Raw genomic sequence first — 45,919 nt, 5'->3', positions numbered from 1 at the left:
CGGTGAGCCCGGCGCCCCCGGCGAGCCCGGTCAGCGGTGACGCCATGACGTTGCGGACACGCTCGTGCGAGGTCGACGGCATCAGGCCGGTGTCCATGACGGCATCGACGACGGCGTCGGCCAGGCAGCCGTCGTCGTGGCGGATGCCGCGCACCTGCAGGTTCGCGCGGCTCGTCAGGTGCACGCTGCCGTCGCCGTGCGCCGTTGCGACGTCGTGCAGCCGCGTCAGCGCGTCCGCGGACAGGTGCCCGCCGGGCACCCGGAGGCGCACCAGGGCGCCGTCGTCGGCGATCCAGGGTCGAAGCAGTCCGGGACACAGGTCGCGGCGGGTCCGTTCGGTCACGCGGACATGGTGCCACTCACCCTCCCGGCGACGATCCGGCGTCGGTACTGCTACGGTCGGCTCGCCAGTCAAACTCAGCGATGAGCCAGGGAACCCGGTGAGAGTCCGGGACTGACGCGCAGCGGTGAGGGTGACGGGCGGGGCATGAAGCCACTGGTCCGCAAGGTCTGGGAAGGCGCTCCGTCCGGTTGATCCCGAGTCCGAAGACCTGCTGGCCCTCACGGCGACCGCCGTGCGGTCCCGCCGGGCTTCGCGAAAGAGCCCCAGACCTCGAAGGATCACGCCATGCGCGTTCCCCATCGTCTTGCGATGTTCGTTCTCGTCGGATCCATGCTGACCGGCTGTGCCGGAGCTCCCACCGAATCTGCGGGGAAGGGTGCGACCGCGGCCGGCTTCCCCGTCGAGGCCACCAGTTGTGGCCACGTCAGCACCGTGAAGGCCCCGCCGCAGGCGGCGATCACCTTGAACCAGGGCGCCACGGAGGTGGCCCTCGCGCTCGGACTCGAGCAGCGGTTGGCCGGCACGGCCTACCTCGATGACGCCATCGCACCTCGATTCGCCGGCGCCTACGCGAAGGTGAAGGTGCTGGCGGCCGAGTACCCCTCGCACGAGGCCGTCCTGGCCGAGGAGCCCGACTTCGTCTACGGCTCGTACGCCAGCGCGTTCGCGGATGAGTCGGCCGGGACGCGCGAGGAACTGCAGGGGCTGGGCATCGGCTCCTACCTGTCCCCGTTCGGATGTCCCGACGCCCGCGACCGGGCCGAGGTGGGCTTCGAGTCCGTCTGGCAGGAGATCCACGCCGTCGCGGACGTCTTCGGCGTGCCGGAGCGTGCGGCCAGGATCGAGAGCGACCAGCGCGCGACGGTCGAGGAGCTGGCCGAGGTCGGCGCGGGTCGCGGGACGCGGGTCTTCTGGTACGACTCGGGCGACAAGACCGCGTTGGCGGGAGCCGGCGAGGGCGGTCCCCAGGTGATCCTGGACGCGGTGGGCGCCACGAACGTCTTCGGCGGTCTGGACGGCGGATGGGCCGATGTCTCCTGGGAGCGGGTCGTGAAGGCCGAACCCGACGTGATCGTCGTGGCCGACGCCTCGTGGTCGTCCGCCGCGGAGAAGATCGCGCACCTGCGCAAGGACCCGGTCCTGAAGCGGCTGCGCGCGGTCCGTGACGACCGGTTCATCACCGTGGCCTACTCGGAGTCGACCCCGGGCGTCCGCCTCGTCGACGGCGCGCAGCAGGTGTCCGATCGTCTGATCGCACTCGGCCGTCCTTGATGCTGCAGCGCAAGGAGCGCTCCGTCCGATGGCACAGCCGGGCCAGTGGCGGCGTCGTGCTCGTGTGCGTACTGCTGGGCGCCACGGTCTCACTCGCCCTCATGCTGGGTTCGGTCCAGGTGCCCGTCGTGAGCGTGTGGGAGGTCGTCGGCCGTCGGCTGGGAGTGCCGGGACTCGACGTCTCGCTGCTGGACGATCGGATCGTGTGGCAGCTGCGGCTTCCCCGCGTGCTGGGTGCAGCGGCGACCGGTGCGGGACTCGCGCTGTGCGGCGCCGTCCTGCAATCGCTCACCCGCAACGACCTCGCCGACCCCTACCTGCTGGGCATCTCCAACGGGGCCGCGGTCGGCGCGGTGAGCGTCATCGTGCTGGGCGTCTCGTTCGCGGGGCTCGTCGGCACCGCCCTGGTGGGCGCCGGCGCGTTCGTGGGCGCCTTGGCCGCTCTCGCGCTGGTCCTGACGCTGGCCAGTGGCCGCAGCGGTGCCCTGCCCCCCACGCGGGTCGTCCTGGCCGGCGTCGCCGTGGGGCAGATGTGCGCCGCGTACACCTCCTTCGTCGTCATGATGAGCGGGGATCATGACGCCGCACGGCGGGTGCTGGGCTGGACGCTGGGGTCGCTCGCCGGCATCCGGTGGAACGGCGCCCTCGTCCTGGTCGGGCTCGTGGTGCTCGCGTTCTGCCTGGTCATGGTGTACACCCGCGCGCTGGACGCCTTCGCGTTCGGTGAGGTGGCGGCCGGTTCGCTCGGGGTCGGTGTCCGAAGCACACGGTGGACCCTCATGGTCGCGACCGCGGTGGTGACCGCAGGCCTGGTGGCGTTCACCGGAGCGATCGGGTTCGTCGGGTTGGTGGTTCCGCATCTCGCCCGCCTGCTGTGCGGTCCGTTGCACCGGACGCTGTTGCCACTCAGTGCGGTTGGCGGAGCGTTGCTGCTGGTCCTGGCCGACACGGCGGCACGCACCGTCGTCCCTGGCCAGGAGGTGCCCGTGGGCGTCGTGACCGCCGCCGTCGGTGCTCCGGTTTTCGTCTGGTTGTTGCATCGACAGGGGAGCACGGCATGAATCTCGAGGTCCAGGACGTGACGTGGGTCCGACGGGGGACCCGCGTGCTCGAGCACGTCTCCGCCTCCGTCCCGACCGGTTCGGTCACGGGCCTGATCGGCCCGAACGGCTCGGGCAAGACGAGCCTGCTGACGCTGCTGGCCGGACTCGCACGACCCACGTCCGGGCGCGTGGTCCTCGAGGGTCGCGACATCGCGGCCATCCCCATCCGCGAGCGTGCTCGGATCATCGCCCTGCTGGAGCAACAGGCCACGACCTCGCTCGACCTCACGGCCCGCCAGGTCGTCGAGCTGGGTCGCATTCCTCATCGGGGGCGCCGAGCCGGTGCGGTCCGTACCGCCGACGTCGTCGGGCAGGCCATGGCCGACGCCGATGTCCTCCACGTGGCCGACCGGCGGTGGCAGACCCTGTCGGGAGGCGAGCGCCAGCGCGTCCAGCTGGCGCGGTCGCTGGCGCAGCAGCCCTCGATCCTCATGCTCGACGAGCCCACGAACCACCTGGACCTGGGTCATCAGATCGGTCTGCTCCGGACGGTGCGCCGGCTCGGGATCACGACCGTCGCCGCGCTGCACGACCTGGACCTGGCGGCGGCGTACTGCGACCGGCTGGTGGTGCTCGACGGGGGCCGGGTCGTCGCCCACGGTCCGGCCGCGAAGCTGCTGTCCAGTCCGCTGATCGAGCACACGTATGGGGTCCGTGCCGAGGTCGAGCACCACCGCATCGCGCAACGGTTGACGGTGGTGTGGCACCCATGAGCGTCCTCGTCCACGTCGCCACGGCGCTGCCCGATGCCGCCCGCCAACCCGTGCTGCGCCGGGCCGCCGCGGATGCCGGGGCGCGGATCGCCTTCCTGCAGGGCGCCGAGCCGACCTTGGTCCGGGTGCTCGACGAACTGCAGGCCGAGGGCGTCCGCGAGCTGCGACTGGAGCCGATCAGCACCGACGACCTGGGATACGCACGGTCGTGGGTGGGCCGGGTGGCCGGCCACTGGCACCGCGAGCAGGTCGACCCGCCCACGATCCACTTCGGCGAGCGCGTGATCACGGGACGCGAGGCGCCACTGTCCTCGTCGGCCTGGGACGCGCCGCCCGACCACCGTCACCACCTCCTGCTGTGTCGAGGGCCGCGGTGCAGCGCACGCGGCTCCGACGACACCTACCGGGCGCTCGTCATGGCCCTGGTCGAGACCGGCCTCACGGACCAGGACGTCCTGATGGCCCAGACCGGCTGCCTCTTCCCCTGCAACCACGGTCCCGTCGCGGTCGTCCACCCGGAGGGTGCCTGGTACGGACCGGTCCTGCCCGGCGACGCGGCCCGCCTCGTGCGCGAGCACCTCGCCGCGGACCGACCACTCGACGACCTCCGACTTCCCGGCTCGACCGTTCCCACCGAAGGAGCATCATGACCCGCATCGCCCTCATGTCCACCTCGGACACCGACCTGCTCTCGGCTCGCGCCAGCGGAGCGAGCTACTCGTGGGCGAACCCCGTCCGGGTGTCCGACGAGCGCCGGGACGCGCTCGTGGACGAGGCGGACCTCGTCGTCCTGCGGGTCCTGGGCTCGCCCGAGGACGTGCGCGACATCGCCGCGCAAGTGCGCTCGAGCGGCCGTCCCCTCGTGGTGCTCGGCGGCGAGCGGACGCCGAACGCGGCGCTCATGGAGCTGTCGACCGCGCCGATCGGCGTCTGTGCCGAGGCGCACCGCTACCTGGCCGAGGGCGGCGACGAGAACCTGCGGCAGCTGCACGCCTTCCTCTCCGACACCGTGCTGCTGACGGGGGAGGGCTTCGAGCCGCCCGCCGTGCTGCCCGAGTGGGGCGTGGGCGAGCGGCCCACCCCCGCGTCGACCGACCCGGCACGCGTGGGCATCCTCTACTACCGGGCCCACGAGGTGAGCGGGAACCAGCGCTTCGCGCACGACCTCGCCGACGCGATCGACGCCACGGGCAAGGCGGTCGGCGTCCCGATCTTCGTGTCGTCCCTGCGGGCCGCCGCCGACGACCTGTTCGACCAGCTGGCCACGCTGGACGCGATCGTCGTGACCGTCCTGGCGGCCGGCGGCTCCAAGCCGGCCACGGCCAGCGCGGGTGGCGACGACGAGTCCTGGGACGTGGAGCGGCTGCGTGCCCTCGACGTGCCCGTGCTGCAGGCGCTGGCCCTCACCTCGTCGAAGGCCGAGTGGGAGGCCTCCGACGACGGGGTCACGCCGTTGGACTCCGCGACGCAGATCGCGATCCCCGAGTTCGACGGCCGCCTCATCACGGTGCCGTTCTCGTTCAAGGAGGTGGACGCGGACGGACTGCCGCGGTACGAGACCGACCCTGAGCGCTGTGCTCGCGTGGCCGGCATCGCCGTCAACCACGCCCGGCTGCGCCACGTGCCGCCGGCCGAGCGCAAGGTCGCCCTGGTGCTGTCGGCGTATCCGACGAAGCACAGCCGAATCGGCAACGCGGTCGGGCTCGACACGCCGGTCTCGGCGATCCGCCTGCTGCGCCAACTGCGCGACGCCGGGTACGACCTCGGTGCCCCCGGCGACATCCCGGGCCTCGACCCGCTGCCCGCTGTCGAGGGCGAGGAGCCCGACACCACGTCGGGCAACGCGCTCATCCATGCGCTGATCGAGGCGGGCGGCCAGGACGAGGAGTGGCTGACGCAGGCACAGCTGAGCAGCTCGCACGTGCGCATCAGCCGCGACGAGTACCTGCGCTGGACGGCCGACCTGCCCGCGGACCTGCGCGACGAGATGGTCGAGACCTGGGGTGAGGCGCCCGGGTCCCTGTTCGTCGACGACGCCGGGGACATCGTGCTCGCCACCCTGCGCGCGGGCAACGTCGTCATCCTCATCCAGCCGCCGCGCGGCTTCGGCGAGAACCCCGTCGCGATCTACCACGATCCCGACATGCCGCCCTCGCACCACTACCTCGCCGCCTACCGTTGGCTCGAGAACGGCTTCGGTGCCGACGCCGTCGTGCACCTGGGCAAGCACGGGTCGATGGAGTGGCTGCCCGGCAAGAACGCGGCCCTCTCGGCGGCCTGCGCCACCGACGCCGCCATCGGCAGCATGCCGTTGATCTACCCGTTCCTGGTGAACGACCCGGGCGAGGGCGCCCAGGCGAAGCGGCGCGCGCACGCCACGATCGTCGACCACCTCGTCCCCCCGATGGCGCGCGCCGAGAGCTACGGGGACATCGCGAAGCTCGAGCAGCTGCTGGACGAGTACGCGAACGTCGCCGCGATGGACCCGCCGAAGCTGCCGGCCATCCGCCAGCAGATCTGGACGCTCATGCAGTCGGCCCAGATGCACCGTGACCTCGGCCTCGACGAGCGTCCCGGCGACGAGGAGTTCGACGACTTCCTGCTGCACGTCGACGGCTGGCTGTGCGAGATCAAGGACGTCCAGATCCGGGACGGCCTGCACGTCCTGGGACAGGCGCCCACCGGAGAGGGCCGCGTCAACCTCGTGCTGGCCGTACTGCGGGCCACGCAGGTGTGGGGCGGCCAGGAGAAGGCGCTGCCGGGGCTGCGGGCCGCGCTCGGGCTGACCGAGGACTCACCGCTGTCCGAGGTCGACCTCGTGGAGTCGCAGGCACGAGGCCTCGTCGAGGCGATGGAGAAGTCGGACTGGGACGTCGCCGCCGTCGAGGACGTGCACGACGACCCGGTCGTGCGCGCGGTCCTGCGGTTCGCCGCCGAGCAGGTCGTCCCGCGCCTCGCGGCGACGACGGACGAGCTCACGAACATCCTGCACGCGCTCGACGGCGGTTTCGTCCAGGCGGGACCCTCGGGCTCGCCGCTGCGAGGCCTGGTCAACGTCCTGCCCACGGGCCGGAACTTCTACACGGTGGACCCGCGGGCGGTCCCGTCCCGGCTGGCGTGGGACACGGGACAGGCGATGGCCGAGTCGCTCGTCGCCCGTCACCTCGAGGACACGGGGGAGTACCCGAGCTCGGTCGGCCTGTCGGTCTGGGGCACGTCGGCCATGCGCACCTCGGGCGACGACATCGCCGAGGTGCTCGCCCTGCTGGGCGTGCGACCGACGTGGGACCCGGCCTCGCGGCGGGTGAACGGGCTCGAGGTCATCGAGCTCGAGGAGCTCGCGCGACCGCGCATCGACGTGACGGTGCGGATCTCGGGCTTCTTCCGCGACGCCTTCCCGCACGTCATCGAGATCCTCGACGATGCCGTTCAGCTGGTGGCGGGGCTGGACGAGCCGGACGAGTCGAACTTCGTCCGGGCCCACACCCGCCAGGACCTGGCCGAGCACGGCGACGAGCGCCGCGCGACGACGCGCATCTTCGGGTCGAAGCCGGGGTCGTACGGCGCGGGCATCCTGCAGGTGGTGGAGTCGGGCTCGTGGCGCGACGACGCCGACCTGGCCGAGGTCTACACGGCGTGGGGCGGCTTCGCCTACGGCCGGGGGCTCGACGGCGTCGCGGCCAGCGACGACATGCGCACGAGCTACCGGAGGATCGCGGTCGCGGCGAAGAACGTCGACTCGCGCGAGCACGACATCGCCGACTCCGACGACTACTTCCAGTACCACGGCGGGATGATCGCCACGGTCCGCGCGCTCACCGGAACGGAGCCGAAGGCGTACGTCGGTGACTCGACGTCGCCCGACGCGGTGCGCACGCGCTCGCTGCAGGAGGAGACGAACCGGGTCTTCCGCTCCCGTGTCGTCAACCCGCGCTGGATCTCGGCGATGCAGCGCCACGGGTACAAGGGCGCCTTCGAGCTGGCCGCCACCGTCGACTACCTCTTCGGGTTCGACGCCACGGCCGGCGTCGTGCACGACTGGATGTACGAGTCGCTGGCCAAGGAGTACGTCCTGGACGAGACGAACCAGGAGTTCATGCGACGGGCGAACCCGTGGGCCCTGCGTGGCATCGTCGAGCGGCTCAACGAGGCGGCCGATCGCGGGCTGTGGTCCGAGCCGGACGCCGAGGTCATGGCCGAGATGGCGCGGGTCTACCTCGAGGTCGAGGGAGACCTGGAGGACGACGCGTGAGCCGCAGGCTCGCGCTCGTCGGGCTCGGCCCGGGCGATCCCGAGCTCGTCACCGCGCAGGCCGCGCGGGTGCTGAACGAGGTGGACTACTTCCTCGTGGCCGACAAGACCGCCCAGCACCCCGGGACCGCCGACCTGATCGAGCGGCGTGACGCGATCTGCGAGCGGCACGTGGCGGGACCGTGGCGGACGGTCCACGTCGCCGATCCCGAGCGTGACCGCGCGGACCCGGCCGACTACGGGGCCGCGGTGCGCGACTGGCACGAGGCGCGCGCCCTCGCCTTCGAGAGCGCCCTGCTGGAGAACCCCGGCGACGCGGCGGTCCTCGTGTGGGGCGACCCGGCGCTGTACGACTCGGCCATCCGGATCGCCGACCGGATCGCCGAGCGTGGGGTCGTCGACGTGGAGGTCGAGGTCGTCCCCGGCCTGAGCAGCGTGCAGCTGCTGGCCGCGCGCCACCGACTCGTCCTGAACACGATCGGCGGCCCCATCACAATCACGACGGGACGGCGCCTGCTCGACGACGCGGCGAGCGGCGACAACCTCGTCGTGATGCTCGACGGCGCGCTCACGTGCTGCCGTTTGCCAGACCCGTCGGGTTGGTGGATCTGGTGGGGCGCCAACCTCGGCTCGCCCGGCGAGCAGCTGATCGCGGGTCGTCTCGACGAGGTCGCCGAGGCGATCGCCGACCGCCGCGAGGAGGCCCGGTCGGCGCAGGGCTGGGTGATGGACACGTATCTCCTGCGGCGAGTCACTCGCCCATGAGTGTCAGGTCGCCTGTGGTCACGCCCCCCGGCCGCTGACTGGGGTGGGCACTGGATCCGGCAGCCGGTGGGGCGTTGCCGGGAGAGGTGTCGCATGACCACGGGATCCGCTTCGGGGCCTCATTCACGAGAGCGCAGGGACGGGGTCCTCGACCTGGCCCAGACCGTCCTGGCGGTGCATGAGACCACGGACAGTGAAGAGACGATCGAACGGCTCACCGCCTACTCGCGCACCGCTGTCGGGTGCGACGACGGGGGCGTCATGATGGCCGCTCCTCGAAACAACTACACGACGTCGGGCGCCACGAGCGATGCCGTGGTCCGCGCGCATGAGCTGCAGGTCGAGCTCGACGAGGGGCCATGCCTGGCCGCGCTGGAGGAGGAGCACGAGGCGATCTACCGTGTCACGGACACACTGACCGACGAGCTGTGGCCCAAATGGAGCGCCGAGGTGGCGGAGTTGGGCTACCGCAGCGTCATGAGCGTCCCGCTCTCGACGAAGACGCGCCGGTACGGCTCGTTGAACGCGTACGCCCGCCGGCCCGACGCCTTCGATCACGACGACATGGCGGTCATGCTGGTGCTGGCCCGTCACGCTGCCGCGTCGCTGGCCGCGACCCTCGACATCGAGGGACTACGGCGAGCGGTCGACGCGCGCAAGATGATCGGGATCGCAATGGGCATGATCATGGAGCGCTACGGCATCGATGCCGACCGCGCCTTCGACGTGCTCAGGCGGTTGTCGCAGGCGGAGAACCGCAAGCTCCGCGAGGTGGCGAAAGACGTCATCGAGAAGCGGAGACTGACCGGGTCCTGAGGCCCGTGCGGCCCGCGCGGGAGACGCCCATCCACCGAGGTAAACTGGCGACGTCAGGGCGTGTCTCCCGCGCGCTCCCGGCGATTGCGCTGGAATGGGATGCAAACAACGCCAGTGGGTGTCGGCCGACCGCGAGCGGCGGCTACGGCTCCTCACCTGGTCACCAGGTCCGCGGCTGCTCGGGTGGTCGCTCACTCGGTCCGTTGGTCGCGCAGCACACGAGCGGCGACCGTCGAACGGCCGGGTGTGCTGTCGTCACGACGCGGGCAGCGTGCAAGCAAGAGGAGAGAAGCGTGGCCAGTCGAGGCCGGAGTCAATCAAGCCCCAACGGGGCTCGCTCCCGGAACCGCAACGGGCGTCCCCGCGAGGCCGAGGGCATCATCCCGGTTCTCGCGCGTGCCGTCCGTGAGGTCGAGGCAGGCGTCCAGCGCCGTCGCGCAAGTCCCTCCGTCCGGGCCAAGTTCCAGACGGTGGCGCTGCTGGCGCGCGAGGAGCGCACGCGGGTCAAGACCGACACCGCCCTCAACGAGGCCCAGCGGGCCGAGCAGCTGAAGCGTCTCGACGGCATCGGGACGATCCTGGCGAAGACCGCCGCCCTCGACACCTCGTTGCTGTCTTTGCTGGCCGAGGACGCCGAGGTGTCCGACGCGTCCAGGGAGCTCAAGCGGGAGATGCTCGTGAAGGCCGGGGTCGAGGTCCCCGACGAGCCCGAGCCCCCGGCCGAGCAGGACCCTGCCCCGGTGGCATCCTCGCGCAAGGTGGTGCCCCAGTCGGTCGTCTCGCGCACTCTGGCCAACCCCTTCCTCGCCCCACAGTTCGACACGGTCGAGCGCCGCGCTCCCCAGACCCGCCGGCTCGCCAGCTGGGAGCTGATCGGACCGCTGCTCTCGTCGTTCGAGCGTGCGTCCAGCGGCGCCGTGGCCTGCATGGACCTGCCCGAGCCCACGTCCGTGGCCGTTCCGGATGGTCTCGCGCTGATGCGCCACCAGGCCGAGCTCGTCGCCGCGGCCGCGGAGGGACACCGGACCTTCCTGCTGGCGGACGAGCCCGGACTGGGCAAGACCGCGCAGGCGCTCCTCGCGGCGCAGGCCGCCGACGCCTACCCCCTGCTCGTCGTGGTGCCGAACGTCGTCAAGTCCAACTGGGCCCGCGAGGCACAGATGTGGACCCCCAAGCACAAGGCGACGGTCATCCAGGGCGACGGCGACACCATCGACGGGTTCGCCGACATCGTCATCGTCAACTACGAGGTGCTCGATCGGCACGTCGGCTGGCTCGGCGACCTCGGCTTCCGCGGCATGGTCCTCGACGAGGCGCACTTCATCAAGAACAAGTCGTCCCAGCGCTCCCAGCACGTCCTGCAGCTGTCCGAGCGGATCCGCACGCGCACGGTCAGGCCGCTGCTGATGGCGTTGACCGGCACCCCGCTGATCAACGACATCGAGGACTTCCGGGCGATCTGGCAGTACCTGGGCTGGATCGACGAGAAGAAGCCCAGCGCCGAGCTGCTCCACGCGCTCGAGGACACCGGCCTGACGCCGGTCGACCCCGGGTTCTTCCCGGCGGCTCGCTCCCGCGTCATCGACATGGGCGTCGTGCGCCGCCGCAAGGTCGACGTGGCCGCCGACATCCCGGCCCGGCGCATCGCCGACCTGCGGGTCGAGCTCGACGACGAGGCCGGGCGTTCGATCCGCGCGGCCGAGCGCGAGGTCGTCAGCCGGTTGGTCGCGCGGTACGAGCAGGCGCTCGAGGCCCGTGCCTCCGGCACGGTGGCCGACGGCATCGATCACGATCTCGTCCGCCGGATTGCCGCCGGGGAGCGTGAGGGCTCGACGAAGACGGAGGAGAACGTCTTCGCCATGATGCGGCGCATCGGCCAGGCGAAGGCGGCCCTGGCCGCCGACTACACCGCCCAGCTGGCCCACAGCGTCGGCAAGGTGGTCTTCTTCGCCAAGCACGTCGACGTGATGGACGTGGCCGAGGAGACCTTCGCCCAGCGCGGGATCCGCTACTCCTCGATCCGCGGCAACCAGACGCCGTCGGTGCGACAGAGGAACATCGACGCCTTCGTCGAGGATCCCGACGTGTCCGTCGTGGTCTGCTCGCTCTCGGCCGCCGGCGTGGGTGTCAACCTGCAGGTCGCGTCCGACATGGTGCTCGCGGAGCTGTCCTGGACCGACGCGGAGCAGACCCAGGCCATCGACCGGGTCCACCGCATCGGCCAGGACGAGCCGGTGACCGCGTGGCGGATCATCGCTTCACGGACGATCGAGACCAAGATCGTCGAGCTCATCGACAGCAAGGCCGGCCTCGCCGCCCGCGCGCTCGACGGCTCCGACGACGAGGTCGTCCAGTCGGCCGACGTCCAGCTCGAGACGCTCGTCGCGATGCTGACGGATGCACTGACCTCGTGATCGTGATCGTGACCGTGCGGTCGCGTCCGTGATCGGCTCACGAAGCCCGGTCGTGGGCCTAGTGTGGACGGCGTGTGCCGACGAGAGGACGTGTGAGTGACGAAGGCAGTTGCCTCCGTGAGGGACTTCTTCGCGACCCGAGGCTCCGAGGTCCTCAGAAGCTGGCCGGTCATCCTTCGACTCAGCGTCGCTCCGGCACTCGCCTGGTGGCTGTCGATGCAGTTGTTCGGTCACAGCCAGGCCTTCTTCGCGCCCATCGCGGCGATCCTCACGCTGACCGTCGGTGCGGGTGCTCGCGCGTCGATCGTGATCGAGATCGTCGTCGGCGCGGCACTGGGCATCCTGGTCGGCGAGCTGCTGATCCTCTCGATCGGACGCGGATCCTGGCAGCTCACGTTGGTGGTGGCGCTGGCCATCGTGAGCGCCCGGTTCTTCCGGCTACCCGGTCTGGCCGTCACGCAGGCGGTGATCTCCGCCGTCCTGCTGGTGGCGGTGGTGCCGGCCGAGGGCATCGCCGATCCGGCGTTGACGCGCTTCGTCGACGCGCTGCTGGGCGGTGCGGTGGGGCTGGCGATGATCGTCCTGATCCCTGCCAATCCGGTCCGCGAGCTGGACCTGGGCACCCAGCGAGTGCTCGACGAGCTGGCCGAGATCCTGGACCGGACGGCACTGGCGCTGCGCACGGAGGACGCTGACAGGGCCGCCGAGGCCCTCGACCGGGCTCGCGAGACCCAGCCGATGGTGGACGCCGTCGGCACCTTGGCCTCGAGCGTCGCCGAGATGGCCAGGCTCTCACCGTTCCGGTGGCGTCAGCGCAACGCGGTGACGACCCGCACCCAGGCGCTCTCCGACCTCGATCACGCCCTGCGCAACACGCGGGTCCTGACCCGGCGTGCGGCGGCGATGCTGCGCAAGCACGAGGCGGCGCCGCGCGGTCTGGCCGAGTCCTTGGAGTCGCTGGCCGAGCTGGCCCGCAACGACGCGGCGAACACGACGGCGCTGATCGCGGTCTCCCGGCAGGCCATCCTCACGGCCACCGAGCACCTGACGATCAACACCGCCGCCATCGCCTCGCAGATCAGGGCGATCGTGGCCGACATGATGCTGGCCGCGGGCACGCCCGCCCACGAGCTCGACGTGCTGCTCGAGGTCGACTGAGCGGCAGGCTCAGCGAGCCGCCTTCAGCTCGCGCATCCAGTGACTGACCTCGGCGGCGACCGCGCTGGCCAGATCCTGTGGCGTGTCGTCGTCGAACTCGGCGATCAGGTGGTTCACCACGCCGGAGCGCTTGAGCTCGATCGACGAGACCTGCTGCTGCCGGGCCATCTCGGCGGCTGCCTCGATGTGCCCGTGGACGATCGCGCTGGCACCCTCGGGCGGCAGTGGCGACAGCCAGCTGTGCTGTGCCGCGATGCGGATGTCGGCCGGGAGCAGGGCGAGGGCCCCGCCGCCGGTGCCCTCGCCCAGGAGCACCGAGATGGTCGGCACCGTCATGGTCGACATCGTCGCGATGCAGCGGGCGATCTCGCCGGCGATCGAGCCTTCCTCGGCGGCCGCCGACAGCTCGGCGCCCGGGGTGTCGATGAAGGTGACCAGCGGCAGGCCGAGCTCCTCGGCCAGCTTCATGCCGCGTCGGGCACCCCGGAGCGCACCCGGTCCCATGGGCGTCCTCGGCGTCTGGGCGTCCTTGTCCTGGCCGACCACGACGCACGGCACGCCGTCGAGTCGGGCGAGGGCGACGATGATCGTGTTGTCCCGCTCGCCCTCCTCGGTGCCCTGCAGTCGCAGGGTGACGTCACTGGCGAGCCGCAGGATCTCGCGGACCCCGGCTCGCTTGCCGGTGCGGCTGCGCTCGATGCTGTCCCAGACCTCGTAGCGATGGGTGTCCAGGTCGATCTTGGGGCGGCGCTCCAGCCGCGCCTCCTGCACCGGGTCGCTCAGGAGGGTCAGGGCGCTCTCGACGAGCTCGGGCAGGTCCTCCTGGCGGACCACCGCGTCGATGATGCCGTGCTGGAGCAGGTTCTCGCTGACCTGGACGCCGGCCGGGAACGGCGTGCCGTTGAGCAGCTCGAAGACCTTGGGACCGAGGAAGCCGACGAGTGCCTCGGGCTCGGCCACGGTCACGTGTCCGAGCGAGCCCCACGACGCGAAGACGCCGCCGGTGGTGGGGTGGCGCAGGTGCACGAGGTAGGGCAGCCCGGCCTTGCGGTGGTCCATGATCGCGCGGGAGATGTCGATCATGCCGACGAACGCCGGCGTCCCCTCCTGCATCCGGGTTCCGCCCGACGCCGTCGACGCCACGAGGGGGATCCCCTCCGCGGTCGCCCTGCGGATCGCTCGCACGATCCGCAGGGCGGCATCCGCGCCGATCGAGCCGGCCAGGAACCGGAACTCGCTGACGATGAAGGCGACCGGCCGCCCCTTGGCCGTCCCGCGACCCGTCAACACGGACTCGTCGCATCCGGTGCTCTCGCGGGCCTTCTCCAGCTCCTGCCGGTACTGGTCGGGGTATCGGGAGATGTCGACCGGCTCGTCCCACGAGTGGACCGATCCCTCGTCCAGGACGGTGGAGATCAACTCGCGGGCGGTCGTGCGGCGGCGGGCCATCCTCGTCACCTCTTTCGTTCGGCGGTCGGTCACTGGCGGGCGCGCGTGCGCTCGGCGAGCGCGGCGAGAGCCTTCGGGAAGATCTCGGCCGGGGGAGTGACCAGGCCGGCTCCGACCTGTCCTGTCCCCGCGACCGCACCGGCCATGCCGGTGTTGATCTGCGGAAGGATCGAGGTGCGGCAGACCTTGGAGACGTCGATGCCGGTCGGCGCGCCCATGAAGTCCAGCACCGGGATCGACCAGCGGTCGTTGTTGCCCAGCGTGATCTCGCCCATCCGGCGGGACGTGGCGAGAGCGTCGGGGACGGTGCCACCCACGAAGCGGACGATCGCGGGCGCCGTGGCCATGGCGAAGCCACCGATGCCGGCGGTCTCGGTGATGGCCGAGTCGCCGATGTCGGGGTTCGCGTCCTCCGGCCCGTAGTCGCCCAGGTAGAGGCCGTCGGCGATCTGCGCGGGCCCCGTGAACCATTCGTCGCCCGTGCCGGCGGTCTGGATGCCGAACTCCGTGCCGTTGCGCGCCATCGCCACGACCATCGTGGAGCCCTCGATGTCGCGAGCCGCGTCCAGCGCGAGCTTGCAGGCCGGCATCGCGAGGTTGAGGAAGAAGTGGTCGTTGCCGCCGATGAACGAGAAGACCTGCGCGAGGTCCTTGGAGTCCACACCCGTCTGCACCATCGCGGGAGCGAGGTCGCGCAGGAGCATCAGCGTGCCGGCGCGGTTGCGGTTGTGGGCCTCGTCGCCCATCTGCAGCATCTGGCCGAGGATCGAGGTGACGTTGACCGCCTCCGTGTTCTCGACGGCCTGGGCGAGCACCGGGCCGAGCACGTCCGACATCCAGCGCAGCCGATCGAGGACCTCGGGACCGTAGGCGCCGTAGCGCAGCACCTTGCCGAGGCCCTCGTTGAGGCTGCAGTAGGTGCGGCGGCCGTCGGCGGGGTCCTCGATGATCCACATCCACATGGAGGGGGAGACGACACCGGCCATCGGCCCGACGGTGGCGTGGTGGTGGCACGGATCGAGGCTGACGCTCGAGCCGGAGACGAAGAGCGACTCCGCGTCCTCGGGGTCGTCGACCAGGCCCTCGTAGGCAGCCGCGCCCAGGAGCGCCCCGCGCATCGGACCGGAGGCGTTCTCCCACAGGAGCGGGGGACCGGCGTGCAGGAACTGCCCCTTCTCCAGACCCAGGAGCTCGCTCGCCGGCGCGACGCCGACGAGGTTGCCCTGGACACCCAGGTAGGCCGCGAGCGCCTTGGCGTTCGCCTCGGCACGCAGGGGATCGGTGGCGACCGTGGCCAGGTCGGCCTCGGTGCCCTCCATCGGGGGACGCCAGTCGACGCGGGACACGTCAACGGCCTGGTCGGTCAGGGCGTCCGCGAAGATGCTGACGCCGGTCGAGACGATGCCCGCGGCGGGATCAAAGGTCGAGGTCATGACGCGTTTCCAATCAGGGAGACGGCCCGGTGCGATGCACGGGCGTTGGACAGGTGGACTTCCGCGCCGGCGTCGGCGAGTGACTGCGCCTGGCGCTCCAGGCCCTGGGCGTCGCCGGACGTGCCGACGCAGGCGATGACGACGGACAGTTCGCGGCCGTCGTCGCGTGCGGTCCCGATCGCCGTCCGGATGGCGGGGGCGAGGGTGGCCGCCGGGTCGGCGTCCGCACCGTGGCCGAGCACGACGTCCATCAGGACGACGCGGACGGCGGGGTTCGCGCTCACCTTGGCGAGGTGCTCGAGCCGGATCGTCGGGTCGATCATCGGGTGGGGGCGACCCTGGGTCATCTCGTCGGAGCCGAAGTCGATCATCACGGTGCCGTCCGCCTCCAACGTGGAGTCCAGGCGGTGATCGTCGCCCAGCGGGATGTTGCTCCAGACCTCACCGAGCTCCGCCTCGGCGACCAGCATGGACTCGTCGCAGAGCGTCCCGCCGGCGAAGAGCCCGCGGAGCTGCCCCGATCCACCGGGGGCGGTGGTGCCCCACACCGGCCACTCGGGAACGGCGCGACCCAGCGTCCGCAGCACCTGCTCGGCCGCCGCGGTGAGATCGGGCTGCCGTGCTCCGAGCAGGGCGAACTGCACGGGGGTCGACAGTGTCGCGGCGAAGTCGCGAAGCTCCTGGGCGACCTCGGGGGCCGGCGGCTTGGAGACGACGACGATGAGCTCGGTCGTCGGGTCGGCGTCCAGCCGGCGCATGGCCTGCCGGGTGGAGAGTCCGCGTACGTCGGCGCCGAGGTCGCGGCCGCCCACGCCGAGGGCGGCGCTGATCCCGACGCCCGCGTGGTCGAGCAGGGCCAGCAGCTGCTGGCAGCCCGTGCCGGACGCGGCGACGAGGCCGACGGGTCCGGGACGGACCGTGTTGGCGAAACCGAGGCCGACGCCGTTGACCACGGCCGTGCCGCAGTCCGGGCCCATGACCAGCACGTCGCGCTGGGCAGCGACCTGCTTGAGCGCGATCTCCTGGTCGAGGGGGACGTTGTCGCTGAAGATCATCACGTCCTGTCCGGCGTCGATGGCATCCATCGCCTCGACCGCCGCGGAGGGGCCGGGCACCGAGATCAGGGCCATCCCGGCGCGTGAGCGCGACAGTGCGCTGTGGGTCGTGCGGGACGGCACCACGACGTCCTCGGAGCTGCCCGACTGGCGACGGGTGGCGTCGATCGCCGCATCGACCGTGGCGAGCGCACTGGTCAGGTGCTCCTCGGAGGCCAGTCGCACCGCCACGACCATGTCGTTGGGCGAGGCCTCGGGCAGCGTGAAGCCCATGCGCGCGATGACCTCGAGGTTCAGCGGTGTCGCCATCGCGACCTGGGCGGCGAGGACGCCGTCCGCGGCTGCGACGTCCTTGCTCACCTGGAGCAGGGCGACCGAGTCGGCGTAGGCTCCCGGCCTCAGCTCGACGTGCTCGAAGGGGCTTTCAGCATGACCCGTCATGGACAACTCCTCGTGGTGATGTGTTCGAGTGCAAGTTCGAGGCCGAGCAGCATGCCCGCGCCCGAGGTGTGACCGGTCCTGAGCAACCGCGTCGTGGACGCGGCAGCCTGGTCCGGCTGGTCGGCGATGGCCCTGACGACGGCTGCGAAGGCCGGCAGGACGTCGCCCTGCGCGGCACGGCCCAGCAACGTCGCGGAGAGCGCGGTCGTGCGTTCGGGAGCCAGTGCCACGGCCTGCTCGCCCAGGGCGGCGGCGCAGGGGTCGGCGGCGGCGATGAGCGTGGCCATGACGGCGCAGACCACGTCATCGCCGAAGGGGGTGAGTCCTGAGCCCTGACCGAGCGTCCGCATGAGCGCGCCGGCCGGTCGCGTACGCAGGCTCGCCAGCACCTCCGCGGAGAGCTCGTCGGGCCGCGGGAGCCCGGCCGCGGCGTCCGCGAGTCGCGCACGCATCCGCAGGGCCTGGGCGGGGTCGAACGCGGGCATCGCGAAGTCGACGTAACGCCCCACGCGGACCTGGCTCCCCTCGAAGTCGATGCCGCCCGACCCGATCGTCACGTCGTCGCCCACCAGCGGCAGGCGACCCTGGCCGGACAGCCCGTCCAGGGAGTCCAGGCGGGTGGCCACCGCGCACGGCACGGGGGTGGCGTGACGGGACAGGACACCGATGACGTCATCGTGCGAGCGGAGGTAGACCGCGTCCGAGCCCGCGTGGATCACCGTGGCGCGGTGCTGTGGCTGGGTGAGTCGCGTACCCACCCATGCGGGAGCCGCCCCGGTGACGACGGCGCTCAGCAGCATGGGAACCTCTCAGGGATACGGTGACCTGAGTCACGACACTATGGGGTGTGCGGCGCGGTTGAGACGGCACAAGTTGCCAAAGATCTAAAAGGGAGTGTTCAAGACCTGATGAGAGACAGCTATCGCGTGCCGGTGCGGGACGTCCTGCAGGTCCACGCGCTCTCGGGCTCCGAGCTGCTGGCCGGCGAGGCGGGCCTGCAGCGCACGGTCACCGATCTCAGCGTGGTCGAGTCTCCCGAGGCGTTCGCCGCGATGCGACCGGACTCCTTCGTGATGACCGGGGGATTCCCGCTGAAGCACCTCGGATCCGTGGGCTCGGGCGCGGAGTCCGGAGCGACGGCCGAGGGACTCGCTCGACTGGTCACCGAGCTGGACGATCTGGGGGTGGCGGGACTGGGTATCCAGTTCGGTCGCCACGTGGACTCGTTGCCCGATCGGGTGCTCGAGCTGGCCGATGAGCTCCGCTTCCCGATCATCGCGCTGCCGACGGGCCTGCCGTTCGAGGCCTTGTTCTCACAGATCATGGCCGAGGTGGCCGACGTCCAGGCCGACGTCCTGCAACGCACCTACGAGCTCCACGTCGTCCTGGAGAGCCGGTTGCTTGCGGGTGCGGACCTGCAGACCATCAGCGAGCAGATCGTCGAGACGCTCGGCGTCGGCGTGCTGGTGACCTCGGTCGACGGCCGCGAGATGGCCGATGCCCTCACCGTCCCGATGCGCGAGCGACTCGCCGGACGGGACCTCTACGACGAGACCGGCCGCTTCCGGATCGAGCGGGTGAGGACCCCCGCGATGACCATCGACTCCGGCGAGCTGTTCACCGAGTCCGTCGTCGCCGCGGGCAGCGACCTCGCGCGGCTCGTCGCCTTTGCGCCGGACGGCCCGATCGGTGCGGACGTCCGGTACGCGCTGCAACGGGCCTCGAGCGTCCTGGCGCTGTTGATCACCCAGCGCCAGGCGCTGAACATGGTGGAAAACAAGTACCGCGGCGACTTCCTGCACGACGTCCTCAGCGGTCGCTCCAAGAACAGTGAGCACTCCAAGGCGTATGCCACCGGGCTGGGATGGCGCCTGGACATGCCCTGCATCGTGGTCGCCGCCCAGATCGACCCGCAGGGACAGTTCGAGGAGCCTGCGTCCACCAAGTTGCGCCGCTCGTGGCAGTCCCGCTTCCACCTCGCGTGGACCGAGGTGGTCGGGCGGGAGTCCAAGACGTACCCGTGCGCCGACTTCTCGGACGAGGTCGTGGTGATCCTCTCGCTGCCGCCGGGGGAGGCGCCCGAGGAGCCCTCGGCCGCGGTGGCCGAGCTCCAGACCATGGTCGAGCGGATCGTGCGTGGGGTATCGGGCGACCGAGGGGGAGGCCGGCGTCCGTTCTCGGTGGGCACCAGCCGGCTGGTGACCTCGTTCGACCAGCTGCCGATGGCCTATCAGCAGGCCAGGCGCGCGACCGAGGTCGGACGCCGGTTCTCGGGAGGCAGCAGCACCTCTCACTTCGACGACCTGGGCATCCACCGGCTGATCGGGCTGATCCCCGACCACCAGGAGCTGACCGTCTTCGCGCAGGACATCCTCGGGGAGCTGGCCGAGGAGACGCCTCACGCCCACGAGCTCCGGACGACGCTGCAGGTCCTGCTGGACAACAACCTCAACGTCGCCGAGGCCTCGCGTGAGCTGGTCATGCACTACAACACGATGCGGTACCGGATCACGAAGCTGGAGAAGATGATCGGCCCGTTCACGGCCGACGCCAACCTGCGCCTGAACGTGGCCGTCGCCCTGCAGGTGCGCAAGATCCAGCAGTAGGGCCCACGACGAGAGGTCCCAAGCGCAGTCTTCAATACTGGCACTTTCTGCCATGGTCTGCCTCTGGGTGCGCCATGAGACTGAGACCCACATCACAAGACGCGGTCTCACCGGCTCGCTGCAGGCACTGCGACCGGTCGGTCGAGATCATTTCGAGAGGTCTCACCCCCCCATGATGAAACGACTCCGCATCATCGCCCCCGTCCTGCTCCTGCTGGGCCTGACCCTGTCCGCTTGCGGTGGATCGGACTCCGACGGAGACGGCAGCCTGAAGGTCGCCGGCATCTTCTCCGGCCCGACCACGGACGCCGACTACAACGCCCTCGGCCTGGTGGCACTGCAGGAACTCGAGAAGAACGGCGCGCAGATCGCCCACTCGGAGAGCGTCCCCGTGCCGGACATCGAACGAGTCCTCCAGGAGTACGTCGCCGACGGCTACAACGTCATCTGGACGCACGGCTCCCAGTTCTACGAGGCCACCGCGAAGATCGCCAAGCAGAACCCCGACGTGAACTTCATCGGCGAGTTTGACGGTGAGCCCGAGGGCCAGCCCGAGAACGTCTGGGTCATCGATCGCAACTTCCACGAGGTCTTCTACCCGGTCGGCACGCTGGCCGCGAACCTCAGCAAGACCGGCAAGGTCGGCTACCTCGGCGGCCTGTCGCTGCCGTTCTCGTACTCCGAGGTGCACGCGGTGGAGCAGGCGTTCGAGGAGAGCGGCAAGGACCTCACGCTCAACCCCGTCTGGAGTGGTGACTTCAACGACGCCGTCAAGGCGCAGCAGCTGACCGCCCAGCTCCTGGCGGCCGGCAATGACGTCATCGTGACGTCGCTCAACCTCGGTGTGATCGGCTCGTTCAAGGCGGTCAACGGCAAGGAGCCCGGCACGTCGTGGCTGACGGTCAAGTACACCGACAAGTCCAAGAACGGTCCCGAGCACTACGCCGGCACAGCCCTCTACGACTTCACCGGCCCGATGAAGGAGATCACCGACAAGATCGCCGCCGACGAGACCAAGGGCTACTACAAGATCAACTTCGGCAGTGGCGCCACGATCGAGCTGGGCGACACCGTCCCCGAGGATGCCAAGGCCGCGGTCGAGAAGGCCGTCGAAGGGGTCAAGGACGGCTCGATCAAGGTGGAGCTGGACCAGTCGGAGATCGAGTGATGGAGCCGCACGAGCCTCTCCGGCTGAAGATGTCGGGGATCAAGAAGCGATTCGGCAAGGTGCAGGCGCTCAACGCCGTCGACCTCGACGTGCGGCCCGGCGAGGTCCACGGACTGCTGGGTGGCAACGGCGCCGGCAAGACGACGCTGATGAACGTCCTGTACGGCCTCTACGGTGCGGACGGCGGAACCATCGAGATCGATGGGTCGGCCGTCTCCATCAAGAGCCCGCGCGATGCACTCGAGGCCGGGGTGGGCATGGTCCACCAGACGTTCCTGCAGGTCGACAACTACTCCGTCCTGGAGAACGTCGTCCTGGGTGGCGACGTCGGCGGCAACGCGCTCACGCTCAATCTCGAGCCGGCACGCGAGCGGATCACCGAGCTCAGCCAGCGGTTCGGGCTGAGCGTCGACCTGGACGCGATCGTCGAGGAGCTGCCGGTCGGAGTCCGCCAGCGGGTCGAGATCCTCAAGGCTCTCTACCGCGGCTCCACGATCCTGGTGCTGGACGAGCCGACGACGAACCTCACGCCGCAAGAGGTCGACGATCTCTTCGGATCCATCACCGCGATGGTGAACGAGGGCATGAGCGTCATCCTCATCACGCACAAGATCCAGGAGACGATGAGCATCTGCGACCGGATGACCATCATGCGACTGGGTGAGCGCATCGAGACGGTGAACAAGGTGGACACCGGTCCCGAGGAGCTCGCGGCGATCATGGTCGGCGACTCGGCCGAGGAGTCGGCCAAGGCGATCGCCCTCGGCGTCGAGATCGCGCGGAGCAACGCCACCAGCGAGGTGGCCGTCACGGCGGCGAGCCTCGTCATCAAGAACGACCACCGCGTGGACCTCTTCCAGGGCTTCGACCTGCAGGTCCATGCCGGCGAGGTGCTCGGCGTCGCCGGGGTGGCCGGCAACGGCCAGGTGGAGCTGGCGGAGGCGATGGCCGGTGTCCGGCCCGTCGAGTCCGGACACATCACCCTGCAGGGCCGGTCGATGACCGGTCTGTCACGCGATGAGTGGCTGGCCGGGGGAGTCGCGTACGTGCCGGAGGACCGGTACCGCGACGCGATCCTGCCCACCGGGTCGATCACCGAGAACCTCCTGCTCGGGTCCCAGCGCGAGTCCGGGGTCAAGAAGCACAAGCTGATCGACTGGCGCGCCGCACACCGTCGCGCCGTCGAGGCGATCGATCGGTTCTCGATCCGGGCCAGTGACGCCGGTGCCCTCGTCGGTTCGCTCTCGGGCGGCAACATCCAGCGGGTCATCCTGGCCCGGGCGTTCGCGCACCGGCCCCGGTTGCTGATCCTGCACAACCCCACGCGTGGGCTGGACATCCGCTCCACGCAGTTCGTCTACGAGCAGGTCGACGAGGCGACGCGAGCGGGGTGCGCCGTCCTGTTGATCTCGGAGGACCTCGACGAGGTCATCGCGCAGTCCGACCGTGTCCTGGCCCTGTACTCCGGCCGCCTGACCGGCCAGTGGCTGCGCGAGGAAGCCGAACCCTACGAGATCGGAAGGTCCATGACCGGCCTGGTGAAGCAAGCATGAGCACCGACCAGCAGATGGTGAACCCCGCCTCCGAGGCGGAGCTCTCACCGCACTTCGCCCGGCGCGTGATCGGGCAGTTCCTGCCCTATGTGATCTCGGTGATCGCCGCCTTCGGCGTCGGCGCGATCGTGATCGTGATGCTCGGGCACGACCCGGTCACGGCGTTGGAGTCGGTCGTCACGACGTCCTTCGACAGCCGCTTCGGGTTCATCGAGACGATGCACAAGTGGGTGCCGATCGTCCTGTGCGCGCTCGCCTTCACGGTGCCGCTGTCGACCGGCAAGTTCAACATCGGCGCGGAGGGCCAGCTGCTCATCGGCGCGACCGCCGGAGTGGCCGCCGGCATCCTGGGGTCGGACCTGCCGATGGTCATCCTGTTGCCGGTCGTGATCGTGGTCGGCATCCTCGGCGGCGTCCTGTGGGCGTCCATCTCCGCCGTGCTGCTGGTGCGGTTCGGCGTCAACGAGATCCTCAGCACCGTCCTGCTGAACTTCGTGTCCTTCCAGGTGGTCGACTACGTCGCCTCGCACGTCTGGCCCGATCGTGGTGCCGGCCACCCCGCCACCATCTCGGTGGGCGACGGGGCGCTGCTGCCGCGACTGGGATCGGCCCCGAGCCTGCACTCGGGCGTGATCCTCACGGCCGTCGCGTGCCTCGTCATCGCGATCGCCATGCGCTCGTCGTCGGTGGGATTCGAGATGCGAGCGGTGGGGTCCAACCCGCGTGCCTCGCTCGTGCACGGGATCAGGACGGCGCGTCTGTCCGGCGCCGGACTGATCATCGGTGGCGGCATCGCCGGCCTGGCCGGTGCGATCGAGGTCGCCGGCGTGCACGGCAAGATGCTCGAGGGAATGCAGTCCAACTTCCTCATCCTGGGCATCATCGTCGGACTGCTGGCGCGGGGGAACAACTATGCCGTTCCCTTCGTGGCGTTCGGCATCGCCGTGCTGGAGGTCGGTGCGAGCTCGATGCAACGCACCGCCCAGGTCCCGGTCGAGCTGGTCCTCATCATCGAGGCCCTGATCCTGTTGTTCGTGTTGCTGTCCGACGTTCCCAAGGAACGCTTCAAGGTGGGTAGGTGATCGGCGATGACTGATTTTCTTGCATTGATGATCCCGGCGATGGTGCCGTTCCTGCTCGCCGCGCAGGGGACGATCCTCAGCGGCCGCGCGGGTGTGTTCAACGTGGCGCAGGAGGGCATCATGGTGCTCGGCGCCTCGGTGGGCTTCCTCGTGAGCCTGAAGATGGACGGCAACCTCAACGGTCTCGTGGCCGCCGCGGTCGTGGGTGGCATCTTCGGCCTGATCCTGGGGTACACCACCGCGATCCTGCGGCTCGACCAGTTCGTGATCGGCCTGGCGCTGTACTTCGCGGCGCTGGGCCTGGGCAGTCTGCTGTACCGCTGGGTCGTCGGAACGTCGCTGGAGCCGCCCTTGATCGGCACCCTGTCCGACGTGCCGATCCCGCTGCTCTCCGACATCCCCTTCCTGGGGGAGGTCCTGTTCAGGCACGACTACATGGTCTATTTCACCTTCCTGGTGTCGTTCGTCATCTACTGGTTCATGTACCGGACGAACGCCGGCCTGCAGTTCCGTGCCGTGGGCGAGAACCCGAAGTCCGCGGACAGCGTCGGCATCGGCGTCATCCGCGCGAAGATGTGGTCGACCATCGTCGGCACGGCCCTCATCGCCATGGCAGGCGCCTACCTGCCGATGGTGTACACCGGGATCTTCACCGAGGGCATCGTCGCGGGCCGCGGCTGGATCGTGATCGCGCTGGCGTTCCTGGCCGGCTGGCGACCGCACTTCGCGGTGGCGGGAGCAGCGTTCTTCGCCGGGATGGAGGTGTTCGCCCTGCAGGCCCAGGTGGCGGGCATCGGGATCCCGCACCAGTTCGTGCTGATGCTGCCGTACATCGCGACACTCGTGGTGATGCTTTTCGCCTTCAAGTGGGCGCGGCAGCCGAAGTTCCTGGGCATCAACTACGACCGTGAGAGCCGGTTGGCCGGCTGACGGACGGGCACAACGGACAGCGGCGTGGCGCAGGGACCCTCGGGACCTGCGCCACGCCGCTGACTGCGTTCGGGAGCGTCGGCGCATTTTCGCCGTCGTCGCTGGGGCTCTCACAGATGGCGGAATCCCGCACGACAATCATGGCCGGAACATTGCCCAGATCTTCGGCAAACATGCACAACGCTATCGGCAGGTTCGGCATCTAAGGTGGTGCCTCTATGAGACTCAACTCACACGGAGGAGCCGGACGATGAGCGGCATGTTCAGCTGGAAAGAAGTCCACGGCGGGAAGACGCCGCCCCTGGGAGAGTCGGTCGGCCCTCGAGAGCGAATGAGTTGGGGGCGCACGACGGGAATCGGCGCCCAGCACGTCGTCGCGATGTTCGGTGCGACGTTCGTCTTCCCGGTGGTCATGGGGCTCGACCCCAACCTCGCGATCCTCTTCTCGGGCATCAGCACGATCATCTTCCTGCTGATCGTCAAGAACGCGGTCCCCAGCTACCTGGGCACCTCGGCTGCCTTCGTCGCCGGCGTGGCGGCGATCCGCGGACAGGGTGGCGACTCGGCCGAGGTCACGGGCGCCATCATGGTCGCCGGCCTGATCCTGCTGCTGGTCGGCGTGCTCGTCCACTTCACCGGCGCCGGAGTGCTCAAGAAGGTGCTGCCGCCCGCGGTGACCGGCGCCGTCGTGATGCTCATCGGCTTCAACCTCGCTCCGGTCGTGGCCGGGATCTACTGGCCCCAGGACCAGTGGGTGGGCCTGGCGGTCGCGATCTTCATGGTCGTCGGCACCGTGCTGTTCCCGGGCTTCTGGGGCCGCATCTCGGTCTTCCTCGGCCTGGTCTTCGGCTTCCTGCTCTCGTGGGTCCTCGACATGACCGTCGGTGGCCTGTCGAAGGTCGCCGAGGACGGCACCGAGCAGGTCGTCGACCGTGTCGGCTTCGCCGGCATCGGTGACGCGGCCTGGTTCGGCCTGCCCAGTGCCGAGCTCGCCGACGGCGTCAGCGCGATCCACGCTCCGAGCTTCTCGCTCACCTTCGTCCTGCTGGTGATCCCGGGCGTCATCGCCCTCATCGCGGAGAACGTGGGCCACGTGCGCGCCGTCGCCGAGATGACGGGCGAGGACCTCGACCCCTACATGGGTCGCGCGCTGGGGGCCGACGGCTTCGCCACGGCCATCGCGAGCGCCTTCGGTGGCGCCCCGACGACGACCTACGCCGAGAACATCGGAGTCATGTCCGCCACCCGGATCTACTCCACGGCGGCCTACTACATCGCCGCGATCTTCGCGATCATCCTGGGGCTCTGCCCCAAGTTCGGCGTCATCATCAACGCCATCCCCGGCGGCGTGCTGGGCGGCGTCACCTTGGTCCTGTACGGAATGATCGGCCTCATCGGCGCAAAGATCTGGGTCGACAACCGCGTCGACTTCGCCAAGCCGGGCAACATGGTGCCGCTCGCGGCCGGCCTGGTCGCCGGTATCGGCGGCGTCACCCTCAAGGTGACCGACACCTTCGAGCTCGGCGGAATCGCCTTCGGCACGCTGCTGGTCGTCGTGCTCTACCACCTGGTCAACGGTCGCGAGACCAAGGCCAACACGGCAGAAGAGGATTCGACCTTCGTATGAAACCTGCTGCATTCGGCTACCAACGGCCGGAGACCTTGGCTCAGGCGCTGACCGCTTACGCGGCGGCGTCTGACGCCAAGGTCCTGGCCGGAGGGCAGAGCCTCACCCCGTTGCTGTCGATGCGCCTGGCCAGCGTGTCCGAGCTCATCGACATCAACGGGATCCGTGAACTGTCCACGATCACCGTCACCGAGTCCGGGGTGCGCTTCGGCGCGACCGTGCGTCACGGCGAGCTGCTCGCCGATCCCGACGTCGCGGCGGTCCAACCGATGATCCCGGCGGCGCTGCAGCACGTGGCGCACCCGACGATCCGCAACCGCGGCACCACGGTCGGCTCCATCGTGCATGCGGACGCCTCGGGCGAGATGCCGACGGTGTTCGCCCTGCTCGACGGCGTGCTCACGGTCCAGTCCGTGCGCGGCACCCGCGAGATCAGCGCGCCCGACCTCTTCCTCGGGGCGCTGGAGTCCAGCCTGGCCCCGGACGAGATCGCCACCGAGGCGTTCGTCCCGGCGCTGCCGGCCCGGCACGGGATCGCCTTCGACGAGATCGCTCGTCGCCACGGTGACTACGCGCTCTGCGGAGTCGGCGCCGTCGTCGCGCTGGCGCCAGACGGGGGAGTCGAGTCGGTCCGGGCCGGGTACGTGTCGGTCTCCGACGTGCCCACCGTGGTCGACCTGACCGAAGTGTTCAGCGACGGTCACCTCAGCGAGACCAGTCTTCAGGCTGCCGGCGAGCTCGCCCTCAGCCGCCTCGAGCCCGGGGCCGACGTCCACGCCACTGCGCACTACCGCGCGCAGCTGGTCCGGGTGTTGACCAGCCGGGTCGTCCGGGCGGCTCATGACGATGCCGTCGAACGCAGCAACCGAGCGGAATGAGGAGTCAGAACATGTCAGTTCCGGAGAACTCCGGCCCGACGCTCTCCCGCGTGCGCCTGCGGGTGAACGGGGTCACGCACGACATCATGGTGGAGCCGCGTCGGCTCCTGAGCGATGCGCTTCGCCACGACGTGGGACTGACCGGTACCCACGTGGGCTGCGAGCACGGCGTCTGCGGTGCGTGCACCGTCCAGGTCGACGGCAAGCCGATGCGATCGTGCCTGATGTTCGCCATCGCCGCGCAGGACTACGAGATCACCACGGTCGAGGGCCTCACGTGTGCCGATGGCTCCCTGAGCCCCGTGCAGCAGGCGTTCAAGGACTGCCACGGCCTGCAGTGCGGCTTCTGCACGCCCGGCTTCCTCACCACGATCGATGCCGGCGTCAAGGACAATCCCGACCCGACCGAGGACGAGGCCCGCGAGATGATCGCGGGCAACCTGTGCCGGTGCACGGGTTACCAGAACATCGTCTCGTCCGTGCTGCGCACGGCCGAGCTCGCCCGGGAGCGGGGTGAGTCCGCATGACCACCAAGTCGATCGGCGAGCCCATCGCACGCGTGGAGGACGAGCGCCTGGTCACGGGTCAGGGTCGCTACTCCGACGACCTGATGCCCGGCGCGCTGGAGATGGCCGTGCTGCGCAGCCCCCACGCCCACGCCCGGATCCTGTCCATCGACGTCGACCCCGTGCTGGACGTCCCGGGGGTGCAGGCGGTCTACACGTACGAGGACCTCACGGGTCCGATGGCCGCGCCGTTGCCGCTGCTGATCCCGCACCCGGCACTGGTGCACGGTCGCACGCAGTACGCGCTGGCCAAGGACGAGGTCAACTACGTCGGCGAGGCGATCGCGGTCGTCGTCGCCGACAGTCGCTACATCGCCGAGGACGCGGTGGGCCTCATCCAGGTCGAGTACGAGTTCCTGAAGCCGGTGGTGGGCATCGACAACGCCCGCGCCGCGGACCAGCTGGTCCACGAGGACGTGCCCGGCAACATCGCCGCCCGGATGGAGCAGGGCTTCGGCGACGCGGTCGCGGCGATCGAGAAGGCCCCCCACAGCCTGGTCCTCGACCTCGAGATCGAGCGCAGCGCCGGCACCCCGATGGAGGGACGCGGCACGGTGGCCCGCTGGGACCGGGACCTCTCCCGCCTGACCGTGTGGACGTCCACGCAGACCTCCACCGGCGTACGCAACGCGATCGCCTCCAAGCTGGCGCTCCCGCTGAGCCAGGTCGATGTCATCACCCCGGACGTCGGCGGTGGCTTCGGCACCAAGATCGTCCACCCGTGGCCCGAGGAGCTGCTCGTGCCCTTCGCCGCGCAGGCGCTGGGTCGCCCCGTGAAGTTCATCGAGGACCGTCGCGAGCACTTCATCTCGTCGGCCCACGAGCGCGGGCAGCAGCAGCATCTCGAAGTCGGGTTCGACGACGACGGCCGGGTGCTGGGGATCAACTTCGAGTTCTGGCACGACAACGGCGCGTACACCCCGTACGGGCTGATCGTGCCGATCATCACCTCGGCCCAGTTCCTCGGCCCGTACAAGATCCCGAACTACCGCGTCGTCTTCGAGAGCCTCTACACCAACACGGTCATCGTCACGCCGTATCGCGGCGCGGGCCGGCCCCAGGCGGTGTACGCCATGGAGCGCATGATGGACGCGATCGCCCAGCACCTGGGTCTGGATCGCACGCTGGTGCGCGAGAACAACTTCATCCTCCCCGAGGACTTCCCCTACGCCCACGGCGAGATGACCTTCCAGGACGGTCGCCCGCTCGTCTACGACTCGGGCAACTACCCCGAGCTGATGAGCAAGGCGAAGGACCTGGTCCGCTGGAGCGAGTTCGAGCGGATCCGCGAGGACGCACGAGCCGAGGGCCGCCACGTCGGCATCGGCATCGCCTGCTACGTCGAAGGCACCGGCGTGGGCCCGTACGAAGGTGGTCACGTCACGGTCGAGACGACCGGCAAGATCAAGGTCTCCACGGGACTGACGTCGCAGGGCCAGGGCCACCAGACGGCCTTCGCGCAGATCGTGGCCGACGAGCTGGGAGTCCGCTTCGAGGACATCGAGGTGGTCACCGGTGACACGCGGCGCTCGCCGTACTCGGTGGGCACCTTCGCCTCCCGCGCGGCGGTCATGAGCGGCTCAGCGATCGTGCTGGCCGCCCGCAAGACGCGCGCGAAGGCGCTGCGCCTGGCCGCCGAGGCGCTCGAGGCGAACGAGGACGACCTGGAGATCGTGGACGGCGTCGTCTCGGTCAAGGGCGCCCCCGGCGTCTCGATCGACCTGGGCACCCTGGCCGTGCTCTCCAACCCGCTGCGCTACGCGTTCGACGAGGCGTCCAAGGCCGCCACGCAGTTCGCCGTCGGCGACCCGGGCAAGCCGCCCGTGGCGGAGGGGGAGGAGCCCGGCCTGGAGGGCAAGGACTTCTACTCGCCGATGCGGTCGACGTTCGCCAGCGGCATCCACGCGGTCATCGTGGAGACCGATCCCGAGACCGCCGAGGTCTCGATCCTCAAGTACGCGGTGGTGCACGACTGCGGCACCCTGATCAATCCGCGCATCGTCGAGGGGCAGATCCACGGCGGCGTCGCCCAAGGCGTCGGCGGAGCCCTCTACGAGCGGATGGAGTACGACGAGAGCGGACAGCTGCAGAACGCCTCGTTCATGGACTTCCTGATGCCGTACGTCACGGAGGTCCCGAAGAAGATCGACATCGACCACCTCGTCACTCCCTCGCCCCTGAACCCCCTGGGGATCAAGGGTGCGGGCGAGGCGGGGGTCATCCCGACCTCCGCCGCGTTCGCCAGTGCGATCGAGGACGCAGAGGGCATCACGATCACGTCGATGCCCATTTCACCGTCAGAGCTGTACGAGCTTCGTCTCAGCCACGGTTCCCCCGACAAGGAAGGGTGAAGACCCCATGAAGGTTATCGGTACCGCCACGCTCCAGGCACCTGTCGAGAAGGTGTGGGAGGCCATCTTGGACCCCAATGTCCTGGTGCGCACGATCCCGGGCTGCGAGCGGCTCGAGGAGACGGGCGAGCACCAGTACTCGGCGGCCGTGACGGCCGGCGTCGCCTCGATCAAGGGCACCTACACGGGCAAGATCAAGCTCTCGGACCTGCGTGAGAACGAGTCGCTGCTGCTGCATGCCGAGGGCTCCAGCTCCGCCGGCACGATCGGCGTCGACGTGCAGGTCACGCTCACCGATCGCGGTGACGGCACGACCCAGATCGACTACGACGCCGATGCCGTGGTCGGCGGGATGATCGGCGGAGTCGGCCAGCGGATGCTGACGTCGGTGAGCAAGCGCATCTCGAACGAGTTCTTCGGGAACATCAACAAGGTCCTGACCGGGCAGCTCCCGCTCGTCGACGCGGCCCCGGTCGAGGGCGCCGCGACGCCCGCCGCCGATGGCGCGCCGTCGACGGCACCCACGGTCTACGGCACCCCCGCGCCCGCGGCGGCCGCCGCCGGAGGCGACGAGCTCCTCAAGGGTCTCGTGGCCGGTGCCGCGATCGCCCTGGTCGGCGTCGCCGTGGGTGCCCTCGCGGCACGCCGGCGCTGAGGGAACGGGACTCATGACGCACGACCTCACCCACTGGTCCACCGCCCGGGAGATGGTGGCCGCCGTGGCCGCCAAGCAGATCTCGGCCCGGGAGCTGCTCGAGCTCCACCTCGACCGGATCGACGCGGTCAACCCCGTCGTCAACGCCCTCGTCAGCATCGACCCGGATCGCGCTCGTCGCGCGGCCGACGAGGCGGACGAGCGGACGATGAGCGGTGCGCCGCTCGGGCCGCTCCACGGCATCCCCTATGCCGTCAAGGACACGCACGAGGTGGAGGGCTGGCGCAGCACGTCGGGTTCGGTGCTGCGCTCCGACCACTTCCCCGAACGCGACGAGCTGGTCGTCCAGCGGGTGCGGGAGGCGGGGGCCGTCATCGTCGCGAAGAGCAACGTGCCGGAGTTCGCCTCCGGGTCGCACACCTTCAACCGGATCTTCGGGACGACGCTGAACCCCTACGACCCGAGCCGATCTGCCGGCGGCTCCAGTGGTGGGTCCACGGCGGCCCTCGCCAGCGGCATGGTGCCGTTGGCGGACGGCTCGGACATGGGCGGGTCGCTGCGCAACCCGGCGTCCTTCTGCAACGTGGTGGGACTGCGTCCGTCGTTCGGCCGCGTCCCGCAGGTGCCCAACCCGAACATCTTCGAGTCCACGTCGGTCCAGGGGCCGCTGGCGCGCAACGTGGACGACCTCGCCCTGTTGCTCTCGGTCCAGGCGGGGCCCGCCGCGCTGAACCCGGTGGCCCACGAGACTCCCGGTGCCGCGTTCGCCGAGGTGGACGAGGCCGACCTGACCGGGCTGCGGTTCGCGATCTCCACGGACCTGGACGGCGCCTTCGAGGTGGATCGCCAGGTCGCCGGGATCGTGGCGGCGCAGGGGAGTGTCCTCGAGTCCCTGGGTGCCGTGGTGGACCCGGCCGCGCCGGACCTGTCCGAGGCCGAGGACACGTTCCGCACGTTGCGCGCCTGGCACTTCCAGGCCTCCTACGGAGAGCTCCTCGCGGCGCACCCGGACGAGTTCAAGAGCTCGCTCGCCGACAACATCCGCGCCGGCGAGGACCTGACCGGCCGGGACGTCGCTCGGGCGTACCGACAGCGCACGGCCCTCTCGCAGCGGATGGCGGCCTTCTTCGACACCTACGAGGCACTCGTCCTCCCGGTGAGCCAGGTGCCGCCGTTCCCGGCGGACCAGGAGTATCCGGCGGACATCAACGGCCAGGTGCAGAAGACGTACCTGGACTGGATGCGGTCGGCGTACTTCATCACGGTCACCGGGTGCCCGGCCATCTCGATTCCCGCCGGCTTCACCGCCGAGGGCTGGCCGGTCGGCATCCAGATCGTCGTGCGGCCCAACGGTGAACGCCGTCTGCTCCAGATCGCGAAGGCGTTCGAGCAGGCCACGCGGATCGGTGATCGCCGCCCTCACCTTGGCTGATTCCACAAGAAACAGTTCATGCTTCGTCAAATATTGACGTAGTGAATCTGGCGGCCTCGCGATGGAATGTGAGGGCAACCACTACAGGAGGTCCCCGTGTCAGAAGCAAGTCACATCAGGATCGGCATTGACACCGGTGGAACCTTCACCGATGTCGTCGCCTTCGATCGTTCCAGCGGGACGATGGTCACCACCAAGACCCCGTCCACGCCCAGCAACCCCGCCGATGGCTTCCTCGAGGGCATCGCCAAGGTCCTGGGCATGATGGGCCTCGACGGCGACGCCATCGACGCGGTCAGCCACGGCACCACGGTCGCGACCAACCAGCTCCTCGAGGGCAAGGTCGAGAACCTCGGCTTCATCACCAACGTCGGCTACGAGTCGCTGCTGGAGATCGCGCGCCAGTCGGTCCCGGACGGCTACGGCAACTCGTACTTCTGGGTCAAGCCCGAGCGCATCGTGCCCCGTCACCTGGTTCGCGGCGTCGGCGGTCGCCTCAACGTCCACGGCGAGGAGATCGAGCCGCTCGACGAGGAGTCCGTCCGCGAGGCGGCGCGCTGGTTCCGCAAGCACGGCATCGACACGCTGGGCGTGAGCCTGCTGCACTCCTACGCCAACCCCGAGCACGAGCAGCGCCTGCGCGAGATCCTCGCCGAGGAGCACCCCGAGGCCGTCGTCTCGGTCTCCTCGGAGGTGCTGCGCGAGTACCGCGAGTACGAGCGGTCGATGACCACGCTGGTCGACGCCGCCGTGAAGCCGAAGCTCTCGCGCTACATCGAGAGCATCAAGTCGCGTCTCGACGACTTCACCCAGGGTCGCCAGAACCTGCCCTTCTACGTCATGAAGTCCAACGGCGGCGTGCTGAGCGCCGACGAGGTCGTGCACCAGCCGATCACCACTGTGCTTTCCGGCCCCGCGGCCGGTGCCCTGGGCGCGGCCCTGATCAGCCGGATCGCCGGCTTCGACCGCGTCCTGACCCTCGACGGCGGCGGCACCTCGACCGACGTCTCCGTCGTGATCGACGGTGAGCCGACGCTGACCACCGAGGGCTCCGTGGGTGCCTTCCCCACCAAGATCCCGATGATCGACGTCGTGACGGTGGGCGCGGGCGGCGGCTCGATCGCCTGGCTGTCCCCGGACGGCACGCTCAAGGTCGGGCCCCACTCGGCAGGCGCCGATCCGGGTCCGGTCTGCTACGGCAACGGTGGCACCGACGTCACCATCACCGACGCCCACGTCTTCCTCGGCCGGATCCCCCCGCACCTGCTCGGTGGCGAGATCCCGCTCGACGTCGACGGCGCCCGCAACGCCATCGAGACCCTGGCCAAGGAGGTCGGACTCACGCCCGAGAAGTGCGCGACCGGCATCCTGGAGATCTCGGCCTGGCACCAGGCCAACGCGCTGCGCCAGATCACGGTCAAGCGCGGCCTGGACGTGCGCGACTTCGCGTTGAACACCTTCGGCGGCTCGGGCTCGCTGCTGCTGTGCCGACTGATGGACATCCTGGGCATCGAGACCGTCGTCGTCCCGCTGAACCCCGGCAACCTGTCGGCCTTCGGCCTGCTGACCGTCGACGTCCGCAACGACTACGTGCAGACCCAGATCACCCTGCACGAGAGCCTCGACGTGGATGCCGTGTCGGCGGCCTTCGAGGAGCTGTCGGCCCGCGCGGCCGAGGCGCTGCGCGTCGAGGGCTTCGACGCCGACGTCCACCAGTTCTCCCGGACCGCGGACCTGCGCTACTTCGGCCAGGCGTTCGAGGTCAGGGTCCCCGTCGGGGACGGGCCGTTCACCGCCGAGATCGCCCACGAGGTCGCGGAGGCGTTCCACGCCGAGCACCGCGCTCTCTACGGCTACGACTTCAAGGGCGACCCGGACCAGCAGGTCGAGTGGGTCAACCTGCGAGCCACCGGCATCGGGCCGATCCAGCGTCCCGAGCTCACCCCCGAGCCCCTGCAGAGCGACCCCGAGCTCATCACGAGCTCGACTCGCGCCGTCTTCTTCGACGGTCAGGACGAGCGGATCGACACCCCGGTCCACTGGCGACTCGACCTCGCGCCCGGCACGACCTTCACCGGTCCGGCCATCGTCGAGGAGTTCGGCTCGACCATCCCCATCCACCCCGGTTTCGCCGTGCGTGTCGACGAATACCGCAACCTCATCGTGACCCGCGAAGGAGCGCACGCATGACCGAGTCTCGTCTCGCCCCGACCCAGTTCCCCTTCGGGTTCCTCTCCGAGGATGCCGGAGCCAGCGCCGACCCCGTGCTCGTCGAGATCGTCCAGGGCAGCCTCGCGGCTGTCGAGATGGAGGTCGAGACCGCGATCGGCCGGACCTCCCGGTCGCCGATGATCCGTGACGCGCACGACTTCCGCGCGGGCATCCACGACCGCCTGATGCGCAAGCTGACGGGCCGCTCCTACAGCGCCCTCGTGCACCCGGTGGCGCGTGACTTCCCGCTCGAGGAGATGGTGCCCGGCGACGTCTTCTTCCACAACGACGTCTACCGCTCCGAGGGCGGCATCGGTCACCTGCCCGACCTGTGTGTCACGGTGCCGGTCTTCCACCACGACCCCGAGGCGGGCAAGCCCGTCGTCGTGGCGTTCGTCCAGGCGTTCGGTCACCACGACGACATCGGTGGCGCCGTGCCCGGCTCGATGCCCAGTGGTGCCACCTCGGTCTTCGAGGAGGGCCTCATGGTCCCGCCGATCAAGCTCTGGGACGCCGGCAAGCCGGTGCGCTCGGCGCTGGCGATCATGACGCGCAACTCGCGCATGCCCGAGGCCCTCGCCGCCGACCTCGACGCCGAGTGCTCGGCGTGCCTGATGGGCGCCCGGCGGCTCGGAGAGCTCTTCGACCGCTACGGCGTGCAGGCCGTGGAGTCGGCGTTCGACGCGATCATCGACAACTCGACCAAGACCTACCGCCGCGAGATCCTCAGCAAGATTCCCGAGGGCACGTGGACGTGGGAGGACTACGCCGAGCACGACGGTGTCGAGGAGCCGCAGCTGCACACGCAGCGGATCACCCTCACCAAGACTCCCGCCGACGATCCGGCGGGGGAGCGGCTGATCCTCGACTTCGCGGGGACCTCCAAGCAGGCCAAGGGCCCGATCAACCACTGCGCGGACTACTCCGACGGCGTGTTCATGAAGAAGTGGCTCGCGCCGATCCTGCGCAACCTGGCCGACACCCCCGAGCGGATGGCCGAGCTGGACGTCAACGAGGGCATCGTGCCGCTGATCGAGATGCGCTTCCCGCCGCCGGGCACGCTGATCACGCCGATCTTCCCGGCGCCGACCAACGCGCGTACGTTCGTGATCCTGCGCATGCTCGGCGTGTTCTCCGGCGTGCTGGCCAAGGCGGTCGACGGTCGCATGCCCGCCGATCAGGAGACGATCCGCTACACGGGCGTCTACGGCGAGGACATGGAGGGACGCTCCTACCTCATGCGTGAGGTGCTGGGCGGCGGAGCCGGCGGTCGCTACTACGCCGACGGCGAGGACACGATCCACGTCGTGCCGGACTCGCGCAACCTGCCGACCGAGTTCACCGAGTCCCGGTTCCCGTTCATCGTGGAGACGCTCACGCTGTCGCCCGACTCCGGTGGCGCGGGCCAGTTCCGTGGCGGTCTCGGCTACGAGAAGCACCTGCGGATGCTCAAGGACGCGCGCTTCATGTCGATCGCCGACCGCTCGATCCTGGCGTGCTGGGGAGTCAAGGGCGGCAAGGCGGGCGCCCCGTTCAAGGTGACCATCAACCCGGGCCAGCCCGACGAGCGCGAGGTCGACGCACTGGCCGACGCCGAGCTCGTGAAGGCCGGCGACGTGATCCGGATCTGCACCACCGGTGGTGGCGGCTGGGGCGACCCCCTGGACCGTGACCCCGAGATGGTCGTGCGCGACATCATGTGGCACAAGATCACGACCGGGTCGGCGCTGGCCGACTACGGCGTGGTGCTGACCGGCTCGCGCGAGACCGACGACCTCGGTTACGACGCGGACGCGACCTCGGCGGAGCGGGACCGGCGGCGCGCCGCTCGCGGCGACGAGCCGTTCTTCGACCGCGGTGACGGCTACGAGCGGCTCAGCGGCGGTCAGACCTCCGCAGACGTCGACTGGACCTGAGGTCACGATGACTGCACACGTCGCCGTGGTGGGTGGCCGGGGCAAGACCGGCCGCGCGGTGATGGAAGCGGTCCGAGCACGTGGAGTCTCGGCACGGCCCCTGGGCCGTGCCGAGCTCCGGGCCACCGTCGAGGCGCTTCAGGGCGCCTCGGCGGTGTACGTCATCGCGCCGAACATGCACCCGGACGAGCCGGCGTTCGTCCGCGACGTCCTGACCGCTGCGCACGACGCGGGGGTCTCGCGGATCGTCTACCACTCGGTGGCGGCCCCGTACCTGCCGGAGATGCCTCACCACCTGGCCAAGGCCGAGTCCGAGCGCCTGGTCCGCGGCAGCGGTGCCGACTGGACGATCCTTCAGCCATGCGCCTACGTCCAGAACTTCGTACCGGCGCTGTCGGAGGCCGAGCCGGCGCTCGTCGTGCCCTACGACCCGGACCGCACCTTCGGCCTCGTCGACCTGGCCGACGTGGGCGAGGCGGCGGCCTCGGCCCTGACCGGCTCGGGCCCGGACGGTGGCGCCCTGGTCGGCTCGTCGATCGAGCTCGGCGGTCCCGCGCGGGTCTCCGTCCGTGACGTGGCCCGCGCTGCCGGGTCCGTGCTGGGACGTGACGTCCCGGTGCGCCGCATCACCAGCAGCGAGTGGGCCGCCGGTCCGGGAGCCGGTCTCGAGGCGCGCGAGCGCGACTGGCTGGTCCGGATGTTCGACTACTACGACGATCACGGACTGGTCTGCGGACCGCTGGGGTCACAGGCCGTGCTGGGGCGCCCGCCCCGATCGGTCACCGACGCCCTGCGCCGCGAGCTGGCGTGAGCACCCGTTGGCAGTTCCTGCCGTCGGTACCCACGAAGGTCAGTCAGATTCTGACCATGCCTGCGTGACGCGGGTCACCTAACGTCGACGGTATGCGAATCGTGATCGCCCTCGGTGGCAACGCCATGACGTCCGCGGACGGGCGCGCCACCCCGGCTGACCAGCAGTCGGCCATCCAGCAGGCTGCCGAGCCGATCGCGGACCTCGTGCTCGCGGGTCACGACGTGCTCCTGACCCACGGCAACGGACCGCAGGTGGGCAACCTGCTGGTCAAGAACGAGCTGACGGCCGGCCACGTCCCGCCGGTTCCGCTGGACTGGTGCGGCGCCCAGACGCAGGGCACGATCGGCATGCTGCTGCTCAACGCCCTGGATGCCGCCTTCGCGGCACGGGGGATGGAGCGCCCCACCGCGGCGCTGGTGTCCCGCACGCTCGTGGACGCCCAGGACCCCGGATTCGCGAACCCGACCAAGCCGATCGGTCGCTATCTCACCGAGGAGAGCACCCGGCCGCTGGTCGAGCAGGGCCAGTCCTTCGTCGAGATCGCGGACCGAGGCTGGCGCCGGGTCGTCCCGTCGCCGGCACCGATCGACTGCCTGGACTCCGCGAGCGCCGCTCAGCTGATGGACGCCGGCTTCGTCGTGGTCTGCTCCGGAGGCGGCGGCATCCCCACGGTCCGCGAGGCGGACGGCAGGCTCACCGGCGTCGAGGCCGTGATCGACAAGGACCTGACGGCCGGCCTGATCGCACAGCAGGTGGGCGCCGACATCCTCGTCATCGCCACCGACGTCGACTCGGTCATCGCCGACTGGGGCACCGACCGGGCCCGCCCGATCGGCGAGGTCACCGTCGACGAGATGCACCAGATCGCCGCCGAGCAGGGCTTCGCCGAAGGGTCCATGGGACCCAAGGTCGCGGCCGTCACCAGCTTCGCCGAGTCCGGCTCCGGAATCGGCGTCATCACCTCCCTGACCAAGATCGCCCATGCGGTCGACGGCGAGGCAGGAACCCGTGTGGTCCCGGCCTCGACGCTGCATCCCGCTCACTAGGAAGGACACGTTTCGTGCCAGCTGCAATTGAAGTTCGCAAGGTCCCGATCCACTCCGTCGCCGACGCCAGCGAGCTGTCGAAGCTGATCGACGAGGGCGTCTTCGAGGCCGACCGGATCATCGCGATCATCGGCAAGACCGAGGGCAACGGTGGCGTCAACGACTACACGCGGATCATCGCCGACCGCGCGTTCCGTGAGGTCATCCAGGCCAAGGGCACGCGCTCGGCCCAGGACGTCGGCCAGATCCCGATCGTGTGGTCCGGCGGCACCGACGGTGTCATCAGCCCCCACGCCACGATCTTCGCCACCCTCCCCGAGGACAAGACGGTCAAGACCGACGAGCCGCGCCTCAGCGTGGGCTTCGCGATGAGCGAGCGCCTGCTGCCCGAGGAGATCGGCTACGTGTCGATGGTCAAGAAGGTCGCGGACGCGGTCAAGGCGGCCATGGGCGAGGCGGGCATCACCGACCCCGCCGACGTGCACTACGTGCAGACCAAGACCCCACTCCTGACGATCCACACCATCCGTGACGCCAAGAGCCGCGGCAAGAAGGTCTGGACCGAGCACACCCACGAGTCGATGGACCTGTCGAACGGCGTGACCGCGCTCGGCATCGCCGTGGCGCTCGGTGAGATCGACATGCCGACCGACGAGGACGTCATGCACAACCGCGAGCTGTTCTCGGCCGTGGCCTCCTGCTCCTCGGGCGTCGAGCTCGACCAGGCGCAGGTCGTCGTGGTCGGCAACGTGCGCGGGATCGGCGGCAAGTACCGCATCGGTCACAGCGTGATGAACGACGCCCTGGACGCCGACGGCATCTGGGACGCGATCCGCAGCGCGGGTCTCGAGCTCCCGGAGCGCCCGCACACCTCGGACCTCGGCGACCGCCTGGTCAACGTCTTCCTCAAGTGCGAGGCCAGCCAGGACGGCACCGTCCGCGGCCGTCGCAACGCGATGCTCGACGACTCCGACGTCCACTGGCACCGCCAGATCAAGGCGGCCGTCGGCGGCGTGACCGCCGCGGTCACCGGTGACCCGGCCGTCTTCGTCTCGGTCTCGGCCGCCCACCAGGGCCCCGAGGGCGGCGGACCGGTCGCGGCCATCGTCGACATGAGCTGACGCATGACCGAGCTCGCAGGTATGGGCTCGCCCGAGGCCGGGCTGTTGTCGGGGACCTTGGTCCTCGACCTCAGCCGGGCCCTGGCGGGACCCCAGGCAGCGATGATGCTGGGCGACATGGGCGCCCGCGTCATCAAGGTCGAGACCCCCAAGGGCGGTGACGACAGCCGCGGATGGGGACCCCCCTTCCTCGGTGAGGGCGACGAGCGCGAGTCGACCTACTTCATGGCGGCCAACCGCAACAAGGAGTCGATCACCCTCGACCTCAAGGACGAGGGCGACTCCGACGTGCTGGCCCGCCTGGTCCGTCGCGCCGACGTGCTGATCGAGAACTTCCGCGTCGGGGTGCTGGACCGCCTCGGCTTCAGCGTCGAGCGACTCCACGAGCTGAACCCGGGCCTCGTGATCCTCTCGATCACGGGATTCGGGCACGACGGCCCGGAGTCGCAGCGCGCCGGGTACGACCAGATCGCGCAGGGTGAGGCCGGACTGATGAGCCTCACCGGGATCGACGAGCCCACCAAGTCGGGTGTCCCGATCGCCGACCTGCTGGCCGGCATGAACGGCGCCTTCGGAACGCTCGCGGCGCTCGTCGAGCGCCAGAGCACCGGTCGGGGGCGCGTCGTGCGCACGTCGCTCATCGCCAGCGTCGTCGGCATCCACGCGTTCCAGGGCACCCGATGGACCGTGGCGGGGGAGTTGCCGGGCCTCTCGGGCTCGCACCACCCGTCGATCGCGCCGTACGGCCTCTTCCACACCGCCAGCGGTCCGATCCAGCTGTCGTGCGGCTCCGAGCTCCTGTGGCAGCGGCTCGCCCCGGCGATCGGCCTCGATCCGCTCGAGGCGCGCTTCGCCACCAACGGCGACCGCGTCGCCCATCGCGACGAGCTCGTGGCGGTGTTGGACGCGATCTTCGCCGAGGAGCCGGCCGAGCACTGGCTGGCACTGCTGGACGAGGCGGGGGTGCCGTCGGGCAAGGTGCGCAACCTGCAGGAGGTCTACGAGTGGGAGCAGGTGCTCTCGCAGGGCCTGCTCGTCGAGGTGGACCACGCCACGAAGGGGAAGCTGTCGATTCCCGGGCCGGTCATCCGCTTCGACGACAACGCGTTCGGTGGTGCGCGGGCCGATGTCACCGCGCCGCCCACGCTCGGTCAGCACAATGATTCGATCAGGACATGGTTGGACGAAACCGAGTCGACGAACGGGTGACCGTGCTGGGACTCCTCCTCGCCGCGGGCCAGGGTGCGCGCATGGGCCGCCCCAAGGCCCTGGTCCGTGGCGCGGACGGAGTCCCGTGGTCGGTCGCCAGCCGACAGGCGCTCGTGGACGCCGGCTGTGACCGCGTGGTCGTCGTGCTCGGGGCCGAGGCGGCCGCTGCGGCGGAGCTGCTCGGCGGTCACGACCATGTCGTGGCGCCCGACTGGAGCGAGGGCATGTCGGCGTCGCTCCGTGCCGGGCTGCGGGTCGCCGAGGAAGGCGACCACGCGGCGGTCCTCATCCACCTGGTCGACCTCCCGGACGTCGGCGCCGACGTCATGACGCGACTCCTCACCCACGCCGCTCCCGATGCCCTCGTGCGGGCGTCCTACGACCAGCGCCCCGGTCACCCGGTGCTCATCGGGCGGGACCACTGGGCCGCCCTGGCGGCCGAGCTGGACGGCGACGACGGGGCGAGGCACTACCTCGCACGTCACGGCACCACACTGGTGGAGTGCGCCGACCTGGCCACCGGCGTCGACATCGACACCCCCGAAGGATGTGGGACGACCCCATGAACGACGTGACCGACGCCGCCGGGCTGGCGGCCCTGCTCGAGCAGGTCGGCTACATCGCCGACGAGGGCCTGTCCACGGTCGGCTACCTGTCGATCGCCCTGCAGCGACCGTTGATGGTCGAGGGCGACCCGGGTACCGGCAAGACCGCCCTCGCGACCGCGCTGTCCGAGGCGCTGGACGTTCCGTTGATCCGGCTGCAGTGCTACGAGGGGATCGACGCGCAGCAGGCGCTCTACGACTGGGACTTCGCTCGCCAGATCCTGCACCTGAGGACCCTGGAGGCCAGTCGCAGCCAGATCGACGCCCACGACACCGAAGGCCTGCTCTACAGCGAGCGCTTCCTGCTCGCGCGGCCCATCCTGAAGGCCTTGAAGGAGAGTCCGGCCGTCCTGTTGATCGACGAGATCGACCGCGCCGACGACGAGTTCGAGGCGCTGCTGCTCGAGGTCCTCTCGCAGTACCAGGTCTCCATCCCCGAGTTCGGGACGATCCGTGCGGCGACGCCGCCGATCGTGGTGCTGACGTCGAACCGCACCCGCGACGTGCACGACGCGCTCAAGCGACGCTGCCTCTATCACTGGATCGACCACCCGGACCCGGCCCGCGAGGTGCAGATCGTGCAGGCGCGGCTGCCCGAGGTGAGCGAGCGGCTGACCCGCCGGATCGTGGAGGTCGTGCAGCACCTGCGTGCCGAGAACAGGCTGATCAAGCTTCCCGGGGTCGCCGAGACGATCGACTGGGCGCGAGCGGTCCATGAGCTCGGCAGGGACGACCTCGACCTGGACACCGCGACGCTGACGCTGGGAGCGCTCAGCAAGTACCGCGAGGACACCGTGCATCTCAGGACGGTCCTCGCCGAGCAGCTGGCGCCGTGACGTGCAGCGCCCAGTGAGATAGGTGCGCGGACATGGACACCGTGACCGAAGCCGTGCAGGACGAGGTGATGGGCCGCCTCGTCGGCTTCAGCCAGGCACTGCACCGCGCCGGCGTCACCTCGGCGCGCACGGAGGACTTCGTCGCCGCACTCGACGCGCTCGACCCGATGCGCCGGGCCGACGTCTACTGGGCCGGCCGCGCGACGCTGTGCTCCTCGCCCGATGACCTCGAGATCTACGAGCGCGTCTTCGCCGACTGGTTCAGCGGCGTCAACGTGGAGGCGGTCCGGGCGACCGACCTGGTGACCACTCGCGCAGGCGGCGGCGACGGTGAGGACGCGACGGGTCCCGACGACACGGACGACGTGGCGATGCTGGCCTCGGCCACCGAGGTGCTGCGCCAACGTGACGTGGCGACGCTGACGGCCCACGAGGCGCGTCTGCTCGCGACGATGTTCGCCCACCTGCGCGTCCGTCTTCCCCGTCGGCCCTCGCGGCGCCGCGAGCGACACCACCGAGGTGAGGTGGACGTGGCCGCGACGGTCCGCGAGCAGCTGCGGCACGCGGGGGAGCCGGGCGTCCTGCGATTCCGTCGCCGTCGCCTCAAGCCCCGCCCCGTGGTCGTACTGGTCGACGTGTCCCGTTCGATGACTCCCTATGCCGATCACCTGCTGCGACTGGCTCACCGGTTCAGCACCGACCCGGCCCACCGGGTCGAGGTCTTCACGATGGGCACCCGGTTGACCCGGGTCACCCGCGCGCTGCGGATCCGCGATCCCGAGGCCGCGTTGGCCAGGACCAGCAAGATGATCCCCGACTGGTCCGGCGGGACGCGACTGGGCGACGTGCTGGAGGCGTTCGTCGATCGGTGGGGCCGCCGGGGCATGGCCCGCGGAGCCGTGGTCGTCATCGCCAGCGACGGCTGGGAGCGTGGCGATCCGACGCTCCTGGCCGAGCAGGCGCAGGTGCTGCAACGCATGAGCCACGCCCTGATCTGGGTCAATCCGCACCGGGGCAAGGAAGGCTTCGAGCCGGTCCAGTCCGGGATGGCCGCGGTCCTCCCGCACGTTGACCATGTCGTCGCGGGGCACACGTTCGCCACGTTCGAGGAACTGATGGAGGTCGTCGCTGATGTTTGAGGTCCTGTCCCGGGCGGTCGAGCCGCTCCGCCGAGGTGAGCCCGTCGTGCTGGCGACGGTGACCCGGGCGCAGGGGTCGTCGCCGCGCGACCCGGGTGCCTCGATGCTCGTCCTGGCGGACGGCACCGTCGTGGGCTCGGTCTCCGGCGGTTGCGTCGAGGGAGCCGTCTACGAGATCGGCCGTCAGGTCATGGACGACGGTGTCCCCGTCCTCGAGGAGTTCGGCTACTCCGATGCCGACGCCTTCGCCGTCGGCCTGACGTGCGGCGGGGTCCTCACGGTCTTCATCCAGCGCATCGATGCCGAGCAGGCCGACCTGGTCTCCCGGATCGTGGAGGACATCGACGCGGGCCGTCCGGTCTCCTGGGTGTCCGTCGTCCGCCACCCCGACCCCGACTGGCTGGGTCGTCGCGTGGTGGTCCGGCCCGAGTCGCACGAGGGAAGCCTGGGGGAGCGGTTCGCCGACCATGCGGTCGTGAGCGACGTGCGCGGCGTGCTCGCGACCGGCGACTCACGACTCATGCACTTCGGTGACGGCGGCGAGCGCATGGGCAACGAGATGGAGATCTTCGTGTCCACCTTCCAGCCGCCGGCACGCATGCTCATCTTCGGTGCGGTCGACTTCGCCGCCGCGCTGGCCGAGCAGTCCTCGATCCTGGGCTTCCACGTCACGGTCTGTGACGCGAGGGAGGTCTTCGCGACCCCCGAGCGCTTTCCGGCTGCCGACGAGGTCGTCGTGCAGTGGCCGCACCGCTACGTCGCGCAGGAGGCCGAGGCCGGCCGGATCGACCGCCGCACCGCGGTCTGCGTGCTGACCCACGACGCCAAGTTCGACGTCCCGGTCCTGCGGGCCGTGTTCGACCTGCCGGACGAGATCCGGCCCTTCTACATCGGCGTCATGGGATCGCGGACCACGCACGACGACCGGGTCCGCCGGCTGACCGAGGCCGGGGCCACCGGCGACCAGGTGGACCTGATGACCAGTCCGATCGGCCTGGACCTGCGAGGCCGCACTCCGCAGGAGACCGCGGTGTCGATCGCGGCCGAGATCGTGGCCCGGCGGTGGGGTGGCACCGGGCTGCCGCTCGACGAGGTGACGGGACCGATCCACGCGCGGTGAGGGAGCGGCCCGGATCGTGGTGCCGATACGGTCCTGGCCCGCCACCTCGTGCGGGTGAGCTGGCGGACGCGCCCGCGCCGACGCGCGGATCCGCTCAGGCGACCGTGGCTGGAACCGGACCGCCGCGCTGCGTCGCGAGTCGCTCGAGCAGGCAGGAGAGCTGGGCGTCGGCCGTGTCGGGGTGTTCGGGGTGCCACTGCACCGCGGTGATCGGGGCGCGCTCGTGGACGACGGCTTCCACGACACCGTCCTGGGCACGCGCGGCCACGACGAGACCGTCGCCGAGGCGGTCGATCGCCTGGTGGTGCGTGCACCGGACGTGCTGGGTCGCATCGACGGCCTGCGCGAGCGACGGGTGGCTCACGGTCACCAGGTTGCGGACGAAGTGGTCATCACCCGTGGCGCGGTGCAGGTGCGTGGTGGGCAGGTCCTGCACGAGCGTGCCGCCCAGGGCGACGTTGACGATCTGCTGGCCGCGACAGATGCCGAGCAGGGGTGTGCCCGATTTGAGGCACTGGTGCACCGCGGCGATGTGAGCGCGGTCGGCCTCCGGCTCGTGCTGTCCGGAGCCCGGGTAGGCCGCCGGCCCCGCGTAGAAGGAGGGGTCGACGTCCTCGCCGCCCATCAGCACGACCGCGTCCGCGCGGGCCACCAGGTCGACGGTGGTGGCGAGCGCGACCTCGGCACACGCGACCGGGACGACCTCCCAGCCGAGCGCGCGTGCCACGCGCATGGTGGGCGCGTTCAGTGCATCGAGCGCGACCTGGAAGTCCGGTGCGTGCGGGCGATCGGTGCGCAGGTGCAGGACGGCCAGGAGCGGCTTCGCGGCGGTGGGGGACCAGGTCACGACGTCAGGGTATGCGCCCGGTGTGACGCGCGGGTCTCGATGCGGGTGAGCTCGAGGGCAGCGGCATGGCGTGACAGGCTCGAGGCATGAAGGCAATCGGTGCGAACAGGTACGGAGGACCCGAGGTCCTCGAGGTGGTCGAGCTCCCAGATCCCGAGCCGGGGGAGGGTGAGGTGCTCGTCCGGGTCCACGCGGCGGCGGTCAACCCCACCGACACCTACGTCCGCAACGGTGACCGAGCGAAGCACCAGGCCAGGCAGTCGCCGTTCCCGTACGTGCCCGGCATGGACGTCGCCGGGGTGCTCGAGGCGATCGGCCCGGACACGAGCACCGACCTGGTCGTCGGGGACCGCGTGATGGCGGTCGTGATCCCGAGCGGGCACCACGGTGCCTACTCCGAGCTGCTGGCGCTGCCCGCTCGTTCCGTGGCGGCGGCCCCCGCGAACACGACCCACGCCGAGGCGGCGACGCTGCCGATGAACGGGCTCACGGCCCGCCTGGCCCTCGACCTGCTGGCACTCGAGCACGGCCAGGTGCTGGGCGTGACCGGCGCCGCCGGTGCGCTCGGCGGCTACGTGATCCAGCTGGCGAAGGCCGACGGCTTGGTCGTCATCGCCGACGCCTCCGAGAAGGACGAGTCACTGGTGAAGCAGCTGGGGGCCGACATCGTGGTGCGGCGGGGCGACGACGTCGCCGAGCGGATGCGGGCCGAGGTGCCCGACGGCGTCCACGGCATGCTCGACGGCTCGGTCCAGAACGAGGCGTTGTACCCCGCGATCCGGGACGGCGGCGGCTTCGCCACGGTGCGCGGCTTCCGCGGTGACCCGCCGCGCGGGATCCGCAGCCACCAGGTGTGGATCAGCGAGTACGCGCAGGAGCAGGAGAAGCTCGACGGACTGCGCCGCCAGGCCGAGGCCGGCGAGGTCACGCTGCGCATCGCCGACGTCCTGCCCGCCGCCGAGGCGGCCGAGGCGCACCGCCGGCTCGAGGCGGG

The 45,919-nt window shown here is 70.2% G+C and carries 36 protein-coding genes, 1 pseudogene and 1 riboswitch; of the genes and pseudogenes, 31 read left to right on the top strand and 6 right to left on the bottom strand.

Features of this window, described 5'->3' with window-relative positions; genetic code table 11:
* A pseudogene (locus RT323_RS00655) lies at positions 1-343 on the bottom strand (nitrite reductase); the annotation flags it as partial.
* 40 nt (positions 344-383) lie between these two features.
* A riboswitch (cobalamin riboswitch) is annotated at positions 384-574 on the top strand.
* Between the two features lie 78 nt (positions 575-652).
* Between RT323_RS00655 and RT323_RS00650 the strand changes: the two are divergent.
* The 9 genes from RT323_RS00650 (at position 653) to RT323_RS00610 (ending at position 12,835) form a co-directional block, all read left to right on the top strand.
* Positions 653-1,615, top strand: coding sequence for an ABC transporter substrate-binding protein (locus RT323_RS00650; protein ID WP_313404126.1), 963 nt, complete (start codon positions 653-655; stop codon positions 1,613-1,615).
* Positions 1,615-2,676: an iron chelate uptake ABC transporter family permease subunit gene (locus tag RT323_RS00645; RefSeq protein WP_313404124.1), complete on the top strand. Its 1,062-nt coding sequence runs from the start codon at positions 1,615-1,617 to the stop codon at positions 2,674-2,676. The genes RT323_RS00650 and RT323_RS00645 overlap by 1 nt, the downstream gene beginning before the upstream one ends.
* Positions 2,673-3,431, top strand: coding sequence for an ABC transporter ATP-binding protein (locus RT323_RS00640; protein ID WP_313404122.1), 759 nt, complete (start codon positions 2,673-2,675; stop codon positions 3,429-3,431). The genes RT323_RS00645 and RT323_RS00640 overlap by 4 nt, the downstream gene beginning before the upstream one ends.
* Positions 3,428-4,081 (top strand): (2Fe-2S) ferredoxin domain-containing protein, encoded by a 654-nt coding sequence (locus RT323_RS00635; protein WP_313404120.1) that lies wholly within the window; start codon positions 3,428-3,430, stop codon positions 4,079-4,081. The genes RT323_RS00640 and RT323_RS00635 overlap by 4 nt, the downstream gene beginning before the upstream one ends.
* Positions 4,078-7,683: a cobaltochelatase subunit CobN gene (gene cobN / locus RT323_RS00630; protein WP_313404118.1), complete on the top strand. Its 3,606-nt coding sequence runs from the start codon at positions 4,078-4,080 to the stop codon at positions 7,681-7,683. Before RT323_RS00635 ends, cobN begins: the two co-directional genes overlap by 4 nt.
* Positions 7,680-8,447 carry a precorrin-6A synthase (deacetylating) gene (gene cobF, locus RT323_RS00625; protein WP_313404116.1) on the top strand — a complete coding sequence of 256 codons (768 nt, stop codon included), beginning with the start codon at positions 7,680-7,682 and terminating at the stop codon, positions 8,445-8,447. The genes cobN and cobF overlap by 4 nt, the downstream gene beginning before the upstream one ends.
* Before the next feature lie 93 nt (positions 8,448-8,540).
* The gene (locus tag RT323_RS00620) at positions 8,541-9,263 is read left to right on the top strand and encodes a GAF and ANTAR domain-containing protein (protein WP_313404114.1); all 723 of its coding nucleotides are present in this window, start codon (positions 8,541-8,543) and stop codon (positions 9,261-9,263) included.
* A 293-nt stretch (positions 9,264-9,556) separates the two neighbouring features.
* Positions 9,557-11,677 (top strand): DEAD/DEAH box helicase, encoded by a 2,121-nt coding sequence (locus RT323_RS00615; protein WP_313404112.1) that lies wholly within the window; start codon positions 9,557-9,559, stop codon positions 11,675-11,677.
* 117 nt (positions 11,678-11,794) lie between these two features.
* The gene (locus tag RT323_RS00610) at positions 11,795-12,835 is read left to right on the top strand and encodes an FUSC family protein (RefSeq protein ID WP_313404110.1); all 1,041 of its coding nucleotides are present in this window, start codon (positions 11,795-11,797) and stop codon (positions 12,833-12,835) included.
* 9 nt (positions 12,836-12,844) lie between these two features.
* On the opposite strand, the gene RT323_RS00605 is transcribed toward RT323_RS00610, so the two are convergent.
* The 4 genes from RT323_RS00605 to RT323_RS00590 are packed head-to-tail and all read right to left on the bottom strand — an operon-like array spanning position 12,845 to position 18,013.
* Positions 12,845-14,284 (bottom strand): carboxyl transferase domain-containing protein, encoded by a 1,440-nt coding sequence (locus tag RT323_RS00605; RefSeq protein ID WP_313404108.1) that lies wholly within the window; start codon positions 14,282-14,284, stop codon positions 12,845-12,847.
* Positions 14,285-14,313: 29 nt separating this feature from the next.
* Positions 14,314-15,717, bottom strand: a complete 1,404-nt coding sequence (locus RT323_RS00600) for a DUF1116 domain-containing protein (RefSeq protein WP_313404106.1) — start codon at positions 15,715-15,717, stop codon at positions 14,314-14,316.
* Entirely contained in the window at positions 15,714-17,213 is a 1,500-nt protein-coding gene (locus RT323_RS00595) for an FdrA family protein (protein ID WP_313404104.1), read from the bottom strand. Before RT323_RS00595 ends, RT323_RS00600 begins: the two co-directional genes overlap by 4 nt.
* Positions 17,210-18,013, bottom strand: coding sequence for a DUF2877 domain-containing protein (locus RT323_RS00590; RefSeq protein ID WP_313404102.1), 804 nt, complete (start codon positions 18,011-18,013; stop codon positions 17,210-17,212). The genes RT323_RS00595 and RT323_RS00590 overlap by 4 nt, the downstream gene beginning before the upstream one ends.
* Positions 18,014-18,121: 108 nt before the next feature.
* Between RT323_RS00590 and RT323_RS00585 the strand changes: the two genes are divergently transcribed.
* The 21 genes from RT323_RS00585 (at position 18,122) to RT323_RS00485 (ending at position 44,078) form a co-directional block, all read left to right on the top strand.
* Complete coding sequence (locus tag RT323_RS00585; RefSeq protein WP_313404100.1) at positions 18,122-19,819, top strand: PucR family transcriptional regulator ligand-binding domain-containing protein; 1,698 nt, start codon at positions 18,122-18,124, stop codon at positions 19,817-19,819.
* A 172-nt stretch (positions 19,820-19,991) separates the two neighbouring features.
* Positions 19,992-20,987, top strand: a complete 996-nt coding sequence (locus RT323_RS00580) for a BMP family protein (protein WP_313404098.1) — start codon at positions 19,992-19,994, stop codon at positions 20,985-20,987.
* A complete protein-coding gene (locus tag RT323_RS00575) occupies positions 20,987-22,540 on the top strand; it encodes an ABC transporter ATP-binding protein (protein ID WP_313404096.1) in 1,554 nt (517 codons plus the stop codon). The genes RT323_RS00580 and RT323_RS00575 overlap by 1 nt, the downstream gene beginning before the upstream one ends.
* On the top strand, positions 22,537-23,622 hold the full coding sequence (locus RT323_RS00570) for an ABC transporter permease (RefSeq protein WP_313404095.1): 1,086 nt from the start codon (positions 22,537-22,539) through the stop codon (positions 23,620-23,622). Before RT323_RS00575 ends, RT323_RS00570 begins: the two co-directional genes overlap by 4 nt.
* Positions 23,623-23,628: 6 nt before the next feature.
* Complete coding sequence (locus RT323_RS00565; RefSeq protein WP_313404093.1) at positions 23,629-24,552, top strand: ABC transporter permease; 924 nt, start codon at positions 23,629-23,631, stop codon at positions 24,550-24,552.
* Between the two features lie 331 nt (positions 24,553-24,883).
* Positions 24,884-26,179, top strand: a complete 1,296-nt coding sequence (locus tag RT323_RS00560; protein WP_313404092.1) for a solute carrier family 23 protein — start codon at positions 24,884-24,886, stop codon at positions 26,177-26,179.
* On the top strand, positions 26,176-27,057 hold the full coding sequence (locus tag RT323_RS00555) for an FAD binding domain-containing protein (protein WP_313404091.1): 882 nt from the start codon (positions 26,176-26,178) through the stop codon (positions 27,055-27,057). Before RT323_RS00560 ends, RT323_RS00555 begins: the two co-directional genes overlap by 4 nt.
* A gap of 11 nt (positions 27,058-27,068) precedes the next feature.
* On the top strand, positions 27,069-27,584 hold the full coding sequence (locus RT323_RS00550) for a 2Fe-2S iron-sulfur cluster-binding protein (RefSeq protein WP_313404090.1): 516 nt from the start codon (positions 27,069-27,071) through the stop codon (positions 27,582-27,584).
* Entirely contained in the window at positions 27,581-29,974 is a 2,394-nt protein-coding gene (gene cutA, locus RT323_RS00545; protein ID WP_313404089.1) for an aerobic carbon-monoxide dehydrogenase large subunit, read from the top strand. The genes RT323_RS00550 and cutA overlap by 4 nt, the downstream gene beginning before the upstream one ends.
* Positions 29,975-29,981: 7 nt before the next feature.
* Positions 29,982-30,629: a carbon monoxide dehydrogenase subunit G gene (locus RT323_RS00540; protein WP_313404087.1), complete on the top strand. Its 648-nt coding sequence runs from the start codon at positions 29,982-29,984 to the stop codon at positions 30,627-30,629.
* 13 nt (positions 30,630-30,642) lie between these two features.
* On the top strand, positions 30,643-32,061 hold the full coding sequence (locus RT323_RS00535) for an amidase family protein (RefSeq protein ID WP_313404085.1): 1,419 nt from the start codon (positions 30,643-30,645) through the stop codon (positions 32,059-32,061).
* A gap of 96 nt (positions 32,062-32,157) precedes the next feature.
* Positions 32,158-34,251: a hydantoinase/oxoprolinase family protein gene (locus RT323_RS00530; protein WP_313404083.1), complete on the top strand. Its 2,094-nt coding sequence runs from the start codon at positions 32,158-32,160 to the stop codon at positions 34,249-34,251.
* The gene (locus tag RT323_RS00525; RefSeq protein WP_313404081.1) at positions 34,248-36,188 is read left to right on the top strand and encodes a hydantoinase B/oxoprolinase family protein; all 1,941 of its coding nucleotides are present in this window, start codon (positions 34,248-34,250) and stop codon (positions 36,186-36,188) included. Before RT323_RS00530 ends, RT323_RS00525 begins: the two co-directional genes overlap by 4 nt.
* A gap of 7 nt (positions 36,189-36,195) precedes the next feature.
* On the top strand, positions 36,196-36,999 hold the full coding sequence (locus RT323_RS00520) for an NmrA family NAD(P)-binding protein (RefSeq protein WP_313404079.1): 804 nt from the start codon (positions 36,196-36,198) through the stop codon (positions 36,997-36,999).
* A gap of 92 nt (positions 37,000-37,091) precedes the next feature.
* Complete coding sequence (locus RT323_RS00515) at positions 37,092-38,048, top strand: carbamate kinase (RefSeq protein ID WP_313404077.1); 957 nt, start codon at positions 37,092-37,094, stop codon at positions 38,046-38,048.
* 14 nt (positions 38,049-38,062) lie between these two features.
* Positions 38,063-39,169 (top strand): ring-opening amidohydrolase, encoded by a 1,107-nt coding sequence (locus RT323_RS00510; protein WP_313404075.1) that lies wholly within the window; start codon positions 38,063-38,065, stop codon positions 39,167-39,169.
* Positions 39,170-39,172: 3 nt separating this feature from the next.
* The gene (locus tag RT323_RS00505) at positions 39,173-40,378 is read left to right on the top strand and encodes a CoA transferase (protein ID WP_313404073.1); all 1,206 of its coding nucleotides are present in this window, start codon (positions 39,173-39,175) and stop codon (positions 40,376-40,378) included.
* The gene (locus RT323_RS00500; protein ID WP_313404071.1) at positions 40,345-40,944 is read left to right on the top strand and encodes a nucleotidyltransferase family protein; all 600 of its coding nucleotides are present in this window, start codon (positions 40,345-40,347) and stop codon (positions 40,942-40,944) included. The genes RT323_RS00505 and RT323_RS00500 overlap by 34 nt, the downstream gene beginning before the upstream one ends.
* Positions 40,941-41,819, top strand: a complete 879-nt coding sequence (locus tag RT323_RS00495; RefSeq protein WP_313404069.1) for a MoxR family ATPase — start codon at positions 40,941-40,943, stop codon at positions 41,817-41,819. Before RT323_RS00500 ends, RT323_RS00495 begins: the two co-directional genes overlap by 4 nt.
* Before the next feature lie 32 nt (positions 41,820-41,851).
* The gene (locus RT323_RS00490) at positions 41,852-42,958 is read left to right on the top strand and encodes a VWA domain-containing protein (protein WP_313404067.1); all 1,107 of its coding nucleotides are present in this window, start codon (positions 41,852-41,854) and stop codon (positions 42,956-42,958) included.
* Complete coding sequence (locus tag RT323_RS00485) at positions 42,951-44,078, top strand: XdhC/CoxI family protein (RefSeq protein ID WP_313404065.1); 1,128 nt, start codon at positions 42,951-42,953, stop codon at positions 44,076-44,078. Before RT323_RS00490 ends, RT323_RS00485 begins: the two co-directional genes overlap by 8 nt.
* A 94-nt stretch (positions 44,079-44,172) precedes the next feature.
* Here the strand turns inward: RT323_RS00485 and RT323_RS00480 are convergent, their stop codons facing one another.
* The gene (locus RT323_RS00480; RefSeq protein WP_313404063.1) at positions 44,173-44,925 is read right to left on the bottom strand and encodes a gamma-glutamyl-gamma-aminobutyrate hydrolase family protein; all 753 of its coding nucleotides are present in this window, start codon (positions 44,923-44,925) and stop codon (positions 44,173-44,175) included.
* 86 nt (positions 44,926-45,011) lie between these two features.
* Between RT323_RS00480 and RT323_RS00475 the strand changes: the two genes are divergently transcribed.
* A partial coding sequence (locus RT323_RS00475) for an NADP-dependent oxidoreductase (RefSeq protein ID WP_313404062.1) occupies positions 45,012-45,919 on the top strand: 908 nt, incomplete at its 3' end.

Origin of the sequence: Aeromicrobium sp., from assembly GCF_032084975.1 — a bacterium.
Lineage (GTDB): Bacteria > Actinomycetota > Actinomycetes > Propionibacteriales > Nocardioidaceae > Aeromicrobium.
Note: the sequence above shows the minus strand (reverse complement) of the source record. Positions and strands in the feature narration are given on the sequence as shown.

Excerpts from the sequence above, each read along its gene's own strand:
- RT323_RS00650 (WP_313404126.1), top strand. The coding sequence starts at position 653 with ATGTTCGTTCTCGTCGGATCCATGCTGACCGGCTGTGCCGGAGCTCCC.
- RT323_RS00645 (WP_313404124.1), top strand. The coding sequence starts at position 1,615 with ATGCTGCAGCGCAAGGAGCGCTCCGTCCGATGGCACAGCCGGGCCAGT.
- RT323_RS00640 (WP_313404122.1), top strand. The coding sequence starts at position 2,673 with ATGAATCTCGAGGTCCAGGACGTGACGTGGGTCCGACGGGGGACCCGC.
- RT323_RS00635 (WP_313404120.1), top strand. The coding sequence starts at position 3,428 with ATGAGCGTCCTCGTCCACGTCGCCACGGCGCTGCCCGATGCCGCCCGC.
- cobN (WP_313404118.1), top strand. The coding sequence starts at position 4,078 with ATGACCCGCATCGCCCTCATGTCCACCTCGGACACCGACCTGCTCTCG.
- RT323_RS00620 (WP_313404114.1), top strand. The coding sequence starts at position 8,541 with ATGACCACGGGATCCGCTTCGGGGCCTCATTCACGAGAGCGCAGGGAC.
- RT323_RS00605 (WP_313404108.1), bottom strand. The coding sequence starts at position 14,284 with ATGGCCCGCCGCCGCACGACCGCCCGCGAGTTGATCTCCACCGTCCTG.
- RT323_RS00600 (WP_313404106.1), bottom strand. The coding sequence starts at position 15,717 with ATGACCTCGACCTTTGATCCCGCCGCGGGCATCGTCTCGACCGGCGTC.
- RT323_RS00595 (WP_313404104.1), bottom strand. The coding sequence starts at position 17,213 with ATGACGGGTCATGCTGAAAGCCCCTTCGAGCACGTCGAGCTGAGGCCG.
- RT323_RS00590 (WP_313404102.1), bottom strand. The coding sequence starts at position 18,013 with ATGCTGCTGAGCGCCGTCGTCACCGGGGCGGCTCCCGCATGGGTGGGT.
- RT323_RS00585 (WP_313404100.1), top strand. The coding sequence starts at position 18,122 with ATGAGAGACAGCTATCGCGTGCCGGTGCGGGACGTCCTGCAGGTCCAC.
- RT323_RS00580 (WP_313404098.1), top strand. The coding sequence starts at position 19,992 with ATGATGAAACGACTCCGCATCATCGCCCCCGTCCTGCTCCTGCTGGGC.
- RT323_RS00575 (WP_313404096.1), top strand. The coding sequence starts at position 20,987 with ATGGAGCCGCACGAGCCTCTCCGGCTGAAGATGTCGGGGATCAAGAAG.
- RT323_RS00570 (WP_313404095.1), top strand. The coding sequence starts at position 22,537 with ATGAGCACCGACCAGCAGATGGTGAACCCCGCCTCCGAGGCGGAGCTC.
- RT323_RS00565 (WP_313404093.1), top strand. The coding sequence starts at position 23,629 with ATGACTGATTTTCTTGCATTGATGATCCCGGCGATGGTGCCGTTCCTG.
- RT323_RS00560 (WP_313404092.1), top strand. The coding sequence starts at position 24,884 with ATGAGTTGGGGGCGCACGACGGGAATCGGCGCCCAGCACGTCGTCGCG.
- RT323_RS00555 (WP_313404091.1), top strand. The coding sequence starts at position 26,176 with ATGAAACCTGCTGCATTCGGCTACCAACGGCCGGAGACCTTGGCTCAG.
- RT323_RS00550 (WP_313404090.1), top strand. The coding sequence starts at position 27,069 with ATGTCAGTTCCGGAGAACTCCGGCCCGACGCTCTCCCGCGTGCGCCTG.
- cutA (WP_313404089.1), top strand. The coding sequence starts at position 27,581 with ATGACCACCAAGTCGATCGGCGAGCCCATCGCACGCGTGGAGGACGAG.
- RT323_RS00540 (WP_313404087.1), top strand. The coding sequence starts at position 29,982 with ATGAAGGTTATCGGTACCGCCACGCTCCAGGCACCTGTCGAGAAGGTG.
- RT323_RS00535 (WP_313404085.1), top strand. The coding sequence starts at position 30,643 with ATGACGCACGACCTCACCCACTGGTCCACCGCCCGGGAGATGGTGGCC.
- RT323_RS00525 (WP_313404081.1), top strand. The coding sequence starts at position 34,248 with ATGACCGAGTCTCGTCTCGCCCCGACCCAGTTCCCCTTCGGGTTCCTC.
- RT323_RS00520 (WP_313404079.1), top strand. The coding sequence starts at position 36,196 with ATGACTGCACACGTCGCCGTGGTGGGTGGCCGGGGCAAGACCGGCCGC.
- RT323_RS00515 (WP_313404077.1), top strand. The coding sequence starts at position 37,092 with ATGCGAATCGTGATCGCCCTCGGTGGCAACGCCATGACGTCCGCGGAC.
- RT323_RS00505 (WP_313404073.1), top strand. The coding sequence starts at position 39,173 with ATGACCGAGCTCGCAGGTATGGGCTCGCCCGAGGCCGGGCTGTTGTCG.
- RT323_RS00500 (WP_313404071.1), top strand. The coding sequence starts at position 40,345 with ATGGTTGGACGAAACCGAGTCGACGAACGGGTGACCGTGCTGGGACTC.
- RT323_RS00495 (WP_313404069.1), top strand. The coding sequence starts at position 40,941 with ATGAACGACGTGACCGACGCCGCCGGGCTGGCGGCCCTGCTCGAGCAG.
- RT323_RS00490 (WP_313404067.1), top strand. The coding sequence starts at position 41,852 with ATGGACACCGTGACCGAAGCCGTGCAGGACGAGGTGATGGGCCGCCTC.
- RT323_RS00485 (WP_313404065.1), top strand. The coding sequence starts at position 42,951 with ATGTTTGAGGTCCTGTCCCGGGCGGTCGAGCCGCTCCGCCGAGGTGAG.